The following is a 51,287-nucleotide window of genomic DNA, read 5'->3' as shown; positions in this document are numbered from 1 at the left end:
CGTGGGAGCGGGCTTGCCCCGCGATGGGTTCAACCCGGTTTCAGGCCAGGCTCTTGCTCACCACCTCATACACATCGCTGGACAGCGCCCCAGACGCCAGAATCCGCTCAAGCTCTGCCTTCATCAACGCCTGACGCGCAGCGTCATACTTGCGCCAGCGCGTCAGCGGCGCCAGCTGGCGCGAGGCAATCTGCGGGTTCAGCGCATTGAGCTCGATCACCAGGTCCGCCAGGAAGCGATAGCCAGAACCATCGGCCGCATGGAAGTTGACCAGGTTCTGCCCAGCAAAGGCGCCAATCAAGGCTCGCACCTTGTTCGGGTTCTTCAGGGTGAACGCCGGGTGCTGCATCAACGCCTTGACCCGCGCCAGGCCACCGGGCAGCGCGCTGGCCGCCTGGACGCTGAACCACTGGTCCATGACCAGCGGGTTGTCCTTGAAGTGCTCGGCGAAGGCCTCAAGCGCCTTGGCGCGCTCGGCTGCGAACGGCGAGTTGACCAGCACCGCCAACGCGGTCAGGCGCTCGGTCATGTTGTCACACTGCTCGAACTGCTCCAGGGTCGCCTCCAGCACCTGCGGCTTGGCGCTGAGCATCAGGTACGACAGCGCGATGTTCTGCAGGCTGCGACGGGCGAAGTGCTCGGCCGCAGCGACATAGGCAGTCTTGCGCGACACGTCGCGGTTGGCCTGATAACGCGTCCACAAGGCATCGAACAGCTGATCGGCGATCTGCTTGCGGGCGAACTCACGGGCGGCGTGGATCGCGTCGACGTCCGCCACCTGGCTGATCTCGGTCAGGTAAGCCTCACCTGGCAGCGAGAGCATTTCGGCGACCATCGCCGGATCCAGCGACTCATTGCCCAGCACCGTGCCCAGCGCGGTAATCAGACGTGGGTCGAGGGTGAGCGCTTCGCCACGCTGGTGCTGGCCGATCAGTTCCTGCAACACCTGCACCGACAACTGCTGGCCGGCCTCCCAGCGGTTGAAGCCGTCGCTGTCGTGCTGCATGAGGAACATCAGCTGATCGCGATCGTAGGGGAAGCTCAGCTTGACCGGCGCGCTGAAGCCACGCAGCAGCGAGGGCAACGGCTTGGCGGCAACGTCTTGGAAGGTGAAGGTCTGCTCGGCCTCGGTCAACGACAGCACGCGGCTGGTCCCCTGGGCAGCGGCTTCGCCTTGCAGACGCAGCGGCAGATCATTGCCCTGGGCATCCAGCAGGCCCAGGGCCACGGGGATCACGAACGGCAGTTTTTCTGCCTTGTCCGGGGTCTGCGGGCAGCTTTGGCGGAAGGTCAGGCTGTAGCACTGAGCAGCGGCGTCATAGGCCTCGCTGACCTCCAGGCGCGGCGTGCCGGCCTGGCTGTACCAGCGCTTGAACTGGGTCAGGTCGACGCCATTGGCGTCTTCCATGGCCTTGATGAAGTCATCGCAGGTCACTGCCTGGCCATCGTGGCGCTCGAAGTACAAGTCGCTGCCTTTGCGAAAGCCCTCGGCGCCGAGCAAGGTGCGGACCATGCCGACCACTTCAGCGCCCTTCTCGTACACCGTGAGGGTGTAGAAGTTGGAGATTTCGATGAAGCTGTCCGGGCGCACCGGATGAGCCATGGGCCCGGCGTCTTCGGCGAACTGGTGAGTGCGCAGGTAGGCGACGTCCTCGATGCGCTTGACCGTGCGCGAGTTCATGTCGGCGCTGAACTCGGCGTCGCGAAACACCGTGAAGCCTTCCTTGAGCGACAGCTGGAACCAGTCGCGGCAGGTCACGCGGTTGCCGGTCCAGTTGTGGAAGTACTCGTGCGCCACGACCCCTTCGACGCGCTGGTGGGCAGCGTCGGTGGCGGTTTCGGCACGGGCCAGCACACAGCTGGAGTTGAAGATGTTCAGGCCCTTGTTTTCCATGGCGCCCATGTTGAAGTCGTTGACCGCAACGATCATGAAGATGTCCAGGTCGTATTCACGGCCATAGACTTGTTCATCCCAGCGCATGGACTTCTTCAAGCTGGTCATGGCGTGTTCGCACTTGTCGAGGTTCTCTTCCTCGACATAGATGCGCAAGGTCACCTCACGGCCGGACTGACGGGTGAAGCTGTTCTCCACGCACCACAAGTCGCCAGCGACCAGGGCGAACAGGTAGGCCGGTTTCTTGAACGGGTCTTCCCAGGTCGCCCAATGCCGGCCGTCCTCACTCGGTCCGCTGCCGACCGGGTTACCGTTGGACAGCAACACCGGATAGCGATGCTGCTCGGCAATCACCGTGGTGGTGAACGTGCTCATCACATCCGGGCGGTCGAGGTAATAGGTGATCTTGCGAAAGCCCTCGGCCTCGCACTGGGTGCAGTACATCTTGCCCGACTTGTACAAGCCTTCCAGCGCAGTGTTGCTTTCCGGGTGGATCTTCACCGTGGTGTCGAGGGTGAAGCTATCGGCCTTGGGCTGCAGGGTCAGGCTGTCGTCGTCGATCTGGTAGTCGGCGGCGGACAGCGGCTGGTCATCCAGCTGCACGTTGAGCAGCTGCAACTGCTGGCCGTCGAGCACCAGCGGCGGCAGCCCGGCGCCACGCGCAGGGTTGCGGCGCATCACCAGTTGCGCATGGACCAGGCTGTGGTCCTCGAACAGCTCGAAGGTCAGGTGCGTCTCGTCGATCAGGTACTCGGGCGCCTGGTAGTCCTTGAGGTAGATCACTTGCGGTTGTTCGGTGCGCATGTGGCTGTCCTTTTTACTGATGCACGGCCAGCTGGTAGGCCGTGTATTTGCGAATATTGATCACGCCGGTGTCGAAAATCAGGTACTGACCCTTGATCCCGAGCAGGGTGCCTTCGGCGATCGGGTCCTTGTCGAGGTTGAAGCTGACGATCTTTTTCGGATAAGCCTCGACCGGATAACGCATCTCTACCACCTCTGCTTGCGGCAGCGGCTGGATCGCTTGCAGGCCAAAGCGCTCCTGCAAGGTGCGGATGCCATCGGCGCAGGCATCGAAGATCTGTTCGCGGATGGCAGGCAGGTCCAGCACCTGGGCATCGCCCTTGAGCAGGGTGCGCCAGTTGGTGCGATCGGGCACCTGGCTGCGCAGCACATCTTCGACCAGGCCGGATTGCTGGCGGGTGGCCACGCGCATGATCGGCAGGGCCTGGCTGGCGCCCTGGTCGAGCCAGCGGGTCGGCAGTTGGGTGGCGCGGGTGATGCCGACCTTGATCCCCGACGAGTTGGCCAGGTAGACCACATGGTCGGTCATGCAGAACTGCTCGCCCCAGGACGGCTCGCGGCAGGTGCCGGCGTCGTAGTGGCAGCGTTCAGGCGCCATGATGCACATGTCGCACTGGGCCAGCTTGGTCATGCATGGGTAGCAGTAGCCCTGGCTGAAGCTGGTCTTGGTGCGCTTGCCGCAATGGCTGCAGTGGATAGCACCGAGGTATTCCAGGCGCAGCGACTTGCCGATCAGCGGATTGACTGGCACGTGCTGTTCGCCGAGGCGAAAGCTGTACTGCACGACCGGTGCTTCAAGACGCACCGCCATCTTGCTCAAAGAGCCACGAGCGAGTTCGATCAATGTACCGAGTCCGACTTGAACAGAATGTTAGCGATCGGTGCGGATTTCGATGCGCACTCCTGCGGGCCCATGTAACCGGTGCGCTGTTCTTCGGGCAGGTTTTGCATCTCCCAGGCGATCACCGCCTGCAGCGACAGCTCTTTCTGCTCGACGGTGAGCTTGCGCCCGTCAGCCCATTTACCCAGTTCCACCGCCGTTTTCAGGCTCTGGTAGATTTCCGGGGTGATGTTTTCGATCATTTGCGCGAAGGTGGACATAGGGTCTCCTGAATCAAGCCGACAGTTTACGCCGGGCAAGGCCACCGCCCAAGAGGCCAGCGAGGCATCCGATGAGCAGGCCGCCGACATGCGCGGCGTTGGCGATCTGGCCGAAGCCGAGTTGGCTGATGACGCCCGACAGGCATACCACCAGCCAGATGAGCATCATCACCAGCACGCCCTTGGGCAGGCTGTAATGAGGGTTGGGCGCCAGCCACTGATAGAGCCAGACATAGCCGAGCAGCCCATACAACACGCCAGACAAGCCACCAAACAGGCTCGGCCCGCCCACGTAGTGCTGGGCCAGGTTGGATACCAGGCTGAACAACAGGGTCAGGCTCAATAACACCCATGGCCCCTGGCGCAGTTCGATGCGCTTGCCCAGCTCCCAGTACCACAGGCCGTTCATCGCCAGGTGCAGCACGCCGAAGTGCAGCAGCATCGGCGACACCAGCCGCCACCATTGGCCTTCGGCCAGGCCCTGGGCCAGAGAGGTGAAGTACAGGTATTCACCCTGCACGCGAAAATCGAGGAAGGTGAACCAGCCGATAGTCGACAGGTTGTCGCCAAGGCCGGTGAGCCCGGCGACCACCACGCACAGCAGCAGGACCCCGGCCGTGACCTTGCAGGCCCGGGCCTGTTCGGCCAGTGACGGGCGCTGCGGCAGATTGGCCTGGGCCTCGGCCGGCAGTTCGATCTGGTCATTGCCTTCGGGGTAGCGCTGGTACAGCTGGCGCACATCTTCAGCAAGGTTCGGCGGTGCCCACAGCACTTGCTCCTGGCCCTCCTCGACCACCCGATGGGGCACCTGCAGACGGCGCAGCAGGCCGACGAAACCACTGAGGTCGACCGCCAACGGCAAGCGCAGCACTTCGATCACGTTCATTGATTGGCCTGTGGGCGGTCGACATCGACCCAGACGAACTTGTGGGGGTCGATGCGGGTTTCATCATCCAACCGGTATGCCACCAGCTTGCCGTAGAGCACGGCGCTGTAGTCCAGACAGGCCAGGTTGGGGCGGATCGGCGCGGGCCGGCCGCTGCGCCAGTAATGGCCGACGAACAGCAACGGCTCGTCTTCGTCGTAGCGCAGCAGGGCATTTTTCTGGGTGTGACTGAGCGGCGTACTGGCCACAGCGTCAGGCAAGGCATCGGGCTGGAAGACGATATCGCCGTAGGTTTGCGGGTCTTCTTCCCAGAACTTGGTACGGAAAAAGGCCCGGGTCAGGCCGTCGCCGCCGGTCAGGGTCAAGCCGTCCGGCAGGCGCATGTCGGTACCACGCAACAGGCGGTTGCACACGGTCGAGGCGAAGCTGCCGGACACTGCCGAGGCCTGGACGAAATGCTCGTCGATGCAACCTCGGGGGTACTGCTGACGCAGGGGCTCGATCAGACGTGGGTCCCAGCAGGCGTGCACCAGGCGGAACCGACCCGCGTCGACGAACAGCGGCAGCTCATAGAACCAGTCGAGAAAATCATGCCAGTCGGCCGGATGCTGGGCGAACTGGGTCAGGGTTTCATCGATCAGCCGCGCATGGCGCGGGGTGTGCTCGCGCACGAACGTCTTGCCACTGCCCGGCAGCGCCGGGGTGACCCAGGCCAGGGCGTTGTATTCATGGTTGCCCATGATGCAGAACGCCTGGCCGGCCTCGACCATGTCGTGGACGATATGCAGCGCCTCACGGATGCGCGGGCCGCGGTCGACGATGTCGCCGAGGAACAGCGCCTGGCGCCTTGGATGCCGCCAGACACCCGCCACGCGCTTGTAGCCGAGGGTGTCGAGCAGGCGTTCGAGGGTCTGTGCACAGCCATGCACGTCGCCGATGATGTCGAAACTTCGCGCCGGATCGAGCATCAGTCGCCTCCACCTCCCAGGCGGCTGCCCCAGCCGAGTTTGGTGCGGCAGACCTCGTAGTAATTGTGGTCGAGCGGATGGATCAGGCGCAGTTTCTGCGGCTTTTTACTCACCGTGATGGTATCGCCCGGGGCGCAGGTGAAGTGGTTCTGGCCATCACAGGACACCTGCGGATAGATCTGCAGGTCTTGCGAGACGACGATCTTCAGCTCGCTGTTGCCATCGACCACGATCGGCCGCCCCGACAAGGTGTGCGGATACATCGGCACGATGACGATGGCGTCGAGCTTGGGATGCATGATCGGCCCACCGGCCGACAGGGCGTAGGCGGTGGAGCCGGTCGGGGTGGCGACGATCAGGCCGTCGGCCTTCTGGCTGCAGACGAACTGCCCGTCGATGTAGATCTCGAACTCGATCATCCGCGTCGACTTGCCGGGGTGCAGCACCACGTCGTTGAGCGCATCGCCCTGGCCGATGGCCTCGCCGTGGCGACGCACTTCGGCTTGCAGCAAAAAGCGGTTTTCCACCAGGTAATGGCCGTCGAGCACCTCGGCGACCTTGACCTCCAGTTCATCCGGGCGGATGTCGGTGAGAAAGCCCAGGCTGCCACGGTTGATGCCCAGTACCGGGATGTTGTGCCGGGCCAAGGCGCGGGCGGCGCCCAGCAGACTGCCATCGCCGCCGACCACGATGACCAGGTCGCAGACCTCGCCGAGCAGTTTGCGCGTGGAGGTCTGCAGGCCGTGGCCGGGCAGCACTTCGGCGATGGTGTCCTCGAGGATCACGTGCAGATGGCGGTCGAGGAGGAATTTTTTCAGTCGGCGGATGGTGTCGAGCACCTGGGAGCTGCCAAGGCGGCCGATGATACCGATATTGCGAAATTGCTCCATGGTGCTCCTGCAAGGCTCTGCGGCGGGTAACGATAACGAGGATTATGGGCGAAACGACCGGCCAGCGGCAAACCGGCTATGCTCGCAGGATGACGCCGTTCGCCGACCTGAGCGACCTGCCCCGCCAACTGCAGCGCCCACACGTGCGCGATCTGGCCTGGGCGATACTGTCGCCCCCCCTGCTGGACGACCCGCCCTGCCCCCAGCGCCACCCGCTGGCGGCCAGTGCCTGGGCCGCGGACCCACAGCGCCTGGCCCACTGGCTGCGGACGCTGGATCGCGACGAGCACGCCTTGCGCGACTGGCTGGCGCGGCTCACCAGCCGGCGCCTGGGCCTGTACTACGAAAGTCTTTGGCAATTTGCCCTGAGCCACGCCCCAGGCGTCGAGTTGCTGGCCGCCAACCTGGCCATCCGCGAGGGCGGACACACGCTTGGCGAGCTGGACATCCTGCTGCGCGACTGCCAAGGCGTGCACCATCTGGAGTTGGCGATCAAGCTCTACCTCGGCCCGCCTGGGGGCGATGGGCATGATCCGGCGCACTGGCTTGGCCCCGGCTGCCACGACCGCCTGGACCTTAAGCTGGCGCATCTGCTCGGGCATCAATTGCCGATCTCGGCTCGCCCGCAAAGCCGCGCGATTCTGGCAACGCTGGGGGTGAGCGAGGTGCAGGCGCATCTATGGCTGGGGGGGTATCTGTTCTACCCAAGCCCTGGGCATACGCAGCCACCGGCAGGCGCCAATGCCCAGCATCTGCGCGGGCGCTGGCTGCATCGGCGGGATTGGATGGCTTATCGCTCGCGCCTGGCGGACGGCCGTTGGCAGCCCTTGGCCCGGCATGAATGGCTGGCACCGGCGCGCATCGAGCAGCCAGCGTGCTGGACAGCCGAGCGCTTTGATGGCTGGTTGGCCCAGCTCGATGGCTTTGCTCCGGCGCAGTTGCTGGTCAGGCTGGAGCAAGGTGAGGATGGCGTTTGGCAGGAGGTGGAGCGGGTGTTTCTGGTGGTTGACAGTTGGCCGCACCTGCCTGATTGAAGGGTTGAGTGGACCGGCCTCATCGCGGGGCAAGCCCGCTCCTACAAGGAACTCAGCGGCCGGTCCACTCGACACCCATCTACTGGCTGTCAGGACGCATCAGCCACCGGCTCCGCCTGCGGGCAATGCGCCTGCGGATCGGCCGGCCAGAGCACCTTGCCCTTGCCATCGACCACCTGCTCAGCCCCGCACGGCAGTCGATTGGTGTCGAACACCACACTGCCATCCAGGCGATACAGCGCGCGCAAGCTGCGCACGGCATCGTCGCCATTACCCTGCACCTGATAGGCAAAGATCGCCCCACGCGCTTCATCGACTCGCACGTCCTGCCACTTGGCCGGCACCAGCAGCTTGCCATCGAGGTTGTACAGCGCGCGGTTGGCGTCGTCCGTGCTGCCTTCGGCAGCGAGCAGATGATGCTGGTCGGCCGTGAGCTTGACCGCCACGAACTGCTCCGGCTTGATCAACACCTTGCCCTTGGCGTCCATCACACCCACGGTCTGCACCGGACTGTCCATGCCAAAGACCTTGATAGATTTGCTTGGTGACTGGGCCTCGGAGAAGGCGAAGCGCTCTGACGTGATCACCCCGATCTGCCTGTAGCTGGGCTGGAACACTACCGTGCCCTGGTCCAGGTCGACGGTGCCGTAGGTGGCCAAAAATGCGCTCTGCAGCTTACCGATGTGATTGAAGCCTGGGCGATGCCCGCTCATGCCAAGCACACCCAGGCCTGCATCACCGATCGAGTCGTACTGCGGCTCGATCAGCCATTTGCCGGTGTGATCGATCATGCCGGCCTTGCCGCGACCTTGTTCGGTGCGGCGCAGCTGCACCATGCCAGCGCTCTTGCCGAAGGTTTCACAGGTCTCGAAGGTGGCCTGGATGACCACCTTGCCTTGGTAGTCGAGATAACCGCAGGCGCTGTCGTAGGCGGTCTTGAACGCCACCAGCCCGCCACCAGGGGTACCCAGCGAGTACTGACCGATCGGGATCAGCAGATTGCCCGCAGCATCGGCCAGCCCCACGCCAGTGACGCCTTCCTTGGCGACCACCAGATGCCCATCGGCAGCGCTTTCGATGCTGTCGAACTCAAGTTTCTGCAGCACCTTGCTGGCCAGGTTGTAACCCCAGCTTTGGCCATCGTGTTCAGCCAGCACCCAATTGCCGCGCTTGGTGAAATCGTCACGCACCACCATCGAGTCGAACAGTGGTTCGCTGACCTTCTCGCCAGTGACACTGAGGATGCCGCGCTTTTGGTTGACTTCGTAGACGATGAAATCGTTGTCGCCGCCGACGAAGACATCATCGAAAACTGCTGGCTGGACTTCCTTGCCCTGCTCATCCATGACCCCGACCTTGCCCTCGCGCACGAAGCCGAAGTAGCCCGGAGTCAGGCTGTACAACTCGTCGGTGAAGTTGGCTTTGAGCACCTGCTTGCCATCGCCACTGGCCAGGTTCCAGTAACCGTCGCGGCCAAAAATGAAGCTGTCGGCCATGGGTTGGGCGTAGATCGCCTGGTAATCGTTGTCCGGCCCTACGCGCAGCGCACCGGTCTGGTCGAGCACCGCGCATTGATCGTTGACGCAGACCGGGATGGTCATTGCGCTAATCGGCTTGAGCGCCTCGGGGGTCTGCTGGCAGCCCAGCAGCAGCGTGGAAAAGGTCGAGTACAGCGCTGCCTTGGCGGCAGTCGGGAGGTGTTTCATTTACACAGAATCCTTGTGCGATAGGTGAAGCGGATACGCCAGAGTCAATAGCTCAGTGCCATCATCCAGTTTGCTATGTCGGCAACGATTACCCGATCTGAAGCAAAGAAATATTCCAGCCAGCGGTTAGAGTTAAGCCAGGTGCCAGCAAGAGCGCCGTTTTCGACCTGATGACCTGAACAAGAGGACCGCCCATGCTGTCATCCACCCCCACGCCACACTACGCACGCCTGTCGATCGCCCTGCACTGGCTGATGCTGGTGCTGCTGGCAGCCGTGTACGCCTGCATCGAGCTACGCGGCCTGTTCCCCAAGGACAGCGCCGAGCGCAACCTGATGAAAGACCTGCACTTCATGCTGGGCCTGACGGTGTTCGTGCTGGTCTGGCTGCGCCTGGCCATGCGCGCGCTGCACCCGGCACCCGCGATCGTGCCCAAGCCCCCGGCCTGGCAGACGGGCCTTGGCCACCTGGTTCACGCGCTGCTGTACCTGATGATGATCGGCCTGCCGCTGGCCGGCTGGCTGATTCTCAGCGCGGCGGACAAGCCGATTCCGTTCTATGGGCTGGAGCTGCCCGCGCTGATTGGCGCCGACCCGGATCAGGCCAAGTTCATCAAGGGCTGGCACGAGCGGATTGGCAGTTGGGGCTATTGGCTGATCGGCCTGCATGCCCTGGCCGGGCTGTATCACCACTATGTACGGCGCGACAACACCCTGCTGCGCATGCTGCCCTACAAGTAACCGCGGCGGCCCTGCAGCCCGCCTGTGTGCACGAAGATCAGGCGGCTGCCGGGGGCAAACAAACCTGCCTCGGCGTGCTCACGCAGGGCCAGCAGGGCCTTGCCGGTGTACAGGGCTTCGAGCGGCAGGCCGCTGTCGCGCTCGGTTCGCTCGATGAAGGCCAGCAGCTCGGGATCAATGCGGGCAAAGCCGCCACGGCAGGCATCGTGCAACTGGTAGCCGCTTTCGCCGACCAGGCCTGCGACCGTCTGCGCAACGCCGTGATCAGCGGGCACAGCCAGCGCCCCGTGTACCTGGCGCCTGCCCGCCTCGGCCAGGACCAGGCCGGCCAAGGTCGTGCCAGTCCCTGCTGCGAGCCACCAGCCATCGTAATCATCCCAGCCTAGCGCACCCAACTGGGCCTGCGCCTGCTCGACGATAAGCCGGCAGCCCTGCGCGCCTGCCAGGCCACCTCCGCCTTCGGGGATGCACTGCCAGCCTGGATAACGCGCCTGCCACGGCGCCCAGAACCCCGGCTCATTGCGCGCGCGGTAGCCGCCATAGCCGAGCCAGTGCAGGTGCATGCCCAGGGCTTGCAGATCGCGCACGGTTGGCGTGTCTTGCGGATGGCCGCGAAGCAGGCCGGCGGTGGCGAAGCCAAAGCGTTTGCCGGCAGCGGCAAGGGCGTGCAGATGGTTGGAATGGTTGCCGCCGAGGCCGATCAGCCCGGGGGCTTGGGCGTTTTTAGCCTGGATCAGGTGATCGCGCAGCTTGAACCACTTGTTGCCGCTGATCAGCGGGTCGATCAGGTCCAGGCGCAAGACCGCTGCCTGGATGCGGGCGTGGTCGAGCCATGGGATTGGCAACGGTTGCAGTGGGGCGATGGGGAGACAGTCGAAATCAGCAATCATGGCGCGAGTCTATCAGTTGCCTGGGCCGATGCCATCGCGGGGCAAGCCCGCTCCCACAGAGGTTGTGAAGATCCCTGCAAGAGCGGGCTTGCCCCGCTTAGTCAGCCCAGATGCCTACAGCTCAGCCGCCAAGCGCGAGCCTTGATTGATCGCCCGCTTGGCATCCAACTCAGCTGCCACATCGGCGCCGCCGATCAGGTGCACCGACTGCCCCGCCGCAACCAAGCCTTGGTGCAATTCGCGCATTGGCTCCTGGCCTGCGCAGATCACCACGTTATCCACCGCCAACACCTGCGGCTCGCCATCGCCGATGCGCACATGCAGGCCGTCGTCATCGATCCCGAGGTATTCGACACTGTTGAGCATCTGCACCTGTTTGTTCTTCAAACCCGTGCGGTGAATCCAGCCAGTGGTCTTGCCCAGGCCATCGCCGACCTTGGTTTTCTTGCGTTGCAGCAGGTACACCTGGCGCGCCGGCGCATGTGGCTGGGCCTTGATCCCGGCAACGCCGCCACGGGCTTGCAGGTGGGCATCGATACCCCACTCTTTCCAGAACGCTTCACGGTCCTGGCTGGTGGCCACGCCCTTGTGTACCAGGTACTCGGAAACGTCAAAACCAATCCCGCCCGCGCCAATCACTGCCACGCGGTTACCCACCGGCTTGCGCTCGAGCAGCACGTCCAGGTAGTTGAGCACCTTGGCGTGGTCGATGCCGGGGATGGCTGGGTTGCGGGGGGAGATACCGGTGGCGAGGATGATCTCGTCAAAGCCGGCGGACACCAGCTCATCGACGCCCACCCGGGTATTGAGGCGCAGCTCGACCCCAGTGGATTTCACTTTGTTGGCAAAGTAGCGCAGGGTCTCGAAGAATTCTTCCTTGCCCGGCACCCGCTTGGCCACGTTGAACTGCCCGCCAACTTCGCCCGCCGCATCGAACAGGGTCACCTGGTGACCACGCTCGGCGGCCACGGTGGCGGCGGCCAGCCCAGCCGGGCCGGCGCCGACTACCGCGATGCGCTTGGCCTGGGCCACCGGCAGGTAGTTGAGCTCGGTTTCGTGGCAGGCCCGTGGGTTGACCAGGCAACTGGTCAACTTGCCGCCAAAGGTGTGGTCCAGGCAGGCCTGGTTGCAGCCGATGCAGGTATTGATCAGATCAGCACGGCCAGCAGCGGCCTTGTTGACGAAGTCTGGGTCGGCCAGGAACGGCCGGGCCATGGACACCATGTCGGCATCGCCTTCGGCCAGCACCGCTTCGGCCACTTCCGGGGTGTTGATGCGGTTGGTGGTGATCAGCGGAATCTGCACCTCGCCGCGCAATTTGGCGGTGACCTTGCTGAAGGCCGCGCGCGGTACTTTGGTGGCGATGGTCGGAATCCGCGCCTCGTGCCAGCCGATGCCGGTGTTGATCAGGGTGGCGCCGGCCTTTTCGATGGCCTTGGCCAACAGCACGATCTCGTCCCAGCTGCTGCCGCCCTCGACCAAGTCGAGCATCGACAGGCGGAAAATGATGATGAAGTTCGGTCCTACCGCTGCACGCACGCGGCTGACGATCTCGATCGCCAGACGCATGCGGTTCTCGTAGCTGCCACCCCAACGGTCGGTGCGATGGTTGGTGTGCGCGGCGAGGAACTGGTTGATGAAGTAGCCTTCCGAACCCATGATCTCGACGCCGTCGTAGCCAGCGCGTTGGGCGAGCGCTGCGCAGTTGACGAAGTCGTGGATCTGCTTCTCGATGCCCTCCTCGTCCAGCTCCTTGGGCTTGAACGGGTTGATCGGCGCTTGAATGGCGCTGGGTGCCACCTGCCGCGGACTATAGGCGTAGCGCCCAGCGTGGAGGATCTGCAAACAGATCTTGCCGTCTGCCGCGTGCACGGCGTCGGTGACGATGCGGTGCTTGTCGGCTTCTTCCTCGGTGCTCAGCTTGGCCGCGCCCGAGTACACCCCACCTTCATCGTTGGGGGCAATGCCGCCGGTGACCATCAAGCCGACTCCGCCACGGGCGCGCTCGGCAAAGTACGCCGCCATGCGCTCGAAGCCGCCTGGGCGCTCTTCGAGGCCGGTGTGCATCGACCCCATCAGGGTGCGGTTGCGCAGCGTGGTGAAGCCCAGGTCCAACGGGGCGAGCAGGTGCGGGTAACGGTCGGCGGCCATGGATGTACTCCCCATGTGGCGTGATCACGGTATGCGGGTGCCTCACGTACCATGCGGGCCCCGTCGTTTATCTGGTGACGACATTAAACAGCCGTTTGAACCGGCTCAATGATCGAAACTGACAACTTATTGATCCTGCTGCACAGCAGGTCTACCCTAGGACACCTTTGTTCCGATGGTGCCTGACCGCTTCATGCGCAAACTCCTGGCAAGCGCCCTGGCGCTGGTGATGATCGCCGCCCTGTGTGGCTATGGTTTCTGGACCCTGCAGCGTCCGGAAGGCCACTACCTCTCCGATTTGCGCATCGAACTGGCGCTCAACCAGGGCGTGCCGGGCGAACACGGCAACCTGCTGGGCGTCGAGCCGCAGCTCAACCCCAGTGATTACCAGAACCTGCAACGCCTGCACCGCAAGCTGTCGGCCTATCTGCAGCAGGCGCGCGGCCAAGGCTTGATCAATTCGCGCACAGTGGTCGTGCTGCCAGAACACATCGGCACCTGGTTGTGGGCGCGCGGCGAAAAAAACCAGCTGTACCAGGTCACCCAGCAGCGCGAGGCAGTGCAGTGGCTGGAGTTGAGCAACCCGCTGCGCTATGGCTTGGCCATGCTCTGGGCCACCGGCGATGATCGCCGCGCCGACGCCCATCTACGGATGAAGGCCGGGCAAATGGCCGCCGACTACCAGGCCCTGTTTGGCGGCCTGGCCAAGGAGTTCGGCGTCACCCTGGTGGCGGGCTCGATCGTGTTGCCGGCCCCTTACGTGGAAAAAGGTGTGCTGTACGCAGGCAACGGCCCGCTGTTCAACAGCAGCCTGGTGTTCGGCAGCAATGGCGCCGTGCTCGGTCAGCCACAACTGCAGCAATTCCCCGACAGCGAGGTGCGCCGCTACATTCATGACGGTCGCAAGCACCCCCTGCAAGTGATTCAGACCCCCGCAGGCCGGCTTGGCGTGCTGGTGGGCAGCGACAGTTGGTACCCAGAAAACTACCGCCAGCTGGCTGGGCAGTCGGTGCAGTTGATCGCCAATCCGGTGTTTCTCAGCGGCAAGGGCAGCTGGAGTGCACCTTGGCGCGGTAACCGCCATCAGGATGCTGCCGCCGACCTGCCGGTGCAGCGCGGCGAGGTCAGCGAGCAGACGGCCTGGCAGCAACTGACCTTGGCCGCCAACGCTGGCATCACCAGCATGAGCGTATTCCTGCGCGGCCAGTTCTGGGAGCTGGGCGGCGATGGCCAAGGTTTTGCCAACCATGCTGGCGAGCAGCTGGCCGGCAGCCAGCACCCTGGTGCGCGCTTGCTCAACCTGTGGTTGTGACCGATGCCGCGCCCCCGCGTACGCCTGGGTGACCTTTCGGTAGGTTTCGTCCAGCCGCTGGCCGAGGCATTGCGCCAGTCAGGCCACGACCCGCTGCCGCTGCTGCAACGCTATGGGCTGGATGCGGCGCGCGTTGCCGAGCCCTGCGCACGCCTGTCGATCCCGCGCTACATGCACCTGGGGCATGCCGCCATCGAGCTCAGTGGCGATCCAGCGCTGGGCCTGCGCATGGGGCAACTGAGCCGCCTGGCTCAGGCGGGCCTGGCTGGCGTCACTGCGGCCCAGGCACCCAGCGTAGGTGAAGCTGCGCGTACCTTGCTGCGCTACGAGCCGCTGTATGCGGCCAACTATCGCGGCCGCTCGCTGTTCATCGAGGACGCTCAGGGTGCCTGGCTGCGCTTCTACTCGATCAGCCCCTACAACGGCTACAACCGCTTCGTAGTCGACTCGCTGCTGGCCGGCTGGCTGGCCCAGCTGGGTCAGTTGGCAGGCATACAGGTGTTGGCCGAGCGCATGGACATCGAATTCGATGCCCCGCACTATGCAAGCCAGTACCAAGCCCTGTGCAGCAACAACGTGCAGTTCGGCGCGGCGCACAATCAATTGCGCCTGAGCCGAGAAACGCTGTCGCTGGTCAATCCCCAGCACTGCCCCAGCACCTGGCAGCACCTGTTACAGCTGTGCGAGGCAGAACTCGCCCAGCGTACCCGTGTGCGTAGCCTTGGCGAGCGCATTACCCATCTGCTCGGGCCATTGCTCAATGGCGGCCGGGAACCTGACCTGGAAGAGGTGGCGCAGCATCTGGAACTGCCAACCTGGACCTTGCGGCGCAAGCTGGCCGAAGAAGGCACGCGGTTTCGCAACCTGCTCAACGACACGCGGCGCGACTTGGCCGAGACCTATATCCGCGACACGGAACTGGCCTTTGGCGAGATCGCCTATCTGTTGGGGTTTGCCTCGGCTGAGGCCTTCCAGCGCGCATTCAAGCGTTGGACGGGCCTGACGCCGGGAGAGTTTCGCCGCAATCAGCGGCGCACCGGCTAGAGCTCGGTGGCGTCGTCGGTAGGTTCCGGGATGTCCAGTTCGTAGGCCTGGAATTCGAGCAGTTCTTCTTGATAATCGTCCATCGCCCTACGTCCTCTTCACTCATGATTTGTTTGGTGTCCAGGCCAAGCTAAGCCGGCCGGATGAACCATTGATGACAGTCTTATGAGTGGTAAACGTAGCAGGGGTTCGACACGTTATCAGGGGCAAGCTGTAACAGAAGTTTATGCGCTAGCAGCGCCGGCCTTTTCGCGGGCAAGCCCGCTCCCACAGGTACCGCGCTGGCTTCGAACTCAACGGGGTGCCTGTGGGAGCGGGCTTGCCCGCGAAGAGGCCGGCACCGCCCCGTGATCAATTAAAGCGGCGCAGGAGCCGGCTCAGTGGCGGGAGCCTGTTGCTGCACTTGGATTGGCGTAGCCTCGCTAGGCGGCGCAATCGGCTGGGAGCCCTGACTGTCATCCACCGCCGGCGCTGGCTGAACTTCACTGGCAGGCGCAACTGCGGCAGGCGGTGGGGGCGCAATGGGCTCAGTCGCAGGCGCTGCAATCGGTGCCTCGACCGGTGCTGTAGCCGCAGGCTGCTCGCTGGCGGCAACCGCAGGCGTGCCCTGCGGTGCTGGCGCCAAGGCGGAAGGTGCCTGCTCAGGCAGGCCCAAGGCCGGTGCTGGTTTGTCAGCTTTCGGCGCCTCAGCCTGGGGCTGGGCCTTCTTGGTTTTCTTCGGTTTGGGCAGGAAGCTTTCGACCAAGGCGAAATAACGCTCGTAGAACTGCGGCGCAGTCACCGTCTCGCTGGCAACCTTGACCATGGAGTCGTCGCTAGAGCCAATGGGCATCGACACCGAGCCCAATACACCGACGCCAAGGCTGGCAGAGGTGTTGGATTTTTTCAGCGCATAGCGATCCTGCAGGGCGTTGGCGAACATGGTCGAGCGCTGTTCGTCGCTGCTGTCAGGCGCGCAGGTGACGTTGAAGCTGATCTGCAGGTGGTTTTCGCTGTTCTGCTGAAAGCTTTTGTTGCCAGCGATCTGATTGGCACCGCTGCTGGTGATGATGTAGCCCTGGCTGAGCAAGGCACGACGGGCGGCCTCGCAGGAGCCGGCTTCACTGACCGGGAAGCTGCGCGAGAAGGTGCCCGAGTCATCGAAGTTCTCGTGCTCGTAGACTGCGGTTTTTTTCGAGGAGCAACCGGATACGCCCGCCAGCACAAGGGCCAGCCCGAGCGCACCGAAGACGGATGATCTGGACATCTTAGATACCGGAAAAAGACGAATGGCGCCTATTGTGCATCACATCACCCGGTACTGAAACCGCTGATCGGTGAAGACACTGTCAGGTTCGTGTAAATCTTGCGCCATGGAGAAACACTAGGCTTTAGAAACAAAAAAAGCGACCCGAAGGTCGCTTTCTCTGTGTTGCCTCAGGCGTTCAAGGGGCCTGGAGGCGAAGATGGCGCAGCGGACGGGACTCGAACCCGCGACCCCCGGCGTGACAGGCCGGTATTCTAACCGACTGAACTACCGCTGCGTATCATTCAGGCTTGCGCCCAATTGAAACTGGGATCTGCTTTCCAAGTCGCACTTGGAAGTCAGGCACAAAAAAAGCGATATCTTAATCGCTTCTCTTGTTTTGCTGCGAGGCGTTCAAGGGGCCTCGTAGCAGAAGATGGCGCAGCGGACGGGACTCGAACCCGCGACCCCCGGCGTGACAGGCCGGTATTCTAACCGACTGAACTACCGCTGCGTATCGTTCAGGCTTGCGCCCGATTGAAACTGGGATCTGGCACCAAGGCTTGGCCTTAGTACCTCAGACCGGTGACAAGCACCCATCTGGAGAAAAGTGGCGCAGCGGACGGGACTCGAACCCGCGACCCCCGGCGTGACAGGCCGGTATTCTAACCGACTGAACTACCGCTGCGCATAGTGGACTTGCGTCCTGCTCCTCTCGATTAGGAAGCTTCTTGCGAAGGCTCCAAGTTCAGGAACGTCTCAGGAAGTGGTGGGTGATGACGGGATCGAACCGCCGACCCTCTGCTTGTAAGGCAGATGCTCTCCCGGCTGAGCTAATCACCCATTGTGCTGCTTGTGTTGCGTGTTACGTTTGCTTCGCTGAGGCCGCGAAATTTACGCAGGTACCGATGCTAAGTCAATACCCCCATTGAATTTTTTTTCAAAAAGAGCAAAAAACCTTAGGTCTTCTGCAGAGTGGGCTTGCCGGTAAAGAGGTTGGCCCAGGCAACACCGCCATCCTCGCGCAAAAACGAAAAAGAGACCCTATGGCCTCTTCTTGTCTTTCTGCTTACCGCTCAGGTGTAGATCATCTTACGACTCATGCCGCCGTCGACCACAAACTCCTGACCAGTGACGAACCCCGCCTGCCTGGACAACAGCCAGGCCACCAGCGCCGCGACATCTTCCACGGTCCCTACCCTGCCCGCAGGATGCTGGGCATGGTCAGCATCGCTCAACGGCTCGGCACGGCGTTGGGCAGGATCACGCGCATCGATCCAACCCGGGCTGACTGCATTGACACGGATCTCCGGACCCAGGCTCATCGCCAGGGCATGGGTCAGCGCCAGCAGGCCACCCTTGCTCGCCGCATAAGCCTCGGTATCGGGCTCGGACTGGCGTGCACGGGTCGAGGTCAGATTGACGATCGCCCCGCCATGGGCGCGCAGATAAGGTGCACAGTGCTTGGCCAATAGCATCGGCCCATTGAGGTTGACCGCCAGCACCCGATTCCATTGAGCCAGGCTCAAACTCTCGAGGGTGTGGTTGTGCGGGTTGGCAATGGCCGCGTTGCACACCAACGCGTCCAATCGACCAAACTGCCCAAGCACCTCGGAGACCCCGGCACTGACCTGGGCTTCGTCGGCGACATCCATGGTGATGAACCAGGCATTGTCGCCAAGTGCCTTGGCCACCTTGGCGCCGCGCGGCCGGTCAAGGTCGCTGAGTACCACCTGCCAACCTTCGCAGATAAGCCAGGCAGCGATGCCCAGGCCGATGCCGCGTGCGGCACCGGTAACCAGGGCTACCCGACCGTTATGGCCCGGTTCGCCGCCCTTCCAGTCGATCACAGCGCAGCCAGCCCACGTGCCAGGTCGGCTTGCAGGTCAGCGACATCTTCCAGGCCCACTGCAATGCGGATCAGGCTGTCGCGGATTCCGGCAGCCTCGCGCTCTTGCGGCGACAGACGGCCGTGGGAGGTGGTGGCCGGGTGGGTGATGGTGGTCTTGCTGTCACCCAGGTTAGCGGTGATCGAAAGCAGACGCGTGGCATCGATGAAGCGCCAGGCGCCGTCTTTGCCGCCCTTGACCTCAAAGCTCACCACTGCGCCGAAATCGCTCATCTGGCGCTTGGCCAACTCGTGCTGTGGATGGCTGGCAAGACCGGCGTAATGGACTTTCTCCACGCCCTCTTGCTGCTCCAGCCACTGCGCCAGCGCCTTGGCGCCCTCGCAGTGGGCACGCATGCGCAACTTGAGCGTTTCCAGACCCTTGAGGAACACCCAGGCGTTGAATGGACTCAAGGTCGGCCCCGCAGTGCGCAGGAAGCCCACCACTTCTTTCATCTGCTCGCTACGACCCGCCACGGCGCCGCCCATGCAACGGCCCTGGCCGTCGATGAACTTGGTCGCCGAATGCACGACGATGTCGGCCCCGAGCTTGAGCGGCTGCTGCAGCGCCGGGGTGCTGAAGCAGTTGTCCACCACCAGCATCGCACCACGGGCATGGGCGATCTCGGCCAGCGCGGCGATATCCACCAGCTCCGCCAAGGGGTTGGATGGCGACTCGACGAACAGCAGCTTGGTGTTGGCCTTGATGCCCCGCTCCCAACCGCTCAGGTCAGCCAGCGGCACGTAGTCCACTTGCACGCCAAAGCGCTTGAAATACTTCTCGAACAAGCTGATGGTCGAACCGAATACGCTCTGCGACACCAGCACATGGTCACCGGCGCTGCACAGCGCCATCACCGTGGACAGGATCGCCGACATGCCCGTGGACGTACCCACGGCCTGTTCTGCACCTTCCAGCGCCGCCAGGCGCTCTTCGAAGGCGCGCACGGTCGGGTTGGTGTAGCGCGAATAAACGTTGCCCGGTGTTTCACCGGCAAAGCGCGCAGCCGCATCGGCAGCCGTGCGGAATACATAGCTGGAGGTGAAGAACAGCGGGTCGCTGTGTTCGGCCTCCGGCGTGCGGTACTGACCGGCGCGCACCGCCAGGGTGTCGAAACCGACACCCTCCAGGTCGCTGTCCAGTCGCCCGGCATCCCATTGATCACTCATGCCGTCGCTCCCAAATCAGTTGTTGTACAGGTCGATGATCGCGCTGACTGCCTGGGTCTTGACCTTGGCCGCATCGTTGCGGGCCTGCTCGATGCGTTCCAGATAGGCGTCGTCGATGTCGCCGGTGACGTACTCACCGTCGAACACTGCGCAATCGAAATGCTCGATCTTGATCTTGCCGCCACCGACCGATTCGATCAGGTCTGGCAGGTCTTGGTAGACCAGCCAATCGGCGCCGATCAACTCGGCCACCTGGTCGGTGGTACGGTTGTGGGCGATCAGTTCGTGAACACTCGGCATGTCGATGCCGTAGACGTTGGGGTAACGCACCGCCGGAGCGGCGGAGCAGAAGTAGACGTTCTTGGCACCGGCCTCGCGGGCCATCTGGATGATCTGCTTGCACGTGGTGCCACGCACGATCGAGTCGTCGACCAGCATCACGTTCTTGCCGCGGAACTCAAGCTCGATGGCGTTGAGCTTCTGTCGGACCGATTTCTTGCGCGCGGCCTGGCCGGGCATGATGAAGGTACGGCCGATGTAGCGGTTCTTGACGAACCCTTCGCGGAACTTGACGCCCAGGTGGTTGGCCAGCTCCAGCGCGGCGGTGCGGCTGGTGTCCGGGATCGGGATAACCACGTCGATGTCGTGCTCAGGGCGCTCGCGGCGAATTTTCTCGGCCAGCTTCTCACCCATGCGCAGACGCGCCTTGTACACCGAGACGCCATCCATGATCGAGTCAGGACGGGCCAGGTAGACGTGTTCGAAGATGCACGGCTTGAGCTGCGGATTGGTCGCGCACTGCTTGGTGTACAGTTGGCCTTCTTCGGTGATGTACACCGCCTCGCCCGGCGCCAGGTCGCGGATCAGGGTGAAGCCGAGCACGTCCAGCGCCACGCTTTCCGAGGCGATCATGTACTCGACGCCTTCGTCGGTGTGACGCTGGCCAAATACCACCGGGCGGATACCGTTAGGGTCACGGAAGCCGACGATGCCGTAGCCGGTGATCATCGCCACGACCGCGTAGCCGCCGACGCAGCGGCTGTGAACATGGGAAACCGCAGCGAACACATCTTCTTCGGTCGGCTGCAGCTTGCCGCGTACGGCCAACTCGTGGGCGAACACGTTGAGCAACACTTCCGAATCGGAGTTGGTGTTGACGTGGCGCAGGTCAGACTCGTAGATCTCCTTGGCCAGCTGCTCGACGTTGGTCAAGTTGCCGTTGTGCGCCAGGGTGATGCCATAAGGCGAGTTGACGTAGAACGGCTGGGCCTCGGCCGAAGTCGAGCTGCCCGCAGTCGGGTAGCGCACATGGCCGATACCCATGTGGCCGACCAGACGCTGCATGTGCCGCTGCTGGAAGACGTCGCGCACCAGACCATTGTCCTTGCGCAGGAACAACCGGCCGTCATGGCTGGTCACGATACCGGCAGCATCCTGGCCGCGGTGCTGAAGGACCGTTAGCGCGTCATACAGCGCCTGATTGACGTTCGACTTACCGACAATACCGGTGATGCCACACATGCGACGCAACCCCTACTTTGATGAAACTTGAGTGAATAGCGCTCAAGGCCTGGCAGGCCCGAGCAACTGTTCCGTGAACGGAAGATCAGCAGGTACGCTGACCCCACTGGACATCCACTGACCGGTCATCCCTAGGATAAGGTTTTTTGACCAGTCAGCGACCAATAGAAATTGTGGTATCAGGCGTGATTCCTGCCACCACGGATCCTGTTGCACCGGCCCCAGGCTCAGCAGCCCGACCGCCACGACGACCAGCAAGGCACCCCGGGCGGCGCCAAAGGCCATGCCCAGGAAGCGATCGGTACCGGACAGCCCGGTTACGCGGATCAGCTCGCCTATGAGGAAATTGAGCATCGCCCCAACGATCAGGGTGGCGATGAAAAGAATGGTACAGCCGGCGATGACCCGTGCCGAAGGCGTCTGGATATAGCTTTCCAGGTACTGCGACAACGAACCGCCGAACATCCAGGCTACAGCGCCCGCCACTATCCAGATGATAAGCGACAGGGCTTCCTTGACGAAGCCGCGCGTAAGACTGATCAATGTGGAAACGGCGATGATCGCGATGATCGCCCAATCAACCCAGGTAAATGCCACGGTGCTGCCTGCAGACGTTTGAGGCGGCGCATTTTACCAGAGCGGCGGGCCGGGGGTAAGCGGAATGTCGGGGCGTTGAGGCATTGGCATCATCGACATGGCCTCAAGGGACGGTTTACCCCGGCTGCTGCTATCGCGGGGCAAGCCCGCTCCCACGTAGCAAGCGTAGGCTCCAATATTCTGGCCAGGCAGGTACCGCGTGGGAGCGGGCCAGCCCCGCGATAGCCTCAGGCCAGGCAGCAAATACCTTGAACACGAAGGCGCCCGTGGTCAGCTACGCTCCGGCTGGAACCTGACCACGAAGCCCTTGAGCTTGTGCTGGCGATTGATCACATCACGCAGACGCTCGGCCTCGGCGCGCTCGATCAATGGCCCGACATACACCCGGTTCATGCCATCGGCAGAACGGATATAGGCGTTGTAGCCCTGGCTGCGCAAGGTTTTCTGCAGATTATCGGCACCGACACGGTTGGACAGGCTGGCCAACTGGATCGACCAGCTCACCGGCAGGCCATTGGCGTCGATCTTCGACGGTGCTGCAGGCTTGGCGGCGCTGGCTGCTGTCGCCGGCGCTGGAGTTGCCGCCGGACGGGTCTCGACCTTGGCCGCTGGCGCCGGTGCCACCGGCTTGGCGGCGGGCGCCTGGGCCTGCGGCACGGCAGACGGCGCCGGCGCAATCGGCTGGCTCGGCGTGCTAGCCGGTGCAGTCGACTCATCGACGACCACTGGCGGCTGTTCGGACAGATCCGCTACCGGCTGCTGCTCAGGCACCTGGATCGTCTCGACCTGCACTTGCGGCAAGCTCGGCATCGCCGGCGCCTGCGGCGCATCGACCTGCACCTGACGCATTTCGTCCTCGCGGCTGAATAACATCGGCAAGAAGATCACCGCCAGCGCCACCAGCACCAGCGCACCAACCATGCGCTGTTTCATTCCCTTATCCAGCACTGCCATCTACTCCACCCTCAGGAGCCTGCCGTTCAAGCCATTCCAGGGCCTGACCGACACAGAAAAACGAACCGAACAGCACGATCTGATCATCTGCCGTCGCCTGCGCGCACTGTCCTTCCAAAGCAGCCTCGACGCTGGCATAAGACTTCACCGTAGCGCCGAGGTTCGTCAAGGCCGTTGCCAACTCAGCCGCCGGGCGCGTGCGCGGTGTAGCCAAAGGTGCCACCGCCCAGTTGTCGAACAGGCCCTGCAGCGGCGCTACCACGCCTTGCAGGTCTTTGTCGGCGAGCAGGCCGAACACCGCCAGGCGCTTGCCCTGCGGCGCTCGTGCGGCGAGGCGACGAGCCAGGTACTCGGCAGCATGGGGGTTATGCCCCACATCCAGGAGCAGCTCGACGCGCTTGCCGTGCCAGACCAATGCACGACGATCCAGACGACCGGTGATGCGAGTATCGAGCAGGGCCTGGCGGACTTGCCCGGCCTCCCACGGCAAGCCCATCAACAGGTAGGCCTGCAACGCCAGCGCGGCGTTTTCCATCGGCAGGTCGAGCAGCGGCAGGTCATGCAACTCGACCGCCGCGCCATCGAGCTTGCGCCCACGCCACTGCCAATGATTAGCCGTCTCGGCCAGATCGAAATCGCGCCCGCGTAGCAACAGCGGGCAGGCCAACTCGCGGGCCTTGTCCAGCAACGGTTGCGGTGGCAGCAGATCGCCACACAGGGCCGGTTTGCCCTGGCGGAAGATACCGGCCTTTTCGAAGGCCACTGACTCGCGGCTATCGCCCAGGTAGTCGACATGATCGACGCCAATGCTGGTAACCAGCGCGAGGTCGGCATCGACCAGGTTGACCGCATCCAGCCGGCCACCGAGGCCGACTTCGAGCACCACGGCATCCAGAGCCGACCGATGGAACAGCCAGAACGCCGCCAGGGTGCCCATTTCGAAATAGGTCAGGGAAATCTCGCCGCGCGCCGCCTCGACGGCGGCGAAGGCTTGGCACAACTGCTCATCGCTGGCGTCGACGCCATCGATGCGCACCCGCTCGTTGTAATGCAGCAGGTGCGGCGAGCTGTAGACGCCGACCTTGAGGCCCTGGGCCTGGAGCAAGGCGGCGACGAAGGCACAGGTCGAACCCTTGCCGTTGGTACCGGTAACGGTCACTACCCGAGGCGCCAGCTTGCCCAGCCCGAGCCGCTGGAGAACCTGTTGCGAACGCTCCAGGCCCATGTCGATGGCCGAAGGGTGCAGCTGCTCGAGATAGGCGAGCCAGTCGCCGAGGGTACGTTGAGTCATTACGCGACGGCCGCCACTTCCTGAGCTTCGGCCGGGGTCGGCTGGCCAGTCATCTGTGCCAGCAGGCGAGCCAGGCGCGGACGCAGCTCGTGACGCGAGATGATCAGGTCGATGGCGCCGTGCTCGAGCAGGAACTCACTGCGCTGGAAGCCTTCTGGCAGCTTCTCGCGAACGGTCTGCTCGATGACGCGCGGGCCGGCAAAGCCGATCAGCGCCTTAGGCTCGCCAACGATCACATCGCCAAGCATCGCCAGGCTGGCGGAAACGCCACCGTAGACCGGGTCGGTCAGCACGGAGATGAACGGAATGCCTTCTTCGCGCAGGCGCGCCAGCACTGCCGAGGTCTTGGCCATCTGCATCAGCGAGATCAGCGCTTCCTGCATACGTGCACCGCCCGAGGCGGAGAAGCAGATCATCGGGCAGCGGTTTTCCAGCGCGTAGTTGGCGGCACGGACGAAACGCTCACCGACGATGGCACCCATCGAGCCACCCATGAAGGAGAACTCGAAGGCGCTGACCACGATCGGCATGCCCATCAGGGTGCCGCTCATGGAGATCAGGGCGTCTTTCTCGCCGGTCTGCTTCTGCGCGCCAGCCAGGCGGTCCTTGTACTTCTTGCCGTCGCGGAATTTCAGGCGGTCAACCGGCTCCAGATCGGCACCGAGCTCGGCACGGCCGTCGGCGTCGAGGAAGATGTCGATGCGCGCACGGGCGCCGATACGCATGTGATGATTACACTTGGGGCAGACATCCAGGGTCTTTTCCAGCTCAGGACGATACAGCACGTTCTCGCAGGCTGGGCACTTGTGCCACAGGCCTTCCGGTACCGAGCTCTTCTTCACCTCGGAACGCATGATCGATGGGATCAGTTTGTCGACTAACCAGTTGCTCATGCTTTCTTTCTCCAGTATTTGGCGGGCGGGGACCGATCTGGCCGGCCATGCCCTACCCTTGAGCTCATATTCTTCAATGAAACGATGATGGACCGGCTCCGGGGCCCGCTACTGCGCGAAGCCAACCGAACGACCGAACCCTCTTCAATCTGTCATGCCGGCGCCATTGACACCGACTCTGCACCTGGCTGCGCCTGCAACAGCACGCGCGCCTGGCAGCAAAAGGCTGCGATAGCTATGGACGATGGCGCGCGGCCAGCCGTCACATCTGCCTTCACGCCTGCTTCACTGCACGCACGAACGCCTCGATCTTGGCGGCGTCCTTGATGCCCTTGGCTTGCTCGACCCCACCGCTGACATCCACCGCATAAGGGCCAACCTGGGCAATCGCCTGGCCGACGTTGCTCGGGTTCAGACCACCAGCGAGGATAATCGGTTTACTCAAGCGTGGCGGCACCAGCGACCAGTCGAAAGCTTCGCCAGTCCCCCCCGGGACGCCGGCGACGAAGGTATCCAGGAGAATCCCGCTGGCATTGGCGTAGTGCTTGCACTGAGCTTCAAGGTCATCGCCAGGACGCACCCGCAAGGCCTTGATCCAGGGCCGGTGAAAACCGTCGCAGTCAGCCGGGGTTTCGTCGCCGTGGAACTGTAGCAGGTCCAGCGGTACCGCCTCGAGGATCTCGTTGAGCTCGCAGCGCGAGGCATTGACGAACAGGCCAACGGTGGTCACGAACGGCGGCAGCGCGGCAATGATCGCCCGCGCCTGCTGCACGTCCACCGCACGCGGGCTCTTGGCATAGAAGACCAGGCCGATGGCATCGGCGCCGGCTTCGGCGGCGGCCAGGGCGTCTTCGATGCGGGTAATCCCGCAGATCTTGCTGCGAACGTTGCTCATGGACGGCGAACCTTGAGTAATCGGTGAAAGGCCGGATGTTAGCAAATCACTTTTCGCCCGTCAGTCTGCCAAGGCGTCGAAACCGGTAAGAAAGTGTGGGCCGATGTAACGCTGGGGCAAGGTGAACTGCTCAGGGTACTCAACTTGCACCAGGTACAGGCCATACGGATGCGCGGTCACCCCGGCCTCGCGGCGATCGCGGCTTTGCAGCACTTCGCGGGCCCACTCGATCGGCCGCTCGCCGCTGCCAATGCTCATCAGCACCCCAGCGATGTTGCGCACCATGTGATGCAGGAACGCCGTGGCGCGGATGTCCAGGACGATCATCTGGCCATGGCGGGTGACGCGCAGGTGGTACATGTGCTTGACCGGCGACTTGGCCTGGCATTGGCTGGCACGAAAAGCGCTGAAGTCATGGGTACCGAGCAGGTATTGCGCCGCTTGGGCCATACGCTCGACGTCCAGCGGGCGGTGGTTCCAGGTGACTTCCTCGGCCAGGTGCGCCGGACGGATCGGATCGTTGTAGATGACGTAGCGGTAGCGCCGGGCAGTGGCCTTGAAGCGCGCGTGAAAATCCGCCGGCATCTGCTGCGCCCAGGCCACGCTGATGTCTCGCGGCAGGTTGAAGTTGGTGCCCATGGTCCAGGCGCGCTCATCGCGCACGGCATTGGTATCGAAGTGCACGATCTGCCCGCAGGCATGCACGCCGGCGTCGGTGCGCCCGGCGCAGACCACCGAGATCGGCGCATTGGCCACCTTCGACAACGCCTGCTCAAGGGCCTGCTGGACACTGGCCACACCGCTGGCCTGGCGTTGCCAGCCGCGGTAGCGAGCGCCTTTGTATTCCACGCCCAGGGCGATGCGCGAGTAGCCTTCGGCCGCCGATTCGGCCGCGTCGTTGTCGATGATGTCCAAGTAACTGAAACCTGTGGATGGAACGAAGGGCGGCATTATAACGACAACGGCAGCCTTCTGGGCTGCCGTTGCGGGGCTTGCATCAGGGGCCGCGTCGCCCTCTTCGCGGGCAAGCCCGCTCCTAAAAGGATCGCACGCCCCTCAAGATCAATGCGGTACCTGTGGGAGCGGGCTTGCCCGCGAAAAGAACACCACCGACCTGAAGTCTTACACCAGCCGGGACAGCATCTCCTCAGCTTCACTGCGCTGACCGTCATCACCATCCTTGACCACTTCATCGAGGATGTCGCGCGCGCCCTGGTGATCACCCATATCGATATAGGCACGGGCCAGATCGAGCTTGGTGGCCACTTCGTCGGCACCGGAGAAGAAGTCAAAGTCCAGGTCGTCCAGCGGCTCCGGCTCCTGCGCGGCGTCGGCAGCGGTGAATTGCGCCTCCAGCGACGGCGTTTCGAGGTTCTGCGAGAGCTTGTCCAGTTCGGCGTTGACGTCGTCCAGCTCCGAGGCAAAGTTCTTTGCCGCGGGCGAGTCGTCTTCCAGCGACAGCGACAGGTCGAAGTCGTCTGGCAGCTCCAGTTCGGAGATCGGATCGAACTCGGGAATCTCGTCGAACGCTGCCAGCTCAGCGGCCACATCCACCGGGGCTTCCTCGGCCGGAGTCGCAACTGGCGAATCACCGACATCCAGATCGAAGTCGGCCAGGTCGTCGACGCTCTGCGGCTCGGCCTCAGCTTGGGCCTGGGCCAGCAGCGCTTCGAAGTCGTCATCGGCATCCGTTTCACCGACTGCCGGCTCAACCACCTCGGGCTGCTCGAACTGAGCCTCAGGTTCAATAGCAGGCTCAACCTCATCCAGGATCGGCGACTGCAACTGATCATCCAGCGCCAGGTCATCGTCCAGACTCAGATCGAAGGCACTGTCCAGGTCGCTCTCTTCGACGGGTGTCACATCGGCGAGTACTTGCGGCTCAGGCTCGACTACAGGCTCGGACACCAGCTCCTCGACCACAGGCTCAGGCTCGCCTAGCTCAGCAGCCGGGATATCCTGTTCGTCTTGCAGCAGCTCTTGAACGTATTGCTCGTCCAGCTCTGCCGCCAGGGCCGCCGCGCCAAGGCCGGCAGCCGCCACGGCGACCATGGCCGGGAAGCGTTCCTTGAGCGATTCGACCTCAGCCTTGTTCTGCTCATTGCCCGCCAGCTTGCGCTCCTGATCGGCAAAGGCGTTCTGGTCGCCTTGACGTGCGTAGACCTCCATCAGCTTCAAGCGCAGGTCGCTGCGCTCAGGCTCGGCGGCCACAGCCGTCTCGAGCAGGTCGGCGGCGTGATTGAGGCGACCACGCTGCAGGCTCAGTTCGACTTCGGCCAGCAGCTTGTCGAGCGGATCTTCTTGCGGCTCTGGCGCAGGCGCCATCACCGGGGCGACGACCGCAGGCTTCTCCGCTGCCGTAGCGGCTGCGGCAGAAGCCGCCACCACTGCCGGCGACAGGGTCACGCTTGGCGCCGACACATCCAGTTCATCGAAGCTGCTTGGCGGCAGGTCCAGATCAGGGTTGCGCTCCCCCTCCTCCGACAAGGCGCGGGCCATGCGCAGGTGCTTCTCGGCTTCCTGCTGAGCCTTGCGCTTGCGTGCCAACAACAGCAGCAACAGCAGCAACACAAGGAACGCCGAGCCAGCAATCAGGCCCAACAGCAATGGATTACCGAGCAGCTCGTCGAGTGCGCTCTGCTCAGTCTTGGCTTCAGCGCCCGGCGCGGCTTGCGGCGCGGTATCGACCGCAGCGGGTGCTGGCTCGACGACAGGCTCCGCTGGCGTCAGCTGGGCGTTGACGGCTGGCTGGGCCGGCGCAGGCTCACCTGGCAGAGCAGCGACTGGCGGCGTCTGCCCGGCGGCGCCTTGGGCTTCGAGGCGCGCCAGTTGGTCATTTTTCAGTTGGATCAGACGCTGCAGCTTGTCCAGCTGGCTCTGCAGGTCGGTCATGCGGCTCTTGAGTTCTTCGTTGTCGCGTCGGCTGGTGTCCAGGCTCTCCTGGGCGACCGCCAATTTGTCGTTGAGCTCCTTCGCCCCAGCCGCCCCTGCTTGATTGCCAGGGCTGACCAGACGCAGGTTGTCGCCCTGGGCGATGCGCGATGGCGCCGCCTCGGCTGCGCCGCGACGGGTCGCGTCGAGTTGACGAGCGCGCGGCCCCAAACGGCGGCCTTCGCGCCAGGCCGCGTACTGCTCGGCCACCTCACGGTTCGCTTCGCCTTGGGCAATGCTCTGAATCTGCTGCTGATCCGGCAGACGCAAGACCTGGCCGATCTTCAGCTGGTTGATGTTGTTGCCAATGAAGGCATCCGGGTTCAGTGCCTGGATCGCCAGCATGGTCTGCTGCACCGAGCCGCCCTGGCTGTTGCGCGCGGCAATCTGCCAAAGGGTGTCACGGCGTTTGGTGGTGTAGCTACCAGCGCCGCTGACCGGCGCGCTGATGTTGGCCGCCGCAGGCTGCTCGCCCTGGGCCTTGGCCTGGTCGAGCAGGACGCTGTAGTCGCGCAGCAGACGGCCCTGCGGCCACATCACCTGGACCAGGAACTTGACCACAGGCTCGCTCAATGGCCGGCTGGAGGTAACCCGCAGCACGCTCTTGCCATTGGGATTGAGCACCGTGGTGAAGGTCAGGTCCTCGACATAGGGTGGATAGGCCACCCCGGCCTTGGCGAATTCTTCCGGCGACGCCAGGCTCGGCGCCACTTCGGCAGCGGAGAGGTCGCGCACGTCGAGCAATTCGATCTCGGCGTCCAGCGGCTGGTTCTGTGCCGACTTGAGGGTCAGCTCACCCAACCCCAGGGCATTCGCCATGCCGGACGACAGCGCAGATGCTGCCGCCATGGCCAAAACCAGTTTGCGAATTCGAAGCATGACCTCTTCCCTTGTATGAATCGTCCCAAAATCTAATGTGATATAGGACAAAATTGCTTGGCTTTGTACAAAAAGTGCCTGCGCGACGATCATGCTGCGGTGAAAATGCTGCGGTGAAAACAGGCTCGGAATGCTCATTTACAACCAGTAAACTGCGCTTCCTCGCCTGTTTTCGCCTTGCCTGATCGCCGCTCGGCGACTTTTCGTGCAAACCCTCAGAAGTATCTTTTAGAGCCTGTCTTTTATCAACAATTGAGCGATTTGAACGGCATTGAGCGCAGCGCCTTTGCGCACATTGTCGGTGGTGAGCCAGAGGTTGAGCTGTTGCTCTTCATCAATGCCAAGGCGTACACGACCAACATAGACCACGTCTTGGCCCACTGCGTCACCCACCGGCGTCGGATAATCGTCCGCTTCGACCAGCTCGATACTGTCGGCCGCGTCCAGGGCCTGATTGACTGCCACCAGGTCCACCGGGCGGCGGCTTTGTACGGCCACACTCAAGCTATCGCCGAAAAACACCGGGACTTGAACGCAGGTCACGGAAATCTTCAGCGCAGGCATGTCCAGTAGCACACGTAGCTCATTGACCAAGCGCCGCTCTACGGCGGTGTGCCCCTGCTCATCGCTGGCACCGACCTGGGCCAGCAGGTTGAAAGCGATCTGCCGGTCGAAGAAGCGTGGCTCCAATGGACGGGCATTGAGCAGCTCGGCGGTCTGGCGCGCCAGCTCACTGACCGCTTCCTTGCCCTGGGCCGACACTGCCAGGTTGGCCATGACCTGAACGCGCTCGATATCCAGCAGACCTTTGAGCGGCGCCAGGGCCACCGCCAGCGCAACGGCGGCAGCGCTTGGGCTGGTGATTTGCGCCGGCAGGGTCAGCTTGGCCAGCTGATCGCCATTGGCTTCCGGGACCAGCGCCAGCGCCTGATCGAGACCACCTGACAGGTCGATGACCGTGCAGCCGGCGGCATGGGCCTTGGCTGCGAAACTGCGGCTGACGGCCGGGCCCGCGGCGAAGAAGGCCAGCTGGGCCTGGCTGAAGTCGAAGCTGTCAACTTCGCGCACACGCACTTTCTTGCCAGCGAACATTACGCTGCTACCAGCAGATTCCATGCTGGCGAGCAGGTGCAGGGTTTTGACCGGGAAGCTGAGTTCTTCGAGGATCTGCACGAGGGTTTCACCGACGCTACCGGTGGCGCCGATGACGGCGATGTCTAGGGGTTGGCTCATGGGAAATCCTCTGCGGGTTCGGCGGGAGCGGCACTTTACTTGGATTATTGGGCTTGGGGTACCTTCAGGGCATTTGAATAGCCTCGGATGCGCTATTGCTATCGCGGGGCAAGCCCGCCCCCACGCCAGCCCCGACCTTGGCTGCGAAACTTGCGTGGGGGCGGGCTTGTCCCGCGATAGAGCCTTAACAGCCCCCTAAAAGCAAAAAACCCGCGCTCAGCAAGAGCACGGGTTTCGGTCAAGCCAGGCGCAATCAACGCTCGAGCAAGATCCGCAGCATACGCCGCAGCGGCTCTGCAGCGCCCCACAGCAACTGGTCGCCAACGGTGAAGGCACCCAGGTACTGCGAACCCATGTTGAGCTTGCGCAGACGGCCAACCGGTACATTCAAGGTGCCGGTGACCTTGGTCGGGCTCAGCTCCTGCATGCTGATCTCACGCTGATTCGGCACCAGCTTCACCCATGGGTTGTGCTGGCTGATCATGCCTTCGATATCGGCCAACGGCACGTCTTTGTTCAGCTTGATGGTCAGCGCCTGGCTGTGGCAACGCATGGCGCCGATGCGCACGCAGATACCGTCGACCGGGATCGGGCTCTTGAAGCGACCCAGGATCTTGTTGGTTTCAGCCTGGGCCTTCCACTCTTCGCGGCTCTGGCCGTTCGGCAGTTCCTTGTCGATCCACGGAATCAGGCTGCCGGCCAGCGGCACGCCGAAGTTCTCGGTCGGGAAGGCTTCACTGCGCATGGCCTCGGCCACTTTGCGGTCGATGTCGAGGATGGCGCTGGCCGGATTGGCCAACTCATCGGTGACCGCCGCATTGATGCCGCCCATCTGCTTGATCAGCTCGCGCATGTTCTGTGCGCCAGCACCGGAGGCGGCCTGGTAGGTCATGGCGCTCATCCACTCGACCAGACCGGCTTCGAACAGGCCACCCAGGCCCATCAGCATCAAGCTGACGGTGCAGTTGCCGCCGATGTAGTTCTTGGTCCCGGCGTCGAGCTGCTGGTCGATCACCTTGCGGTTGACCGGGTCGAGGATGATCACCGCGTCATCCTGCATGCGCAGCGAGGAAGCGGCGTCGATCCAGTAACCCTGCCAGCCGGCTTCGCGCAGCTTGGGGAAGACTTCGTTAGTGTAGTCGCCGCCCTGGCAGGTCAGAATGACGTCGAGGGTCTTGAGCTCTTCAATGCTGTAGGCGTCCTTGAGCGGAGCAATATCCTTGCCCACGTTCGGACCTTGGCCACCCACATTGGAGGTGGTGAAGAACACCGGCTCGATCAGGTCGAAATCCTGCTCTTCGAGCATCCGCTGCATGAGCACGGAACCGACCATTCCACGCCAACCGATCAGACCTACACGTTTCATCGCAACTACACCTTTGCTAAAAGTGGGCCACCACCGAGACAGAACGGTGGCGGGCCAGAGAGATTACAGATTCCGCAGCGCTGCGACTACTGCGTCGCCCATTTCCTGCGTACCGACTTTGCTGCAACCAGCCGACCAGATGTCGCCAGTGCGCAGCCCTTGATCCAGCACCAGGCTGACCGCCTGCTCGATCGCCTCGGCAGCGGCGTGCTGGTTGAAGCTGTAACGCAGCATCATCGACACCGAGAGGATGGTCGCCAACGGGTTGGCAATGCCCTGCCCGGCGATGTCCGGGGCCGAGCCGTGGCACGGCTCGTACATGCCCTTGTTATTGGCATCCAGCGACGCCGAAGGCAGCATGCCGATGGAGCCGGTCAGCATGGAAGCTTCATCCGACAGAATGTCGCCGAACATGTTGTCGGTCACCACCACGTCGAACTGCTTGGGCGCGCGTACCAGCTGCATGGCGGCGTTATCGACGTACATGTGGCTCAGCTCGACGCCCGGGTAGTCCTTGGCCACGTCTTCGACCACTTCCCGCCACAGCTGGCTGGACGCCAGTACGTTGGCTTTGTCTACCGAGCACAGCTTGTTGCCACGCACGCGGGCCATGTCGAAACCGACGCGGGCAATCCGGCGGATCTCGCTTTCGCTGTACGGCAGGGTGTCGTAGGCCTGGCGCTCGCCGTTCTCCAGCTCGCGCTGGCCACGTGGGGCACCAAAGTAGATGCCGCCAGTCAGCTCACGGACGATGAGGATGTCCAGGCCGGCGACGATTTCTGGCTTGAGCGAGGAGGCATCGGCCAGTTGCGGATAGAGAATGGCCGGACGCAGGTTGGCGAACAGGCCCAGTTGCGCACGGATTTTCAGCAGACCGCGCTCCGGGCGGATGTCGCGCTCGATCTTGTCCCACTTCGGCCCGCCAACGGCGCCGAGCAGTACAGCGTCAGCCTCGCGCGCACGCTCCAGGGTTTCATCAGCCAGCGGCACGCCATGTTTGTCGATGGCCGCGCCACCGATCACGTCGTGCTCCAGGGCGAAGCCAAGCTGGAACTTGTCATTGGCCAGCTCCAGCACCTTGACCGCTTCGGCCATGATTTCCGGACCAATGCCATCACCTGGGAGAATCAGAATCTGCTTGCTCATGCTTTCCTCTATCCATTCAAACGGCGCGCCGGTAGCGGCTTCGCCGGAAAATACTAGCGCTCAGCCCACAACACCAGCACGTCGGTGCTGAACGAGCCATCGGCTTCGATCTGGTAATACTGCCGCACTTCCTCGCCCATCGCTTGCTGCAATTGGCGAATGGCCACGCGCAGCGCATCAGGGGTGCGCATGCGCTCGACCCAGGAGTTCCACTCAAGGCGCAGGCGCTGGCGGCTGTGGCTGCGCACATGCAAACCTGCCTCGCTGACCTGGCGCTGCCATTCGGCGGCCGAATAATCGCGCACGTGGCTGGTGTCACGCAGCACTTCGACGCTCTGCAAGTAGGTATCGAGCAACGGGCTGCCCGGCGACATGACATCGACGAACGCCGCCACCCCACCCGGCTTGAGCACCCGGCGCACTTCGCGCAAGGCCAGGCCCAGGTCGCTCCAATGATGCGCAGAGTAGCGACTGAAGACGAAATCGAACGCGGCATCGGCAAACGGTAAGCGTTCCGCCGCACCGCGTTCGGTAGTGATATTGGCCAGGCCGCGTTGTGCCGCGGCGCTGGCGACCACGTCGAGCATCGAGTGCGACAGGTCATAGGCGACGACCTCGGCAACCAATGGCGCGACGTGGAAACTGACATGACCGGCACCACAGCCCAGGTCCAGCACCCGGGCGTCGGCATGGCCGGCGAGCTCGGCCTGCAGCAGGGCAAACTCGCTGCCTTGGGCGTGCACGGCGCTGCTCAGGTAGGCACTGGCCTGCTCGCCGAACTGGCGCTGGACGACGTCGGTGTGTTGGCTACTGGTCATGGATCGGTCCTTATCTGGTTTTGCCTGTGCCGGCGCTATCGCGGGGCAAGCCCGCTCCTACACGATGAGCGCTGCCCCTGTAGGAGCGGACTTGCCCCGCGATGAGGCCGGTACAGTCACTTACACACTTCAGGCATCGCGGAACAACCACGGCTGGCTCTGGCGATGCTTGCCCTCGAACGCCGTGATCGCATCGGCGTCCTGCAAGGTCAGGCCAATGTCGTCCAGGCCGTTGAGCAAGCAATGCTTGCGGAAGGCGTCGATCTCGAAATGCAGCACCTTGCCATCTGGACGAGTCACCGCCTGGGCTTGCAAGTCCACGGTCAACTGATAGCCAGGGTTGGCTTCAACCTGCTTGAACAGTTCATCGACTTCCTCATCGCTGAGGATGATCGGCAGCAAGCCGTTCTTGAAGCTGTTGTTGAAGAAGATGTCGGCAAAACTTGGCGCGATCACGCTACGGAAACCGTACTCGTCCAACGCCCAAGGCGCGTGCTCACGGCTGGAGCCACAACCGAAGTTCTCGCGGGCGAGCAGCACGCTGGCGCCCTGGTAACGCTCGTGGTTGAGCACGAACTCTTTGTTCAGCGGGCGCTTGCTGTTGTCTTGGTAAGGCTGCCCCACATCCAGGTAGCGCCACTCGTCGAACAGGTTCGGGCCGAAGCCGGTGCGCTTGATCGACTTGAGAAACTGCTTGGGAATGATCTGGTCGGTATCGACGTTGGCGCGATCCAACGGTGCGACCAAGCCGGTGTGCTGGGTAAAGGCTTTCATGCTGCGCTCCCTTGGATCAACTCGCGGACATCGATGAAGTGACCGGTCACTGCGGCGGCGGCGGCCATCGCCGGGCTCACCAGGTGGGTACGACCACCGGCGCCTTGGCGGCCTTCGAAGTTACGGTTGGAGGTCGAGGCGCAGTGCTCGCCGCTTTCCAGGCGATCCGGGTTCATCGCCAGGCACATCGAGCAGCCGGGTTCACGCCATTCAAAACCGGCTTCGATGAAGATCTTGTCCAGCCCTTCACGTTCGGCTTGCGCCTTGACCAGGCCTGAACCCGGTACCACCAACGCCTGCTTGACGTTGGCAGCGACCTTGCGGCCTTTAGCGATGTCGGCAGCGGCGCGCAAGTCTTCGATCCGCGAGTTGGTGCACGAACCGATGAACACCCGATCCAGACGGATATCGGTGATCGCTTGATTGGCGCTCAAGCCCATGTATTTGAGCGCACGTTCGATCGAACTACGCTTGATCAAGTCTGGCTCGGCAGCAGGGTCCGGCACGCGCTGATCGACCGCCAGCACCATCTCTGGAGAAGTGCCCCAGCTGACCTGCGGCTTGATTTGCGCAGCGTCCAGCTCGACCACGGTGTCGAACACCGCATCTGCGTCGGAGACCAGGCCCTTCCAGGCGGCCACTGCCTGGCTCCACTGAGCAGGCGTCGGCGCGTAGGGACGCCCTTCAACGTAATCGATAGTGGTGTCATCCACTGCCACCAAGCCAACCCGGGCACCGGCCTCGATGGACATGTTGCAGATGGTCATACGGCCTTCCATCGACAGATCGCGGATGGCGCTCCCGGCGAACTCCATGGCGTGGCCGTTGCCACCGGCGGTGCCGATCTTGCCGATCACGGCGAGGACGATGTCCTTGGCGGTGACGCCCTCAGGCAATTTGCCTTCGACGCGCACCAGCATGTTTTTCATTTTCTTGGCCACCAGGCACTGGGTCGCGAGCACATGCTCGACCTCGGAGGTGCCGATGCCGTGGGCCAATGCGCCAAAGGCGCCGTGGGTCGAGGTGTGCGAGTCGCCGCACACCACGGTCATGCCTGGCAAGGTCGCGCCCTGCTCTGGGCTGATGACGTGAACGATGCCTTGGCGCTCGTCGTTCATCTTGAATTCGACGATGCCGTATTCGTCACAGTTCTCGTCGAGGGTCTGCACCTGCAGGCGCGACACCTGGTCGGCGATGGCCTCGATGCCGCCCTTGCGCTCAGGGGTGGTTGGCACGTTGTGGTCAGGCGTGGCGATGTTGGCGTCGATGCGCCATGGCTGGCGGTTAGCCAGGCGCAGACCTTCGAAGGCCTGAGGCGAAGTCACTTCGTGAATGATGTGGCGATCGATGTAGATCAAGGACGAGCCGTCGTCGCGTCGCTTGACTTCATGCGCATCCCAGAGTTTGTCGTAGAGCGTTTTGCCGGCCATCAGACTGTTCCTCATCAGCGTCTTTCTATGCCAATAACCCCTTGGCTTGTACGGTCGATGCTATGGGGTTAGATTGAATAACTCAAATTCATAATTTTTATGCTTTGGATAACCTGAAGGAATACAAACGGTGGACCTGGCCAACCTGAGCGCATTTATCGCCATCGCCGAGACCGGCAGTTTCTCCGGGGCCGGCGAACGCCTGCATTTGACTCAGCCGGCAATCAGCAAACGCATCGCTGGCCTTGAGCAGCAACTGGACGTCCGCCTGTTCGACCGCTTGGGCCGGGAGGTGACCTTGACCGAAGCCGGCCGGGCATTGCTGCCGCGGGCTTATCAAATCCTCAACGTATTGGATGATACCCGACGGGCGCTTACCAATTTGACCGGGGAAGTGAGCGGTAGGCTGACCCTGGCGACAAGCCACCATATTGGTTTACACCGCCTTCCCCCACTACTACGGGCATTCACTCGCGAGCACCCAAAAGTCGCGTTAGATATTCAGTTTCTTGATTCAGAAGCGGCCTACGACGAAATTCTCCATGGCCGGGCGGAAATCGCCGTCATCACCCTGGCACCCGAGCCGCACCACCTGGTTCGGGCGGTATCGGTGTGGGACGATCCACTGGACTTCGTCGCCTCCCCCGAGCATCCGTTGACCAGCAACGGCGCAGTCAGCCTGGCCGACGTCGCCAGCCATCCGGCCGTGTTCCCGGGCGGCAACACCTTTACCCGGCACATTGTTCAACGCCTGTTCGAAAGCCAGGGCCTGACGCCGAACATCGCCATGAGCACCAACTACCTGGAAACCATCAAGATGATGGTGTCGATTGGCCTGGCCTGGAGCGTGCTACCGCGCACCATGCTCGATGAACAAGTTGCACCCATCGCTTTACCCGGCGTAAAGCTGTCGCGACAGCTAGGCTACATTCTGCACACCGAGCGAACGCTGTCGAACGCAGCCAGGGCGTTCATGGCCCTGCTCGACAGCCACGCAGGGCCCGCCTGACCGGTCGTCAGCACGGCATTTCACTCTCAGGGACGCGTCATTCGCCAAAGGTCTGGTATCGATGCCCAAATCAGTTAATCGCTTTGCGCGCCTGCCGCGCATCCCTGCGGCCGACCCGCAGGCGTCGGAACAGGCTTGGCAGAATGCCCCACAACTATTGGCCGCCCTCAATGGTGCACGCCTGGGCGCCTGGCTGTGGGACATCGAGAGCGGTCGGGTCAGCTGGTCGCGCGGCACCCAGGCATTATTTGGCTTCGACCCGCTGCGGCCGCTGCCCAGCGACATCGACTACCTCGACCTGCTGCCTGAAGAGGACCGCGCGCGCACCCGCCAGGCCTTTCAGGCGGTGGTCAACGGCGAACCGATCGAACAGGCCATGCGCCATCGTATCCGCTGGCCAGATGGCAGCATGCACTGGCTGGAGATCAACGGCAGCCTGACCCAAGACCGCCATGGCCGGCGGCAGATGATCGGGGTGATCCGCGAGATCACCCGCCAGCGCGAACGCGAAACCGCCCTGATCAACTCGGAAAAACGCTTCGCCACCCTCTTCCACCTGAGTCCCAACGCGATTCTGCTGACCCGCCGTAACGACGGCATGCTGTTCGAGGTCAACCAGCACTTTGAAGACATGTTCGGCTGGCCCGGTGCGCAGATCGTCGGCAAGACCAGCATCGAGCTCGGCCTGTGGGTCAATCCCGACCAGCGTCACCAGGTGCTGGAAGCCACCCGCAACACCAGCGGCCCGGTGACCATGGAAGTGCAATTTCGCGCCAGCAGCGGCAAGATCCACGACGGCATCCTCTGCACCCAGGGCATTGAGCTTGAAGGCGTCACGTTCCTGCTCAGTACCTTCGTCGACACCAGTGAACGCAAACGCGCCGAACAGGCACTCAAGGACAGCCAGGAGCGTCTGGACCTTGCCCTGGATTCCGCGCAACTGGGCACCTGGGACTGGCACATCCCCAGTGGCATGCTGTATGGCTCGGCCCGCGCCGCACAGCTGCATGGGCTCGACCCAGTACCCTTTCACGAGTCGTTCGAAGCCTTTTTCGAAGGCGTGCCGGAACAGGAGCGCAATGTCATGCGCCAGGCCTATCGCAGTTTGCGCGAAGGCCCGGCGGGCAATTATCAGATCACCTACCGGGTGGAGCTGGAAAACGGCGCCTCGCGCTACATCGAAAGCCGCGCCCGGCTCTACCGCGACGAACAAGGCAACCCGCTGCGCATGGCCGGCACCTTGCTCGACATCACCGACCAGGTCGAGCGCGAGCTGCGCCTGAGTGCGTCGGAAGAGAAGTTCGCCAGCCTGTTCCAGGTCAGCCCCGACCCGATCTGCGTAACCCGCCAGGATTCTGGCCAGTTCATCGAGATCAATCCGGCATTCACCCAGACCTTCGGCTGGAACGCCGAGCAGGTGATTGGCCGTACCGCCGAGGAGATTGGCCTGTGGGCCGAATCGGCCGAACGCGCACACCGCATCGAGCGGGTAATCCGCGAGCAGGACTTGAGCAATGTCGCGGTGGTGGTCAACCACCGCAGCGGCGCAGCCCTGACCTGCGTGATTTCCAGCCGCCTGATCACGGTCGACAACCAACCCTGCAGCGTCACCTCACTGCGCGACATCACCCAGCAGCAACGCGCCGAAGCGGCGCTCAAGGCCAGCGAGGAGAAGTTCGCCAAGGCCTTCCATTCCAGCCCCGACGCGATCACCATCACCGAGCGTGAGACCGGCCGTTACCTTGAGGTCAACGATGGCTTCTGCCGACTGACCGGCTACAGCGCTGCCGAGGTGGTCGGGCAGTCGGTGTATGAGATCGGCATCTGGGCCGATGACAAACAGCGCAGCGCCCTGCTCAACGAGCTCAAGGAGCGCGGCCGGGTGCATCACCGGGAGATGCTCGGGCGCAACAAGCGCGGCGATATTCTCACCGTCGAAGTGTCGGTAGAACCCATCAGCCTCAACGAGAGCGATTGCCTGCTGCTGACCGCGCGCGACGTCAGCCAACTGAAGAACGCCCAGGCGCAGATCCGCCACCTGGCCTATCACGACCCGCTGACCAACCTGCCCAACCGCGCCTTGCTGATGGATCGCCTCAGCCAGCAGATCGCCCTGCTCAAGCGCCACAACCTGCGCGGCGCGCTGCTGTTCCTCGATCTCGACCATTTCAAGCACATCAACGACTCGCTCGGCCATCCAGTCGGCGACACGGTGCTGAAGATCATCACTGCGCGCCTGGAAGCCAGCGTGCGCCTTGAGGATACCGTGGCGCGCCTGGGCGGCGATGAGTTCGTGGTGCTATTGACCGGCCTTGAAGGCAGCCGCGAGGCGGTGGAAACCCAAGTCCGCGAGCTGGCCGACACCCTGCGCGAGCTGCTCGCCGAGCCGATGTCGCTGGATGGCCAGCGCCTGCAAGTGACCCCAAGTATTGGTGTGGCATTGATCCCCGACCATGGCGCCACCCCCGCCGACCTGCTCAAGCGCGCCGATATCGCCCTGTACCGGGCCAAGGACTCCGGGCGCAACACCACCCAGCTGTTCCACACCACCATGCAGAAGGCCGCCAGCGAGCGCCTGCGCATGGAGAACGACCTGCGCCTGGCCTTGGCCCGGGGTGAACTGGCGCTGCACTTCCAGCCCCAGGTGGATGCCCGCGATAACCGCATCGTTGGCGCCGAAGTGCTGCTGCGCTGGCACCATCCGCAATTGGGCCAGCAGCCACCGGCCCAGTTCATTCAGGTACTCGAAGAAAGTGGCTTGATCCTTGAAGTTGGCAGCTGGATCCTCGACGAAGCCTGCGATGCCTGCGCCCATATGCTGCAGGACGGCCTGATCGATGCCGACGATTTCAGCCTGTGCGTGAACATCAGCCCTCGGCAGTTCCGCCAGAACGATTTCGTCGAGCGAGTGCTGCGCAGCCTCGACGACTACCGCCTGCCACGGCACATGCTCAAGCTGGAGATCACCGAAGGCATCGTCATCCAGAACCTGGAGGACACCATTGCCAAGATGCGCGAGCTCAAGCGCTATGGCGTAAGTTTTGCCATGGATGATTTTGGCACCGGTTACTCATCGCTGACCTACCTCAAACGGCTGCCGGTGGATGCGCTGAAGATCGACCAGACCTTTGTCCGCGACGCGCCGATCGACCCCAATGATGCCGAGATCGTCCGCGCCATCGTGGCCATGGCCCGCAGTCTTGAGCTCGCGGTGATTGCCGAGGGTGTGGAATTGACCGAGCAGCTAGAGTTTCTTGAGCGGCTGGGCTGTCACCTGTACCAGGGGTACCTGCACAGCCGGCCACTGCCGCTGCAGGAGTTCCGGCAGATGCTGCTGGAAGCGCCAGCTGACTACTGAAAGAAATGCGTGGGAGCGGGCTTGCCACGCGATTATCGTTCGCGAGGCCGGCTTCGCCACTTGTGCCTTGGCAAATGCGGGGCAAGTCCGCTCCCACGCTATGTACATCCATAACATGTACATCCATGACACGTAAAAAGGGCACCCGAAGGTGCCCTTTCGTACATCCCGACAAGCTTAGTTCAGCGCAGGTTTGTCGCTGTTGATCGGGATGCGTTTGGCCTTGGCCTCTTCCGGGACGACGCGCAGCAGATCGACGCTGAGCAGACCGTTGGCCAGACCTGCCGACTTCACTTCGATGTGATCGGCCAGGCGGAACGACAACTTGAAGGCCCGCTGGGCAATGCCCTGATGCAGATAGGTCACTGCGCCTGCGTTGCCTGCGTCGCGCTTGCCTCCGCTTACGGTCAGCACGCCTTTTTCAACCTGCAGGTCGAGGTCGTCTTCCTGGAAGCCAGCTGCGGCAACCACGATGCGATAGTGGTCATCGCCATGTTTTTCCACGTTGTAGGGTGGGTAGCTGCTACCCGCCTCGTTACGCGCCGCGGATTCGAACAGGTCATTGAAACGGTCGAAGCCAACGGAATGGCGGAACAGTGGTGCAAGAGAGAAAGCGGTAGTCATGGTCATAAACTCCTGAGATTCAGCAAGTAAGTCATTACGCGACCCGACTTCGGCATCGCGTACTCAAGAGATAAGGGCCAGGGAAAAGGTTTCAAGTGCAGACTGCAAAATTTTTTCTAGCTCTTTGTGGCAGCGGGCTTGCCCCGCGATAACACCCGCACTCACACAACAGGTTCAATCAGGCGACCGCCTCGCACCGCGCCTCGCGCATATCCACCCCCAGCAGCTGGCTGATCCGCTCACAGTCATCCACCCGCCGCAGCTCAGCAAACATCACCACTGCCTCGGGATAACTGCGGGTCAACATCGCCATCCACTGCTTCATGCGCCCCGGCGCATAGCGCGGCGACAGCTTGGCCTGGGCCTGGCGCCAGAACTCTCGCAGCAGCGGCAGCAACGCTTGCCAATCCAACGGCTGGTAATCGCGCCCATCCCGCGCGGCAGCGATCTGCAGGGCCAAATCTGGCCGCGACACCAGCCCGCGACCGAGCATGATGTCCTCTGCCCCGCTGACCTCACGGCAGCGCCGCCAGTCATCCACCGTCCAGATTTCGCCGTTGGCGAACACCGGCACCTTGACCACATCCTGCACGCGCGCCACCCATTCCCAGTGTGCCGGCGGCTTGTAGCCCTCGACCTTGGTGCGCGCATGCACCACCAGATGCGCAGCGCCACCCTCGGCCAGTGCCGTGGCGCAGTCCAGTGCGCCGTCAGGGCTGTCGAAGCCCAGGCGCATCTTGGCCGTCACCGGTATATGCGCCGGCACCGCCCGCCGCACCTGGCTGACAATCGCATGCAACAGCTCCGGCTCCTTGAGCAGTACCGCCCCACCGCGCGACTTGTTCACGGTCTTGGCCGGGCAGCCGAAGTTCAGGTCGATCACCGGCGCGCCAAGCTCGCAAGCCAGCACGGCATTTTCCGCCAGGCACACCGGATCCGAGCCGAGCAGCTGTAGGCGCATCGGCACGCCCGCCGCCGTGCGCGCGCCCAGGCGCAGCTCCGGGGCGAGCTTGTCGAATTGCGAAGGCGGCAGCAGGCGGTCGCAGACGCGGATGAACTCGGTAACGCACCAGTCGATGCCGCCGACGCGGGTAAGCACGTCGCGCAGAATGTTGTCGACCAGCCCCTCCATCGGGGCCAGGGCAATTTGCATGAAGGGGTCTCGGCGAAAAAGGCGGCAGTCTAGCAAACAATCACAGCAGTTCAGGCACCGATCAGCGCCTGACCGTAACCCTCGATAAATTCCGTCGGCATACGCTTGGGCTTGCCAGTGGACAGTTCGATGCAGACAAAGGTGGTCTGCGCCCGCAGCAAGATTGCACCATCGCGTGGGCGCTTGAGCTGAAAGCGCCGGGTCATGCGCAGGCGCTGGTCCCAGTCGATGATCCAGGTAGCCAGCTGCAGCTCGTCGTCTTCGTAGGCAGCGGCCAGGTAGTCGATTTCGTGGCGAACCACAGCCATGGCCCGGTCCAGGCGGCGGTATTCGGCCAGGTCCAGACCCAGGCGCTGCGAGTGGCGCCAGGCGCAGCGCTCCAGCCAGGTGACGTAGACCGCGTTGTTGGCGTGGCCGAGGCCATCGATGTCGTCGGCACCGACGCGAAGGTCGATGATAAATGGCGATGCCAAATCCCAGCTCATGCCCGCTCCCAATGTCAGTGAACGGGCGGAGTGTAACCCAAGCTCAAGCGCTTTGCCGGGTAGGTTCCTGGGTACGCGCGAGCAAATCCAGCACCGCTTCGCTCAGGCGCGGGTCGGCCAGCACTCGCTGGTGGCCGCCCTCTTCCAGCAGCATCAGGCGGCTGTCGAACCAGGCCTTGTGGATCAGCTGCGCCTCGCCGACCGGGACCAACTGATCGTCAGCCGCGTGCACCACCAGGCCCGGTAGCTCCAGCTGGTAGCCACTGACGTCCAGGCGGGCGATCTGCATGCCGACATCGTGTTCGATCTGGCGAATGAACGCTGCCCTGGCCCGCGCAGGTAGCCCTAAACGCTGAGCAAAGCCGCGCAACACGCCGATTAACTGCGCAGGCGCAGCGATACTCACTGCGGCCTCGGTGCGCAATCCCCATTGCAAGGCCAACATGACACTGGCGCCGCCCATGGAATGGCCAATCACCGCCCGCAATGGTGGTAACTCTGCAGCGGCTTCAAGCAGCGCGCGGGCGAACAGCACCACGTTGGCCTGCTGACCAGGCGACCGGCCATGAGCGGGACCTTCGAGGGAGACCACCGTGTGACCCGCATCGACCAATGCCTCGATCAGCGCCGCAAATTGCGTCGGACGCCCTTCCCAGCCATGCATCATCAACACGGTGGGGCCATTACCCCACCGCAGGGCCGACAGTCCGAAGCGCAAGGTGATCCGTTCAGCACGCGCCAGCAGCGGCAGTTCCCACGGTCTGGGTGGCAGGTTGCGGGGCGTCATGAACGCCCGTCGCATCTTCCCGGCAACATGCTCGGGGGCCAGCCGACCGAGAGTTCCGTTGACGCCGCGAATCCAGCTCAGGGTAGTCATCGCCTTGCTCCAGGGTTGAGGTTGCTCAGATCACCGCCGACTTGGCGGCGCGCAGGATACGGTCGGATAACTCGGTGCCGCTCAAGGCGCGAGCCAGGGCCAAACCACCGACCATCAGGGCCAGGTCGGCAAAGGCTTTATCGATGTCTTCCGGGCAATCGACCATCTGCGCCGTCATCAACTCGATATGCTCGGCCAGCACCTCGCGAAACGCTTCAGGCAGACGCTGCATTTCGCTCAGGGAGTTAGGTAGCGGGCAGGCGTGCTCGTGAGCGTCACGATGCTTGCGCGAAAGGTAGAAAGCCGCGGCCAAGGCGCGACGCCCGGCACCATCCAGTGCTGGATCGACCTGGGCGAGCAAGCCCCGGCGCTCGCCGAGCAATTGGCGAAAAGCCTCCAGCATGAGCTCGTCCTTGCTGTCGAAATGCGCGTAGAACCCTCCCACCGTCAACCCAGCCGCACTCATCACCTGGCTCACACTGGGGTCAGCCGGGCCTTGCTGGATCAGCGCACTGCAGGCCGCGTCGAGAATGCGCTCGCGGGTCTTGCTCTTCTTGTCGCTCATGGGCGGCCTCGCAAATATTATGGTTGAAATATTATCCCTATAATATTTTTAGGCAAGCGAAATCTTCGACCTCTGGTCGGCGCTCAAGAAAAGTGGGATTACAGACAAACAAAAGGCCCATTCAATAATCGAATGAGCCTTTAAAGTCCCGCAAAACGCGGGTAAAAATGGCGTCCCCTAGGGGACTCGAACCCCTGTTACCGCCGTGAAAGGGCGGTGTCCTAGGCCACTAGACGAAGGGGACATGTAACCTTCGTAGAGATTCGCTTTCACGAATCCTGGCAAATTGGTGGAGCTAAGCGGGATCGAACCGCTGACCTCCTGCATGCCATGCAGGCGCTCTCCCAGCTGAGCTATAGCCCCGAAAACAAAAGGCCCATCCAATATGCGAATGAGCCTTTAAAGCCCCGCAAAACGCGGGTAAAAATGGCGTCCCCTAGGGGACTCGAACCCCTGTTACCGCCGTGAAAGGGCGGTGTCCTAGGCCACTAGACGAAGGGGACATTACAACCTTCGTAGAGATCCGTTTTCACGAATCCTGGCAAATTGGTGGAGCTAAGCGGGATCGAACCGCTGACCTCCTGCATGCCATGCAGGCGCTCTCCCAGCTGAGCTATAGCCCCAGATTTCTAGCCTCGCGGCCCAGCGACATCCTGAAACATCGCTTGTGTAAAACTGGCGTCCCCTAGGGGACTCGAACCCCTGTTACCGCCGTGAAAGGGCGGTGTCCTAGGCCACTAGACGAAGGGGACGAACCTTCTACCTTGAAACCCGGCGCTGAATCCGGATTTCATCCCCAGTCGCCTTGGCAGACTGAGAATCGGAATTTGGTGGAGCTAAGCGGGATCGAACCGCTGACCTCCTGCATGCCATGCAGGCGCTCTCCCAGCTGAGCTATAGCCCCACAAATGTCGCTTTGAACTGGAATCGCCGGCTGGGTGCCTGGCGCTTCGTTTCGTTCATCGCTGTGGACGGGGCGCATATTAAGAGCGGATTGCAGAGCTGTCAAACGAATTTTTGAAATTAATCAAAAGTTTTTTCACAGATAACAATCACTTACCGCCCTGCCCCATCGCTGCTGGGGTTTTATCGTGCAGTTGCGGGCCCGCTCCGCGATTGCGATGGTGGATTATCCATTGTAATCGCGGGGCAAGCCCGCTTCCACGCAAATGCTACCGGGTGGTTCAGGCGATGTTCGCCAGCAGCTTTTCCCACTCTTTGTTTTCTTTCTTCGACACGCCGCCGAGCAGATCCAGCGCCTGGCGCAGACGGAAGCGGGTCAGGTCAGGGCCGAGAATTTCCATGGCATCGAGCACCGAGACCGAGCTCGCCTGGCCGGTAATGGCAGCGAACATCAAGGGCATGGCGTCGCGCAACTTCAGCTCCAGGGCTTCGACCACGGCTTGGATGCAACCGGTGATGCGCTCTTTTTCCCACTGGCGCAGGCTTTCGAGTTTCCACAGGATCAGCTGGATGACCTGGCGCACCTGGTCTGCCGAGAGCTTCTTATGCTCGAACAGCTTGGCATCGAGCTTGAGCCCACCTTCGAAGAAGAAACCACCCAGCGGGGCGATCTGGCTGAAGGTTTCGACCCGGCCCTGCACGTGGGGGGCTATCTTCATCATGTAGTCGCTGTTGAAGGCCCATTTCTGCACCCGTGCGGCGAATTCTTCGACGGGCAGATCACGCAGCCACTGGCCGTTGAGCCAGGACAGCTTCTCGATGTCGAAGATCGGCCCACCCAGGGAGATGCGCGACAGATCGAAGTGCTCGACCATTTCCGCCAAGGAGAACTTCTCGCGCTCGTCGGGCATCGACCAGCCCATGCGCCCGAGGTAGTTGAGCATGGCCTCAGGCATGAAGCCCATGCGCTCGTAGAAGGTCACCGAGGTCGGGTTCTTGCGCTTGGACAGCTTGCTCTTGTCCGGGTTACGCAGCAGCGGCATGTAGCACAGCTTGGGCTGCTCCCAGCCAAAGTACTCGTACAGCTTGATCAGCTTGGGCGCCGAGGGCAGCCACTCTTCGCCACGCAACACGTGGGTGATGCCCATCAGGTGGTCATCGACCACGTTGGCCAGGAAGTAGGTCGGCAGGCCGTCGTTCTTCATCAGAACCTGCATGTCCATGCGGTCCCACGGGATCTCGACATCGCCGCGAAGCATGTCCGGCACCACGCAGATGCCTTCGCTCGGCACCTTCATGCGGATCACGTGCGGCTCGCCCGCGGCCAGGCGGCGCTGCACTTCCTCGGCGCTCAGTTTCAGCGCGCGGCCGTCATAACGCGGGGTTTCGCCACGGGCCATTTGCTCGGCGCGCATCTGGTCGAGCTCTTCGGCAGTGCAGAAGCAGTAGAAGGCGTGACCGGCGTCGACCAGCTCCTTGGCGTACTTGGCGTAGATCTCGCCACGCTCGCTCTGCCGGTAAGGGCCGTGCGGGCCGCCGACGTCCGGGCCTTCGTTCCACTCGATACCCAGCCAGCGCAGGGCGTCGAAGATCTGCTGTTCCGACTCACGGGTCGAGCGCAGCTGGTCGGTGTCTTCGATGCGCAGGATGAACTCGCCGCCGTGCTGCTTGGCAAAGCAGTAGTTGAACAGGGCGATGTAGGCGGTGCCGACATGGGGGTCGCCGGTGGGCGATGGCGCGATACGCGTGCGAACGGTGGTCATGGAGAGTCTCGAACGAAAGATGAAACAAAGGCAGGATGTTAGCAGGGAGCAGGCACCTGGCTCCAGCAATGGCGCGATCGTCACGTGTGATCCGACCGCCAGGCGCTGTTGATCGTGCAGGACCGGGCTTGCCCCGCGGTAGCGTCATTGCTGACAGCAGCTACGCCCAGATAGGCGCTATCACGGCACAAATGCGCGCCTACAGGAGCGTGTCGCTTGCCGGTCAGCTGGTAATCAAGCGCTCACGCAGCTGGGTGATTTCGTCGCGCAATTGCGCGGCGGCCTCGAACTCCAGGTCGCGGGCAAGCTGGAACATCTTCTCTTCCAGCTGCTTGATACGCTTGGTGATCTCGCCAGGGGTACGCAGTTCGGCCTCGTAGCGGGCGCTCTCCTCGGCCGCCTTGGCCATGCCTTTGCGCTTCTTGCTGCGCCCACCCGGGATGTTGGCGCCCTCCATGATGTCGGCGACATCCTTGACCACGCCTTTGGGCACGATGCCGTTGGCTTCGTTGAAGGCGATCTGCTTGGCCCGGCGGCGCTCGGTCTCGTCGATGGCACGCTGCATCGAACCGGTCATGTTGTCGGCATACAGGATCGCCTTGCCGTTGAGGTTACGTGCGGCGCGGCCAATGGTCTGGATCAGCGAACGCTCGGAGCGCAGGAAGCCTTCCTTGTCGGCATCGAGGATGGCCACCAGCGACACTTCCGGCATGTCCAGGCCTTCACGCAGCAGGTTGATCCCCACCAGAACATCGAAGGTGCCCAAGCGCAGGTCGCGGATAATCTCGACCCGCTCGACCGTGTCGATATCCGAGTGCAGGTAGCGCACGCGCACGTCGTGATCGGCCAGGTAATCGCTCAAGTCTTCGGCCATGCGCTTGGTCAGGGTGGTTGCCAGCACGCGCTCACCCGCCGCGACCCGCTTGCCGATTTCCGACAGCAGGTCATCGACCTGGGTCAGCGCCGGACGCACCTCGACCAGTGGATCGACCAGGCCAGTCGGGCGCACCACCTGCTCGACTACCCGGCCGGCGTGTTCGGCCTCGTACGGGCCTGGGGTGGCCGAGACGAAGATGGTCTGCGGACTGACCGATTCCCACTCATCGAAACGCATCGGCCGGTTATCCAGCGCCGACGGCAGGCGAAAGCCATATTCCACCAGGGTTTCCTTGCGCGAGCGGTCACCCTTGTACATGGCGCCGACCTGGGGAACGCTGACGTGGGACTCGTCGATCACCAGCAAGGCGTCAGCGGGCAGGTAGTCATACAGGGTCGGCGGCGGCGCGCCGGCCGGACGCCCGGACAGGTAGCGCGAGTAGTTCTCGATGCCGTTGCAGTAGCCCAGCTCAAGGATCATCTCCAGGTCGAAACGGGTGCGCTGCTCCAGACGCTGGGCTTCGACCAGCTTGTTGGCCTTGTGCAGGTACTCAAGGCGCTCCTTGAGCTCCTCCTTGATGCCCTCGACCGCCTCGAGCAGGGTTTCGCGTGGGGTGACGTAGTGGCTCTTGGGGTAGAAGGTGAAACGCGGTAGCTTGCGGATCACCTCGCCGGTCAATGGATCGAAGGCGGCAATGTTCTCCACCTCGTCATCGAACAACTCGATGCGGATCGCCTCCAGGTCAGATTCGGCCGGGAACACGTCGATCACATCGCCACGCACGCGGAAGGTGGCCCGGGCAAAGTCCATTTCGTTGCGGGTGTATTGCAGGTCAGCCAGGCGGCGCAGCAGCGCACGCTGGTCGAGCTTGTCGCCGCGATCGATGTGCAGGACCATTTTCAGGTAGGTCTCGGGGCTACCCAGACCATAGATGCAGGACACGGTGGTAACGATAATCGCGTCACGCCGCTCGAGCAGCGCCTTGGTCGCCGACAGGCGCATCTGCTCGATGTGGTCGTTGATCGAGGCGTCCTTCTCGATGAAGGTATCCGACGACGGTACGTAAGCTTCGGGCTGGTAGTAATCGTAATAGGAGACGAAGTACTCGACTGCGTTATTCGGGAAAAACGCCTTGAACTCGCCATACAACTGGGCGGCCAGGGTCTTGTTCGGCGCCAGCACCAGGGTCGGGCGCTGCACCTGCGCAATGACGTTGGCCACGCTGAAGGTCTTGCCCGAGCCGGTCACACCCAGCAGTGTCTGGTGCGATAGCCCGGCCTCGATGCCCTCGACCATCAGGCGAATGGCCTCGGGCTGGTCGCCGGCCGGCTGGAAACGGGTGACGAGCTGGAACTCGGACATGTCTGACCTCGAGCAACTGTAAATATAGCCAGTAGTCTATACCGAAATGAGCCCTTTCAGGATCGCTTTCAGGTTAGCTGAGTGAGTGTATGTGTCAGTGGACCTGGCAATTCGACCAATGGTTGAAAAAAATTCGGCAAAAACGCCGGAAAAGCTGCGCCAGACTGTCGCAGTGACCGATGGGTATCACTATACTGACTCCCCGTTTGTGCACCGCTTCAGTGCATTCGGCTGGAGCGTGCGCGTCCTATCACACTCCATTCAGAGCCAAGGTAACAATGAGCCTGTTTTCCGCTGTCGAGCTGGCACCCCGCGACCCTATCCTGGGCCTCAACGAAGCTTTCAACACCGACCCACGTACCGACAAGGTCAACCTGGGGGTGGGCGTTTACAGCAATGAGGAAGGCCGTATCCCGCTGCTGCGCGCGGTAATCGAAGCCGAAACCCAGCGTGCCGCCCAGCATGCCTCGCGCGGCTACTTGCCGATCGACGGTATCGCCACCTACGACCAGGCCGTGCAGAAACTGCTATTCGGCGCCGAGTCGCCGCTGCTGGCCGCAGGCCGTGTAGTGACCGTGCAGGCAGTGGGCGGTACCGGTGCTCTGAAGATTGGCGCCGACTTCCTCAAGCGCCTGTCGCCCAACGCCGTCGTCGCCATCAGCGATCCGAGCTGGGAGAACCATCGCGCGCTGTTCGAGACCGCTGGCTTCCCAGTGCAGAACTACCGCTACTACGATGCGCCAAGCCACGACGTCAACCGCGCCGGCATGCTCGAAGACCTGAACAACCTGCCAGCGGGTTCGATCATCGTCCTGCACGCGTGCTGCCATAACCCGACTGGCGTCGACCTGAGCCTGGACGACTGGAAAAACGTCCTGGAAGTGGTCAAGGCCAAAGGTCACGTGCCATTCCTCGACATGGCCTACCAGGGCTTTGGTGATGGCATCGCCGAAGACGCCTTCGCCGTGCGCCTGTTCGCCGAATCCGGCCTGGACTTCTTCGTTTCCAGCTCGTTCTCCAAGTCGTTCTCGCTGTATGGCGAGCGCGTCGGTGCGCTGTCGATCGTCACCGCGTCGAAAGACGAAAGCAGCCGCGTGCTGTCGCAGGTCAAGCGGGTGATTCGCACCACCTACTCCAACCCGCCAACCCACGGCGCGACCATCGTTGCCACCGTGCTGAACAGCCCTGAGCTGCGTCAGATGTGGGAAGCGGAGCTGGGCGAAATGCGCGAGCGCATCCACGGCATGCGCAAGCAGATGGTCGAGTTGCTGAGCCAGTACGGCGCGAAAACCGACTTCAGCTTCGTCGGTCGCCAGCGCGGCATGTTCTCCTACTCGGGCCTGACCGCCGAGCAGGTAGCGCGCCTGAAGGATCAGTTCGGCATCTATGCTTTGGATACTGGCCGCATCTGCGTGGCCGCGCTGAACCAGAGCAATATTCACGTGGTCACCAAGGCCATCGTAGAAGTGCTGTAACTGCTTGATTGTTAAGGGGGAACAGGCTTGACTTCCCCTTTTCAATCAGTAAGATAGCCGCAGATTCCGCGATAGCTCAGTCGGTAGAGCAAATGACTGTTAATCATTGGGTCCCTGGTTCGAGTCCAGGTCGCGGAGCCAAACATTGAAAACCTCCAGATGCGCAAGCACTGGAGGTTTTTTCATTTCTGTCGCGGGCTTGGATTACTTCAGCGGCTCGGTGACGGGCTTGCCTTGATCGACCAGGCTCCACACCAGCAGCTTGGCCGGCAGGCTCGCACTGGCATTGCGCGAAACGCTGTGCACGGTCCCTGGCGCTTCGTACCAGTATTGCCCCGCCTTGTAGGTTTTTTCCTGCTCATCGTTCAGCTTGGACACCACCGCGCCCTCCAACACGTAGGCCAT

Annotated in this window: 41 protein-coding genes and 11 tRNA genes (1 of these 52 only partly in view); 8 read left to right on the top strand and 44 right to left on the bottom strand. The window is 62.7% G+C overall.

What is annotated here, in order from left to right; translation table 11 throughout:
- Window positions 1–40: 40 nt before the first annotated feature.
- Genes pepN through AAZU54_RS13675 form a run of 6 tightly spaced genes read right to left on the bottom strand, consistent with a single transcriptional unit; the run spans window position 41 to window position 6,543 of the window.
- Window positions 41–2,698 carry an aminopeptidase N gene (pepN, locus tag AAZU54_RS13700; protein WP_434727275.1) on the bottom strand — a complete coding sequence of 886 codons (2,658 nt, stop codon included), beginning with the start codon at window positions 2,696–2,698 and terminating at the stop codon, window positions 41–43.
- Between the two features lie 13 nt (window positions 2,699–2,711).
- Window positions 2,712–3,542 carry a DUF2797 domain-containing protein gene (locus AAZU54_RS13695; protein ID WP_186557289.1) on the bottom strand — a complete coding sequence of 277 codons (831 nt, stop codon included), beginning with the start codon at window positions 3,540–3,542 and terminating at the stop codon, window positions 2,712–2,714.
- On the bottom strand, window positions 3,539–3,799 hold the full coding sequence (locus AAZU54_RS13690) for a YeaC family protein (RefSeq protein ID WP_186557290.1): 261 nt from the start codon (window positions 3,797–3,799) through the stop codon (window positions 3,539–3,541). The genes AAZU54_RS13695 and AAZU54_RS13690 overlap by 4 nt, the downstream gene beginning before the upstream one ends.
- 13 nt (window positions 3,800–3,812) lie before the next feature.
- Window positions 3,813–4,685: a rhomboid family intramembrane serine protease gene (locus AAZU54_RS13685; protein WP_312154681.1), complete on the bottom strand. Its 873-nt coding sequence runs from the start codon at window positions 4,683–4,685 to the stop codon at window positions 3,813–3,815.
- Complete coding sequence (locus tag AAZU54_RS13680) at window positions 4,682–5,653, bottom strand: metallophosphoesterase (protein WP_312154682.1); 972 nt, start codon at window positions 5,651–5,653, stop codon at window positions 4,682–4,684. Before AAZU54_RS13680 ends, AAZU54_RS13685 begins: the two co-directional genes overlap by 4 nt.
- Window positions 5,653–6,543 carry an NAD(+) kinase gene (locus tag AAZU54_RS13675; RefSeq protein ID WP_119139528.1) on the bottom strand — a complete coding sequence of 297 codons (891 nt, stop codon included), beginning with the start codon at window positions 6,541–6,543 and terminating at the stop codon, window positions 5,653–5,655. Before AAZU54_RS13675 ends, AAZU54_RS13680 begins: the two co-directional genes overlap by 1 nt.
- Window positions 6,544–6,587: 44 nt before the next feature.
- Here AAZU54_RS13675 and AAZU54_RS13670 point away from each other — a divergent pair, with 44 nt between their 5' ends.
- Window positions 6,588–7,577: a DUF1853 family protein gene (locus AAZU54_RS13670; protein ID WP_434727274.1), complete on the top strand. Its 990-nt coding sequence runs from the start codon at window positions 6,588–6,590 to the stop codon at window positions 7,575–7,577.
- 89 nt (window positions 7,578–7,666) lie between these two features.
- Here AAZU54_RS13670 and AAZU54_RS13665 read toward each other — a convergent pair whose 3' ends face one another.
- Window positions 7,667–9,283 (bottom strand): WG repeat-containing protein, encoded by a 1,617-nt coding sequence (locus AAZU54_RS13665; RefSeq protein WP_405128823.1) that lies wholly within the window; start codon window positions 9,281–9,283, stop codon window positions 7,667–7,669.
- 194 nt (window positions 9,284–9,477) lie between these two features.
- Here AAZU54_RS13665 and AAZU54_RS13660 point away from each other — a divergent pair, with 194 nt between their 5' ends.
- Complete coding sequence (locus AAZU54_RS13660; protein WP_186557295.1) at window positions 9,478–10,023, top strand: cytochrome b; 546 nt, start codon at window positions 9,478–9,480, stop codon at window positions 10,021–10,023.
- Here the strand turns inward: AAZU54_RS13660 and AAZU54_RS13655 are convergent.
- Together AAZU54_RS13655 and AAZU54_RS13650 are read right to left on the bottom strand one after the other, a co-directional pair.
- Window positions 10,014–10,913, bottom strand: coding sequence for a 1-aminocyclopropane-1-carboxylate deaminase/D-cysteine desulfhydrase (locus AAZU54_RS13655; protein WP_189661970.1), 900 nt, complete (start codon window positions 10,911–10,913; stop codon window positions 10,014–10,016). The genes AAZU54_RS13660 and AAZU54_RS13655 overlap by 10 nt on opposite strands.
- A gap of 114 nt (window positions 10,914–11,027) precedes the next feature.
- Window positions 11,028–13,064 carry an NADPH-dependent 2,4-dienoyl-CoA reductase gene (locus tag AAZU54_RS13650; RefSeq protein WP_312154864.1) on the bottom strand — a complete coding sequence of 679 codons (2,037 nt, stop codon included), beginning with the start codon at window positions 13,062–13,064 and terminating at the stop codon, window positions 11,028–11,030.
- A 193-nt stretch (window positions 13,065–13,257) separates the two neighbouring features.
- On the opposite strand from AAZU54_RS13650, the gene AAZU54_RS13645 reads away from it, so the two are divergent.
- Both AAZU54_RS13645 and AAZU54_RS13640 read left to right on the top strand, forming a co-directional pair.
- The gene (locus AAZU54_RS13645) at window positions 13,258–14,376 is read left to right on the top strand and encodes a carbon-nitrogen hydrolase family protein (RefSeq protein WP_312154863.1); all 1,119 of its coding nucleotides are present in this window, start codon (window positions 13,258–13,260) and stop codon (window positions 14,374–14,376) included.
- Between the two features lie 3 nt (window positions 14,377–14,379).
- Entirely contained in the window at window positions 14,380–15,420 is a 1,041-nt protein-coding gene (locus AAZU54_RS13640) for an AraC family transcriptional regulator (protein WP_186557298.1), read from the top strand.
- 355 nt (window positions 15,421–15,775) lie between these two features.
- Here the strand turns inward: AAZU54_RS13640 and AAZU54_RS13635 are convergent, their stop codons facing one another.
- The 21 genes from AAZU54_RS13635 to leuC all read right to left on the bottom strand — a co-directional run bounded on the left by AAZU54_RS13635 (window position 15,776) and on the right by leuC (window position 36,431).
- Window positions 15,776–16,666, bottom strand: coding sequence for a DUF2242 domain-containing protein (locus AAZU54_RS13635; protein ID WP_434727273.1), 891 nt, complete (start codon window positions 16,664–16,666; stop codon window positions 15,776–15,778).
- Window positions 16,667–16,866: 200 nt separating this feature from the next.
- Window positions 16,867–16,943, bottom strand: a tRNA-Asp gene (locus tag AAZU54_RS13630).
- Between the two features lie 139 nt (window positions 16,944–17,082).
- A tRNA-Asp gene (locus tag AAZU54_RS13625) sits at window positions 17,083–17,159 on the bottom strand.
- 97 nt (window positions 17,160–17,256) lie between these two features.
- A tRNA-Asp gene (locus tag AAZU54_RS13620) sits at window positions 17,257–17,333 on the bottom strand.
- A gap of 79 nt (window positions 17,334–17,412) precedes the next feature.
- Window positions 17,413–17,488: transfer RNA gene (locus AAZU54_RS13615), tRNA-Val, on the bottom strand.
- A gap of 233 nt (window positions 17,489–17,721) precedes the next feature.
- Window positions 17,722–18,495 carry an SDR family oxidoreductase gene (locus tag AAZU54_RS13610; protein WP_186557693.1) on the bottom strand — a complete coding sequence of 258 codons (774 nt, stop codon included), beginning with the start codon at window positions 18,493–18,495 and terminating at the stop codon, window positions 17,722–17,724.
- The gene (locus AAZU54_RS13605; RefSeq protein WP_186557692.1) at window positions 18,492–19,703 is read right to left on the bottom strand and encodes an O-succinylhomoserine sulfhydrylase; all 1,212 of its coding nucleotides are present in this window, start codon (window positions 19,701–19,703) and stop codon (window positions 18,492–18,494) included. The genes AAZU54_RS13610 and AAZU54_RS13605 overlap by 4 nt, the downstream gene beginning before the upstream one ends.
- Window positions 19,704–19,718: 15 nt before the next feature.
- Window positions 19,719–21,224 (bottom strand): amidophosphoribosyltransferase, encoded by a 1,506-nt coding sequence (purF, locus tag AAZU54_RS13600; RefSeq protein WP_186557691.1) that lies wholly within the window; start codon window positions 21,222–21,224, stop codon window positions 19,719–19,721.
- A gap of 42 nt (window positions 21,225–21,266) precedes the next feature.
- Window positions 21,267–21,821: a CvpA family protein gene (locus tag AAZU54_RS13595; RefSeq protein ID WP_434727272.1), complete on the bottom strand. Its 555-nt coding sequence runs from the start codon at window positions 21,819–21,821 to the stop codon at window positions 21,267–21,269.
- A 270-nt stretch (window positions 21,822–22,091) separates the two neighbouring features.
- Entirely contained in the window at window positions 22,092–22,775 is a 684-nt protein-coding gene (locus tag AAZU54_RS13590) for an SPOR domain-containing protein (RefSeq protein WP_186557689.1), read from the bottom strand.
- Window positions 22,759–24,066, bottom strand: coding sequence for a bifunctional tetrahydrofolate synthase/dihydrofolate synthase (gene folC / locus AAZU54_RS13585; protein WP_392465542.1), 1,308 nt, complete (start codon window positions 24,064–24,066; stop codon window positions 22,759–22,761). The genes AAZU54_RS13590 and folC overlap by 17 nt, the downstream gene beginning before the upstream one ends.
- A complete protein-coding gene (accD, locus tag AAZU54_RS13580) occupies window positions 24,066–24,959 on the bottom strand; it encodes an acetyl-CoA carboxylase, carboxyltransferase subunit beta (RefSeq protein WP_186557687.1) in 894 nt (297 codons plus the stop codon). Before accD ends, folC begins: the two co-directional genes overlap by 1 nt.
- Window positions 24,960–25,233: 274 nt before the next feature.
- On the bottom strand, window positions 25,234–25,854 hold the full coding sequence (locus AAZU54_RS13575; protein WP_405128826.1) for a phosphoribosylanthranilate isomerase: 621 nt from the start codon (window positions 25,852–25,854) through the stop codon (window positions 25,234–25,236).
- A gap of 60 nt (window positions 25,855–25,914) precedes the next feature.
- Window positions 25,915–26,805, bottom strand: a complete 891-nt coding sequence (gene truA / locus AAZU54_RS13570; RefSeq protein ID WP_186557685.1) for a tRNA pseudouridine(38-40) synthase TruA — start codon at window positions 26,803–26,805, stop codon at window positions 25,915–25,917.
- Window positions 26,806–26,976: 171 nt separating this feature from the next.
- Window positions 26,977–29,664, bottom strand: coding sequence for a FimV/HubP family polar landmark protein (locus AAZU54_RS13565; RefSeq protein ID WP_434727271.1), 2,688 nt, complete (start codon window positions 29,662–29,664; stop codon window positions 26,977–26,979).
- Between the two features lie 228 nt (window positions 29,665–29,892).
- Window positions 29,893–30,897 (bottom strand): aspartate-semialdehyde dehydrogenase, encoded by a 1,005-nt coding sequence (locus AAZU54_RS13560; protein WP_186557683.1) that lies wholly within the window; start codon window positions 30,895–30,897, stop codon window positions 29,893–29,895.
- A 253-nt stretch (window positions 30,898–31,150) separates the two neighbouring features.
- On the bottom strand, window positions 31,151–32,263 hold the full coding sequence (gene asd / locus AAZU54_RS13555) for an aspartate-semialdehyde dehydrogenase (RefSeq protein ID WP_186557682.1): 1,113 nt from the start codon (window positions 32,261–32,263) through the stop codon (window positions 31,151–31,153).
- Window positions 32,264–32,326: 63 nt separating this feature from the next.
- Complete coding sequence (gene leuB, locus AAZU54_RS13550; RefSeq protein WP_186557681.1) at window positions 32,327–33,409, bottom strand: 3-isopropylmalate dehydrogenase; 1,083 nt, start codon at window positions 33,407–33,409, stop codon at window positions 32,327–32,329.
- A gap of 53 nt (window positions 33,410–33,462) precedes the next feature.
- A complete protein-coding gene (locus AAZU54_RS13545; protein WP_186557680.1) occupies window positions 33,463–34,227 on the bottom strand; it encodes a class I SAM-dependent methyltransferase in 765 nt (254 codons plus the stop codon).
- A 129-nt stretch (window positions 34,228–34,356) separates the two neighbouring features.
- Complete coding sequence (gene leuD, locus AAZU54_RS13540) at window positions 34,357–35,001, bottom strand: 3-isopropylmalate dehydratase small subunit (protein ID WP_186557679.1); 645 nt, start codon at window positions 34,999–35,001, stop codon at window positions 34,357–34,359.
- Window positions 34,998–36,431 carry a 3-isopropylmalate dehydratase large subunit gene (gene leuC, locus AAZU54_RS13535; RefSeq protein ID WP_186557678.1) on the bottom strand — a complete coding sequence of 478 codons (1,434 nt, stop codon included), beginning with the start codon at window positions 36,429–36,431 and terminating at the stop codon, window positions 34,998–35,000. Before leuC ends, leuD begins: the two co-directional genes overlap by 4 nt.
- 130 nt (window positions 36,432–36,561) lie before the next feature.
- Between leuC and AAZU54_RS13530 the strand changes: the two genes are divergently transcribed.
- Entirely contained in the window at window positions 36,562–37,440 is an 879-nt protein-coding gene (locus AAZU54_RS13530; RefSeq protein ID WP_186557677.1) for a LysR family transcriptional regulator, read from the top strand.
- Between the two features lie 61 nt (window positions 37,441–37,501).
- The gene (locus tag AAZU54_RS13525) at window positions 37,502–40,798 is read left to right on the top strand and encodes a PAS domain S-box protein (RefSeq protein WP_186557676.1); all 3,297 of its coding nucleotides are present in this window, start codon (window positions 37,502–37,504) and stop codon (window positions 40,796–40,798) included.
- A gap of 177 nt (window positions 40,799–40,975) precedes the next feature.
- Here the strand turns inward: AAZU54_RS13525 and AAZU54_RS13520 are convergent, their stop codons facing one another.
- The 13 genes from AAZU54_RS13520 to uvrB form a co-directional block, all read right to left on the bottom strand.
- Complete coding sequence (locus AAZU54_RS13520; protein WP_186557675.1) at window positions 40,976–41,422, bottom strand: Hsp20 family protein; 447 nt, start codon at window positions 41,420–41,422, stop codon at window positions 40,976–40,978.
- Window positions 41,423–41,600: 178 nt separating this feature from the next.
- Window positions 41,601–42,575, bottom strand: a complete 975-nt coding sequence (locus AAZU54_RS13515) for a tRNA dihydrouridine synthase (protein WP_428624656.1) — start codon at window positions 42,573–42,575, stop codon at window positions 41,601–41,603.
- 50 nt (window positions 42,576–42,625) lie between these two features.
- Window positions 42,626–43,060, bottom strand: coding sequence for an acyl-CoA thioesterase (locus AAZU54_RS13510; protein ID WP_186557673.1), 435 nt, complete (start codon window positions 43,058–43,060; stop codon window positions 42,626–42,628).
- Window positions 43,061–43,103: 43 nt separating this feature from the next.
- Entirely contained in the window at window positions 43,104–43,937 is an 834-nt protein-coding gene (locus tag AAZU54_RS13505) for an alpha/beta fold hydrolase (protein ID WP_186557672.1), read from the bottom strand.
- A 25-nt stretch (window positions 43,938–43,962) separates the two neighbouring features.
- Window positions 43,963–44,502, bottom strand: a complete 540-nt coding sequence (locus tag AAZU54_RS13500; RefSeq protein ID WP_186557671.1) for a TetR/AcrR family transcriptional regulator — start codon at window positions 44,500–44,502, stop codon at window positions 43,963–43,965.
- 168 nt (window positions 44,503–44,670) lie between these two features.
- A tRNA-Glu gene (locus AAZU54_RS13495) sits at window positions 44,671–44,746 on the bottom strand.
- A gap of 43 nt (window positions 44,747–44,789) precedes the next feature.
- Window positions 44,790–44,865 (bottom strand) — tRNA-Ala (locus tag AAZU54_RS13490).
- A 64-nt stretch (window positions 44,866–44,929) separates the two neighbouring features.
- Window positions 44,930–45,005: transfer RNA gene (locus tag AAZU54_RS13485), tRNA-Glu, on the bottom strand.
- Window positions 45,006–45,049: 44 nt separating this feature from the next.
- Window positions 45,050–45,125, bottom strand: a tRNA-Ala gene (locus AAZU54_RS13480).
- Window positions 45,126–45,178: 53 nt separating this feature from the next.
- A tRNA-Glu gene (locus AAZU54_RS13475) sits at window positions 45,179–45,254 on the bottom strand.
- Window positions 45,255–45,330: 76 nt separating this feature from the next.
- Window positions 45,331–45,406: transfer RNA gene (locus tag AAZU54_RS13470), tRNA-Ala, on the bottom strand.
- A 280-nt stretch (window positions 45,407–45,686) separates the two neighbouring features.
- Window positions 45,687–47,168 (bottom strand): glutamate--tRNA ligase, encoded by a 1,482-nt coding sequence (gltX, locus tag AAZU54_RS13465; RefSeq protein ID WP_186556852.1) that lies wholly within the window; start codon window positions 47,166–47,168, stop codon window positions 45,687–45,689.
- Between the two features lie 223 nt (window positions 47,169–47,391).
- Entirely contained in the window at window positions 47,392–49,407 is a 2,016-nt protein-coding gene (uvrB, locus tag AAZU54_RS13460) for an excinuclease ABC subunit UvrB (protein ID WP_186556854.1), read from the bottom strand.
- A gap of 278 nt (window positions 49,408–49,685) precedes the next feature.
- On the opposite strand from uvrB, the gene AAZU54_RS13455 reads away from it, so the two are divergent.
- Together AAZU54_RS13455 and AAZU54_RS13450 are read left to right on the top strand one after the other, a co-directional pair.
- Window positions 49,686–50,882: an amino acid aminotransferase gene (locus tag AAZU54_RS13455; RefSeq protein ID WP_186556855.1), complete on the top strand. Its 1,197-nt coding sequence runs from the start codon at window positions 49,686–49,688 to the stop codon at window positions 50,880–50,882.
- Window positions 50,883–50,947: 65 nt separating this feature from the next.
- A tRNA-Asn gene (locus AAZU54_RS13450) sits at window positions 50,948–51,023 on the top strand.
- A gap of 63 nt (window positions 51,024–51,086) precedes the next feature.
- On the opposite strand, the gene AAZU54_RS13445 is transcribed toward AAZU54_RS13450, so the two are convergent.
- A protein-coding gene (locus AAZU54_RS13445) for a cupin domain-containing protein (protein WP_434727270.1) crosses the window boundary here: on the bottom strand, window positions 51,087–51,287 show its 3' end. Its footprint extends 213 nt past the window's final position; only the last 201 of its 414 coding nucleotides appear in the window; its start codon lies off the right edge, out of view; it ends in the stop codon at window positions 51,087–51,089.

The sequence above is a fragment of the Pseudomonas sp. Je.1.5.c genome (assembly GCF_051129895.1).
Lineage (GTDB): Bacteria > Pseudomonadota > Gammaproteobacteria > Pseudomonadales > Pseudomonadaceae > Aquipseudomonas > Aquipseudomonas urmiensis.
The sequence above is the reverse complement of the archived record's forward strand: the minus strand, read 5'-3'. Positions and strand labels throughout refer to the sequence as shown.

Excerpts from the sequence above, each read along its gene's own strand:
- pepN (WP_434727275.1), bottom strand. The coding sequence starts at position 2,698 with ATGCGCACCGAACAACCGCAAGTGATCTACCTCAAGGACTACCAGGCG.
- AAZU54_RS13690 (WP_186557290.1), bottom strand. The coding sequence starts at position 3,799 with ATGTCCACCTTCGCGCAAATGATCGAAAACATCACCCCGGAAATCTAC.
- AAZU54_RS13685 (WP_312154681.1), bottom strand. The coding sequence starts at position 4,685 with ATGAACGTGATCGAAGTGCTGCGCTTGCCGTTGGCGGTCGACCTCAGT.
- AAZU54_RS13680 (WP_312154682.1), bottom strand. The coding sequence starts at position 5,653 with ATGCTCGATCCGGCGCGAAGTTTCGACATCATCGGCGACGTGCATGGC.
- AAZU54_RS13675 (WP_119139528.1), bottom strand. The coding sequence starts at position 6,543 with ATGGAGCAATTTCGCAATATCGGTATCATCGGCCGCCTTGGCAGCTCC.
- AAZU54_RS13670 (WP_434727274.1), top strand. The coding sequence starts at position 6,588 with ATGGGCGAAACGACCGGCCAGCGGCAAACCGGCTATGCTCGCAGGATG.
- AAZU54_RS13665 (WP_405128823.1), bottom strand. The coding sequence starts at position 9,283 with ATGAAACACCTCCCGACTGCCGCCAAGGCAGCGCTGTACTCGACCTTT.
- AAZU54_RS13660 (WP_186557295.1), top strand. The coding sequence starts at position 9,478 with ATGCTGTCATCCACCCCCACGCCACACTACGCACGCCTGTCGATCGCC.
- AAZU54_RS13655 (WP_189661970.1), bottom strand. The coding sequence starts at position 10,913 with ATGATTGCTGATTTCGACTGTCTCCCCATCGCCCCACTGCAACCGTTG.
- AAZU54_RS13650 (WP_312154864.1), bottom strand. The coding sequence starts at position 13,064 with ATGGCCGCCGACCGTTACCCGCACCTGCTCGCCCCGTTGGACCTGGGC.
- AAZU54_RS13645 (WP_312154863.1), top strand. The coding sequence starts at position 13,258 with ATGCGCAAACTCCTGGCAAGCGCCCTGGCGCTGGTGATGATCGCCGCC.
- AAZU54_RS13640 (WP_186557298.1), top strand. The coding sequence starts at position 14,380 with ATGCCGCGCCCCCGCGTACGCCTGGGTGACCTTTCGGTAGGTTTCGTC.
- AAZU54_RS13635 (WP_434727273.1), bottom strand. The coding sequence starts at position 16,666 with ATGTCCAGATCATCCGTCTTCGGTGCGCTCGGGCTGGCCCTTGTGCTG.
- AAZU54_RS13605 (WP_186557692.1), bottom strand. The coding sequence starts at position 19,703 with ATGAGTGATCAATGGGATGCCGGGCGACTGGACAGCGACCTGGAGGGT.
- purF (WP_186557691.1), bottom strand. The coding sequence starts at position 21,224 with ATGTGTGGCATCACCGGTATTGTCGGTAAGTCGAACGTCAATCAGGCG.
- AAZU54_RS13590 (WP_186557689.1), bottom strand. The coding sequence starts at position 22,775 with ATGGCAGTGCTGGATAAGGGAATGAAACAGCGCATGGTTGGTGCGCTG.
- folC (WP_392465542.1), bottom strand. The coding sequence starts at position 24,066 with ATGACTCAACGTACCCTCGGCGACTGGCTCGCCTATCTCGAGCAGCTG.
- accD (WP_186557687.1), bottom strand. The coding sequence starts at position 24,959 with ATGAGCAACTGGTTAGTCGACAAACTGATCCCATCGATCATGCGTTCC.
- AAZU54_RS13575 (WP_405128826.1), bottom strand. The coding sequence starts at position 25,854 with ATGAGCAACGTTCGCAGCAAGATCTGCGGGATTACCCGCATCGAAGAC.
- truA (WP_186557685.1), bottom strand. The coding sequence starts at position 26,805 with ATGCCGCCCTTCGTTCCATCCACAGGTTTCAGTTACTTGGACATCATC.
- AAZU54_RS13565 (WP_434727271.1), bottom strand. The coding sequence starts at position 29,664 with ATGCTTCGAATTCGCAAACTGGTTTTGGCCATGGCGGCAGCATCTGCG.
- AAZU54_RS13560 (WP_186557683.1), bottom strand. The coding sequence starts at position 30,897 with ATGAGCCAACCCCTAGACATCGCCGTCATCGGCGCCACCGGTAGCGTC.
- asd (WP_186557682.1), bottom strand. The coding sequence starts at position 32,263 with ATGAAACGTGTAGGTCTGATCGGTTGGCGTGGAATGGTCGGTTCCGTG.
- leuB (WP_186557681.1), bottom strand. The coding sequence starts at position 33,409 with ATGAGCAAGCAGATTCTGATTCTCCCAGGTGATGGCATTGGTCCGGAA.
- AAZU54_RS13545 (WP_186557680.1), bottom strand. The coding sequence starts at position 34,227 with ATGACCAGTAGCCAACACACCGACGTCGTCCAGCGCCAGTTCGGCGAG.
- leuD (WP_186557679.1), bottom strand. The coding sequence starts at position 35,001 with ATGAAAGCCTTTACCCAGCACACCGGCTTGGTCGCACCGTTGGATCGC.
- leuC (WP_186557678.1), bottom strand. The coding sequence starts at position 36,431 with ATGGCCGGCAAAACGCTCTACGACAAACTCTGGGATGCGCATGAAGTC.
- AAZU54_RS13525 (WP_186557676.1), top strand. The coding sequence starts at position 37,502 with ATGCCCAAATCAGTTAATCGCTTTGCGCGCCTGCCGCGCATCCCTGCG.
- AAZU54_RS13520 (WP_186557675.1), bottom strand. The coding sequence starts at position 41,422 with ATGACTACCGCTTTCTCTCTTGCACCACTGTTCCGCCATTCCGTTGGC.
- AAZU54_RS13515 (WP_428624656.1), bottom strand. The coding sequence starts at position 42,575 with ATGCAAATTGCCCTGGCCCCGATGGAGGGGCTGGTCGACAACATTCTG.
- AAZU54_RS13510 (WP_186557673.1), bottom strand. The coding sequence starts at position 43,060 with ATGAGCTGGGATTTGGCATCGCCATTTATCATCGACCTTCGCGTCGGT.
- AAZU54_RS13505 (WP_186557672.1), bottom strand. The coding sequence starts at position 43,937 with ATGACTACCCTGAGCTGGATTCGCGGCGTCAACGGAACTCTCGGTCGG.
- AAZU54_RS13500 (WP_186557671.1), bottom strand. The coding sequence starts at position 44,502 with ATGAGCGACAAGAAGAGCAAGACCCGCGAGCGCATTCTCGACGCGGCC.
- gltX (WP_186556852.1), bottom strand. The coding sequence starts at position 47,168 with ATGACCACCGTTCGCACGCGTATCGCGCCATCGCCCACCGGCGACCCC.
- uvrB (WP_186556854.1), bottom strand. The coding sequence starts at position 49,407 with ATGTCCGAGTTCCAGCTCGTCACCCGTTTCCAGCCGGCCGGCGACCAG.
- AAZU54_RS13455 (WP_186556855.1), top strand. The coding sequence starts at position 49,686 with ATGAGCCTGTTTTCCGCTGTCGAGCTGGCACCCCGCGACCCTATCCTG.